54 protein-coding genes (1 of these 54 running past the window's edge) are annotated in these 53107 nt (G+C 50.2%); 34 read left to right on the plus strand and 20 right to left on the minus strand.

The features are described 5' to 3' along the window. The 13 genes from minE to LIZ87_RS10050 form a co-directional block, all read left to right on the plus strand. Window positions 1-162, plus strand: partial view of a cell division topological specificity factor MinE gene (gene minE / locus LIZ87_RS09990; protein WP_178316852.1) — the 3' portion only. 120 nt of this gene lie to the left of the window's left edge; 162 of the gene's 282 nt are visible here — the last part of the coding sequence; the start codon falls outside the window, past its left edge; its stop codon occupies window positions 160-162. Window position 163: 1 nt separating this feature from the next. Then, window positions 164-1285, plus strand: coding sequence for an FtsW/RodA/SpoVE family cell cycle protein (locus LIZ87_RS09995; protein ID WP_178316851.1), 1122 nt, complete (start codon window positions 164-166; stop codon window positions 1283-1285). A gap of 20 nt (window positions 1286-1305) precedes the next feature. After that, window positions 1306-1701: a methylglyoxal synthase gene (locus tag LIZ87_RS10000; RefSeq protein WP_178316850.1), complete on the plus strand. Its 396-nt coding sequence runs from the start codon at window positions 1306-1308 to the stop codon at window positions 1699-1701. Continuing rightward, entirely contained in the window at window positions 1701-2669 is a 969-nt protein-coding gene (locus tag LIZ87_RS10005; RefSeq protein WP_178316855.1) for a D-alanyl-D-alanine carboxypeptidase family protein, read from the plus strand. The genes LIZ87_RS10000 and LIZ87_RS10005 overlap by 1 nt, the downstream gene beginning before the upstream one ends. 89 nt (window positions 2670-2758) lie before the next feature. Beyond that, complete coding sequence (locus LIZ87_RS10010) at window positions 2759-3178, plus strand: twitching motility protein PilT (protein ID WP_178316849.1); 420 nt, start codon at window positions 2759-2761, stop codon at window positions 3176-3178. Window positions 3179-3393: 215 nt separating this feature from the next. Further along, the gene (locus tag LIZ87_RS10015; RefSeq protein ID WP_227146714.1) at window positions 3394-4794 is read left to right on the plus strand and encodes an HlyD family efflux transporter periplasmic adaptor subunit; all 1401 of its coding nucleotides are present in this window, start codon (window positions 3394-3396) and stop codon (window positions 4792-4794) included. A gap of 55 nt (window positions 4795-4849) precedes the next feature. After that, window positions 4850-5530, plus strand: a complete 681-nt coding sequence (locus LIZ87_RS10020) for a YggS family pyridoxal phosphate-dependent enzyme (protein WP_178316702.1) — start codon at window positions 4850-4852, stop codon at window positions 5528-5530. A gap of 44 nt (window positions 5531-5574) precedes the next feature. Beyond that, window positions 5575-6087 carry a cell division protein SepF gene (locus LIZ87_RS10025; RefSeq protein ID WP_178316701.1) on the plus strand — a complete coding sequence of 171 codons (513 nt, stop codon included), beginning with the start codon at window positions 5575-5577 and terminating at the stop codon, window positions 6085-6087. A 221-nt stretch (window positions 6088-6308) separates the two neighbouring features. Next, window positions 6309-7415, plus strand: coding sequence for a 3-dehydroquinate synthase (aroB, locus tag LIZ87_RS10030; protein ID WP_178316703.1), 1107 nt, complete (start codon window positions 6309-6311; stop codon window positions 7413-7415). Beyond that, the gene (gene lspA, locus LIZ87_RS10035; protein ID WP_178316700.1) at window positions 7412-7930 is read left to right on the plus strand and encodes a signal peptidase II; all 519 of its coding nucleotides are present in this window, start codon (window positions 7412-7414) and stop codon (window positions 7928-7930) included. Before aroB ends, lspA begins: the two co-directional genes overlap by 4 nt. A gap of 6 nt (window positions 7931-7936) precedes the next feature. Then, window positions 7937-8848, plus strand: a complete 912-nt coding sequence (locus tag LIZ87_RS10040) for an RluA family pseudouridine synthase (protein ID WP_178316699.1) — start codon at window positions 7937-7939, stop codon at window positions 8846-8848. A 188-nt stretch (window positions 8849-9036) separates the two neighbouring features. Further along, window positions 9037-9678: a cytidylate kinase-like family protein gene (locus LIZ87_RS10045; RefSeq protein WP_178316698.1), complete on the plus strand. Its 642-nt coding sequence runs from the start codon at window positions 9037-9039 to the stop codon at window positions 9676-9678. A 252-nt stretch (window positions 9679-9930) separates the two neighbouring features. After that, on the plus strand, window positions 9931-11418 hold the full coding sequence (locus LIZ87_RS10050; RefSeq protein WP_178316697.1) for a lactate racemase domain-containing protein: 1488 nt from the start codon (window positions 9931-9933) through the stop codon (window positions 11416-11418). On the opposite strand, the gene LIZ87_RS10055 is transcribed toward LIZ87_RS10050, so the two are convergent. Then, window positions 11400-12443, minus strand: coding sequence for a LacI family DNA-binding transcriptional regulator (locus LIZ87_RS10055; RefSeq protein ID WP_178316696.1), 1044 nt, complete (start codon window positions 12441-12443; stop codon window positions 11400-11402). The genes LIZ87_RS10050 and LIZ87_RS10055 overlap by 19 nt on opposite strands. Window positions 12444-12668: 225 nt before the next feature. Between LIZ87_RS10055 and LIZ87_RS10060 the strand changes: the two genes are divergently transcribed. From LIZ87_RS10060 to LIZ87_RS10110, 11 genes are all read left to right on the plus strand, one after another. Next, window positions 12669-13457 (plus strand): ABC transporter permease, encoded by a 789-nt coding sequence (locus tag LIZ87_RS10060; protein ID WP_178316695.1) that lies wholly within the window; start codon window positions 12669-12671, stop codon window positions 13455-13457. Beyond that, window positions 13436-14224, plus strand: a complete 789-nt coding sequence (locus LIZ87_RS10065) for an ABC transporter ATP-binding protein (protein WP_178316694.1) — start codon at window positions 13436-13438, stop codon at window positions 14222-14224. The genes LIZ87_RS10060 and LIZ87_RS10065 overlap by 22 nt, the downstream gene beginning before the upstream one ends. Window positions 14225-14275: 51 nt before the next feature. Beyond that, window positions 14276-15373, plus strand: coding sequence for an ABC transporter substrate-binding protein (locus LIZ87_RS10070; RefSeq protein ID WP_227146717.1), 1098 nt, complete (start codon window positions 14276-14278; stop codon window positions 15371-15373). 82 nt (window positions 15374-15455) lie between these two features. After that, a complete protein-coding gene (locus LIZ87_RS10075; protein ID WP_227146720.1) occupies window positions 15456-16991 on the plus strand; it encodes a sensor histidine kinase in 1536 nt (511 codons plus the stop codon). Window position 16992: 1 nt separating this feature from the next. Next, window positions 16993-17661 carry a response regulator transcription factor gene (locus LIZ87_RS10080; RefSeq protein WP_178313802.1) on the plus strand — a complete coding sequence of 223 codons (669 nt, stop codon included), beginning with the start codon at window positions 16993-16995 and terminating at the stop codon, window positions 17659-17661. 51 nt (window positions 17662-17712) lie between these two features. After that, complete coding sequence (locus LIZ87_RS10085) at window positions 17713-18534, plus strand: glucosamine-6-phosphate isomerase (protein WP_227146800.1); 822 nt, start codon at window positions 17713-17715, stop codon at window positions 18532-18534. Between the two features lie 54 nt (window positions 18535-18588). Then, window positions 18589-19755: an N-acetylglucosamine-6-phosphate deacetylase gene (nagA, locus tag LIZ87_RS10090; RefSeq protein ID WP_227146723.1), complete on the plus strand. Its 1167-nt coding sequence runs from the start codon at window positions 18589-18591 to the stop codon at window positions 19753-19755. An 18-nt stretch (window positions 19756-19773) separates the two neighbouring features. After that, window positions 19774-20970, plus strand: a complete 1197-nt coding sequence (locus LIZ87_RS10095; protein ID WP_227146726.1) for a diphosphate--fructose-6-phosphate 1-phosphotransferase — start codon at window positions 19774-19776, stop codon at window positions 20968-20970. Next, entirely contained in the window at window positions 20967-21803 is an 837-nt protein-coding gene (locus LIZ87_RS10100) for a triose-phosphate isomerase (protein WP_227146728.1), read from the plus strand. The genes LIZ87_RS10095 and LIZ87_RS10100 overlap by 4 nt, the downstream gene beginning before the upstream one ends. Before the next feature lie 90 nt (window positions 21804-21893). Beyond that, complete coding sequence (locus tag LIZ87_RS10105; RefSeq protein ID WP_227146730.1) at window positions 21894-23051, plus strand: class II fructose-bisphosphate aldolase; 1158 nt, start codon at window positions 21894-21896, stop codon at window positions 23049-23051. A 14-nt stretch (window positions 23052-23065) separates the two neighbouring features. After that, the gene (locus LIZ87_RS10110) at window positions 23066-24352 is read left to right on the plus strand and encodes a glucose-6-phosphate isomerase (RefSeq protein ID WP_178315211.1); all 1287 of its coding nucleotides are present in this window, start codon (window positions 23066-23068) and stop codon (window positions 24350-24352) included. A 30-nt stretch (window positions 24353-24382) separates the two neighbouring features. On the opposite strand, the gene glmS is transcribed toward LIZ87_RS10110, so the two are convergent. Next, the gene (gene glmS / locus LIZ87_RS10115; RefSeq protein ID WP_178315209.1) at window positions 24383-26209 is read right to left on the minus strand and encodes a glutamine--fructose-6-phosphate transaminase (isomerizing); all 1827 of its coding nucleotides are present in this window, start codon (window positions 26207-26209) and stop codon (window positions 24383-24385) included. 422 nt (window positions 26210-26631) lie between these two features. Here glmS and LIZ87_RS10120 point away from each other — a divergent pair, with 422 nt between their 5' ends. Together LIZ87_RS10120 and LIZ87_RS10125 are read left to right on the plus strand one after the other, a co-directional pair. Beyond that, window positions 26632-28281, plus strand: coding sequence for an NlpC/P60 family protein (locus LIZ87_RS10120; RefSeq protein WP_227146733.1), 1650 nt, complete (start codon window positions 26632-26634; stop codon window positions 28279-28281). A gap of 76 nt (window positions 28282-28357) precedes the next feature. Beyond that, window positions 28358-30043, plus strand: coding sequence for an LCP family protein (locus LIZ87_RS10125; RefSeq protein WP_227146734.1), 1686 nt, complete (start codon window positions 28358-28360; stop codon window positions 30041-30043). Between the two features lie 29 nt (window positions 30044-30072). On the opposite strand, the gene LIZ87_RS10130 is transcribed toward LIZ87_RS10125, so the two are convergent. Continuing rightward, on the minus strand, window positions 30073-30798 hold the full coding sequence (locus LIZ87_RS10130) for a tRNA 2-thiocytidine biosynthesis TtcA family protein (RefSeq protein WP_227146736.1): 726 nt from the start codon (window positions 30796-30798) through the stop codon (window positions 30073-30075). Window positions 30799-30963: 165 nt separating this feature from the next. Here LIZ87_RS10130 and LIZ87_RS10135 point away from each other — a divergent pair, with 165 nt between their 5' ends. From LIZ87_RS10135 to LIZ87_RS10155, 5 genes are all read left to right on the plus strand, one after another. After that, window positions 30964-31221, plus strand: coding sequence for an HPr family phosphocarrier protein (locus LIZ87_RS10135; protein ID WP_227146738.1), 258 nt, complete (start codon window positions 30964-30966; stop codon window positions 31219-31221). Between the two features lie 59 nt (window positions 31222-31280). After that, entirely contained in the window at window positions 31281-32039 is a 759-nt protein-coding gene (locus tag LIZ87_RS10140) for a copper homeostasis protein CutC (RefSeq protein ID WP_227146740.1), read from the plus strand. A 23-nt stretch (window positions 32040-32062) separates the two neighbouring features. Further along, complete coding sequence (locus LIZ87_RS10145; protein ID WP_227146742.1) at window positions 32063-33118, plus strand: YARHG domain-containing protein; 1056 nt, start codon at window positions 32063-32065, stop codon at window positions 33116-33118. A 109-nt stretch (window positions 33119-33227) separates the two neighbouring features. Then, window positions 33228-33866, plus strand: coding sequence for an NUDIX hydrolase N-terminal domain-containing protein (locus LIZ87_RS10150; protein WP_178316619.1), 639 nt, complete (start codon window positions 33228-33230; stop codon window positions 33864-33866). 141 nt (window positions 33867-34007) lie between these two features. After that, window positions 34008-34481: a DUF3592 domain-containing protein gene (locus LIZ87_RS10155; protein ID WP_178316620.1), complete on the plus strand. Its 474-nt coding sequence runs from the start codon at window positions 34008-34010 to the stop codon at window positions 34479-34481. A 113-nt stretch (window positions 34482-34594) separates the two neighbouring features. Here LIZ87_RS10155 and LIZ87_RS10160 read toward each other — a convergent pair whose 3' ends face one another. The 12 genes from LIZ87_RS10160 to LIZ87_RS10215 all read right to left on the minus strand — a co-directional run bounded on the left by LIZ87_RS10160 (window position 34595) and on the right by LIZ87_RS10215 (window position 45025). Continuing rightward, the gene (locus LIZ87_RS10160; RefSeq protein WP_227146743.1) at window positions 34595-35992 is read right to left on the minus strand and encodes a pyruvate carboxylase subunit B; all 1398 of its coding nucleotides are present in this window, start codon (window positions 35990-35992) and stop codon (window positions 34595-34597) included. Continuing rightward, window positions 35979-36848 (minus strand): MBL fold metallo-hydrolase, encoded by an 870-nt coding sequence (locus tag LIZ87_RS10165; RefSeq protein WP_227146745.1) that lies wholly within the window; start codon window positions 36846-36848, stop codon window positions 35979-35981. The genes LIZ87_RS10160 and LIZ87_RS10165 overlap by 14 nt, the downstream gene beginning before the upstream one ends. A 10-nt stretch (window positions 36849-36858) precedes the next feature. Beyond that, on the minus strand, window positions 36859-38358 hold the full coding sequence (locus LIZ87_RS10170; protein WP_227146747.1) for an SLC13 family permease: 1500 nt from the start codon (window positions 38356-38358) through the stop codon (window positions 36859-36861). A gap of 26 nt (window positions 38359-38384) precedes the next feature. After that, on the minus strand, window positions 38385-38822 hold the full coding sequence (locus tag LIZ87_RS10175; protein ID WP_178316191.1) for a MarR family winged helix-turn-helix transcriptional regulator: 438 nt from the start codon (window positions 38820-38822) through the stop codon (window positions 38385-38387). Window positions 38823-39250: 428 nt separating this feature from the next. Further along, complete coding sequence (locus tag LIZ87_RS10180) at window positions 39251-39460, minus strand: hypothetical protein (RefSeq protein ID WP_227146749.1); 210 nt, start codon at window positions 39458-39460, stop codon at window positions 39251-39253. Between the two features lie 102 nt (window positions 39461-39562). Further along, window positions 39563-40378: a hypothetical protein gene (locus LIZ87_RS10185; protein ID WP_227146751.1), complete on the minus strand. Its 816-nt coding sequence runs from the start codon at window positions 40376-40378 to the stop codon at window positions 39563-39565. Window positions 40379-40510: 132 nt separating this feature from the next. Then, complete coding sequence (locus LIZ87_RS10190; RefSeq protein ID WP_227146753.1) at window positions 40511-41179, minus strand: ATP-binding protein; 669 nt, start codon at window positions 41177-41179, stop codon at window positions 40511-40513. 117 nt (window positions 41180-41296) lie between these two features. Next, window positions 41297-41587 (minus strand): hypothetical protein, encoded by a 291-nt coding sequence (locus LIZ87_RS10195; RefSeq protein ID WP_227146755.1) that lies wholly within the window; start codon window positions 41585-41587, stop codon window positions 41297-41299. Between the two features lie 15 nt (window positions 41588-41602). Continuing rightward, entirely contained in the window at window positions 41603-41836 is a 234-nt protein-coding gene (locus LIZ87_RS10200) for a hypothetical protein (protein WP_227146758.1), read from the minus strand. 629 nt (window positions 41837-42465) lie between these two features. Then, window positions 42466-43281, minus strand: coding sequence for a rolling circle replication-associated protein (locus LIZ87_RS10205; protein ID WP_227146761.1), 816 nt, complete (start codon window positions 43279-43281; stop codon window positions 42466-42468). 101 nt (window positions 43282-43382) lie between these two features. Then, window positions 43383-43535 carry a hypothetical protein gene (locus LIZ87_RS10210; RefSeq protein WP_227146764.1) on the minus strand — a complete coding sequence of 51 codons (153 nt, stop codon included), beginning with the start codon at window positions 43533-43535 and terminating at the stop codon, window positions 43383-43385. 116 nt (window positions 43536-43651) lie between these two features. Continuing rightward, complete coding sequence (locus tag LIZ87_RS10215) at window positions 43652-45025, minus strand: hypothetical protein (protein ID WP_227146768.1); 1374 nt, start codon at window positions 45023-45025, stop codon at window positions 43652-43654. 159 nt (window positions 45026-45184) lie between these two features. Here LIZ87_RS10215 and LIZ87_RS10220 point away from each other — a divergent pair, with 159 nt between their 5' ends. Then, the gene (locus tag LIZ87_RS10220; RefSeq protein WP_227146771.1) at window positions 45185-46249 is read left to right on the plus strand and encodes a tyrosine-type recombinase/integrase; all 1065 of its coding nucleotides are present in this window, start codon (window positions 45185-45187) and stop codon (window positions 46247-46249) included. A gap of 53 nt (window positions 46250-46302) precedes the next feature. Beyond that, on the plus strand, window positions 46303-47862 hold the full coding sequence (locus LIZ87_RS10225; protein ID WP_227146774.1) for a PucR family transcriptional regulator: 1560 nt from the start codon (window positions 46303-46305) through the stop codon (window positions 47860-47862). On the opposite strand, the gene LIZ87_RS10230 is transcribed toward LIZ87_RS10225, so the two are convergent. Together LIZ87_RS10230 and LIZ87_RS10235 are read right to left on the minus strand one after the other, a co-directional pair. Then, the gene (locus LIZ87_RS10230) at window positions 47859-49022 is read right to left on the minus strand and encodes a UxaA family hydrolase (RefSeq protein WP_227146776.1); all 1164 of its coding nucleotides are present in this window, start codon (window positions 49020-49022) and stop codon (window positions 47859-47861) included. The two genes, LIZ87_RS10225 and LIZ87_RS10230, sit on opposite strands and share 4 nt — an antisense overlap. A 15-nt stretch (window positions 49023-49037) precedes the next feature. After that, on the minus strand, window positions 49038-49346 hold the full coding sequence (locus LIZ87_RS10235; RefSeq protein WP_227146779.1) for a UxaA family hydrolase: 309 nt from the start codon (window positions 49344-49346) through the stop codon (window positions 49038-49040). Between the two features lie 210 nt (window positions 49347-49556). Here LIZ87_RS10235 and LIZ87_RS10240 point away from each other — a divergent pair, with 210 nt between their 5' ends. Then, the gene (locus LIZ87_RS10240; protein ID WP_178316029.1) at window positions 49557-50855 is read left to right on the plus strand and encodes a lactate racemase domain-containing protein; all 1299 of its coding nucleotides are present in this window, start codon (window positions 49557-49559) and stop codon (window positions 50853-50855) included. On the opposite strand, the gene LIZ87_RS10245 is transcribed toward LIZ87_RS10240, so the two are convergent. The 3 genes from LIZ87_RS10245 to LIZ87_RS10255 form a co-directional block, all read right to left on the minus strand. After that, the gene (locus LIZ87_RS10245) at window positions 50845-51585 is read right to left on the minus strand and encodes a zinc ribbon domain-containing protein (protein WP_227146782.1); all 741 of its coding nucleotides are present in this window, start codon (window positions 51583-51585) and stop codon (window positions 50845-50847) included. The genes LIZ87_RS10240 and LIZ87_RS10245 overlap by 11 nt on opposite strands. A 278-nt stretch (window positions 51586-51863) precedes the next feature. Beyond that, window positions 51864-52292 (minus strand): flavodoxin, encoded by a 429-nt coding sequence (locus tag LIZ87_RS10250; RefSeq protein ID WP_178315017.1) that lies wholly within the window; start codon window positions 52290-52292, stop codon window positions 51864-51866. Window positions 52293-52330: 38 nt separating this feature from the next. Beyond that, window positions 52331-52921 carry a DUF3793 family protein gene (locus tag LIZ87_RS10255; protein ID WP_227146785.1) on the minus strand — a complete coding sequence of 197 codons (591 nt, stop codon included), beginning with the start codon at window positions 52919-52921 and terminating at the stop codon, window positions 52331-52333. Window positions 52922-53107: the final 186 nt, after the last annotated feature.

Here is a 53107-nt window from a genome sequence, read left to right on the forward strand (position 1 = left end):
GATGACATGATACATGCCATTTCAAAATATATGGAGATAGAAAAGGAGAGTGTCCAGATCTTAATGGATACCGACGGCCAGCCCTCAGGCAAAGCTGGGGGGCTGGGCGTACTTCATGCCAACATTCCGATCCGTTCCATATCGAATAAGGGGCTTTTTTAACATGTTTTTGGATTATGATTTCAGACATTTCAATTTCCGGCTGATTTTTTATATGATCGCACTGAATGTCATCGGTGTTCTCGTTGTGCGGAGCGCTACCAATATGGATTCCGATTATGTGGGAAAGCAGCTGATGGGTGTCCTTGTGGGATTAGCCATCGCTATCGGCCTTTCACTTATTGACTACCACAAGATCCTGAATCTGAGCACGGTCATCTATGCTGTCTGTATTGGAAGCCTGGTGGCCGTGCTTATCTGGGGTAAAACGGTGAATAATGCAAAGCGCTGGATTGAAGTGCCGGTCATTGGACAGCTCCAGCCTTCTGAGTTTGTGAAAATCGGACTGATCACGACCTTTTCCTGGTATTTCATGAAATATCAGGAAAAGATCAATCAGGTCAGCACTGTTGTAATCGCGGCAGTGATGTTCGGGATTCCGGCCGTTCTCATTTTTGAGCAGCCAAACCTCTCCACCTGTCTTGTGATCCTTGTCATTGTACTGGGCATTGTATTTGCCAGCGGCATCAGCTACAAGTGGATCGGCGGCACATTGGCCGTGACGGTCCCGATGGTCGCCACCTTTATTTACCTGCTGCTCCACGGCATGATCCCTTTTATCAAGGAGTATCAGGCAGGACGTATCCTGGCCTGGTTCTATCCGGAACAGTATGGGGAGGCCCGCTACCAGCAGAACAACTCGATCATCGCCATTGGTTCCGGCCAGCTGGCGGGTAAGGGGCTTTTTAATACTACGATCGCATCTGTTAAAAACGGGAATTTCCTGTCAGAGGAGCAGACGGATTTCATCTTTGCCGTGATCGGCGAGGAGCTGGGGTTTCGGGGCTGTGTGATTGTGATCATCCTGTTTTTACTGATTGTATATGAATGCCTTATGATGGCTGCAAGGGCGAAGGATCTTTCCGGCAAGCTTCTGTGCGCCGGGATGGCGACGCTTATCGCGTTCCAGGCCTTTGCCAACATTGCAGTTGCCACTGGCATTTTCCCAAATACAGGACTGCCGCTTCCATTTATCAGCTTTGGAAGCAGTTCTCTCATCAGTATTTTTATCGGGATGGGGCTGGTGTTAAACGTAGGGCTTCAAAGAGAAGTAAGACATAATTAATCCAAGGAGGGTTTCAGAATATGACGATTGGTTTGATTGCACATGATGCAAAGAAAAAGCTGATGCAGAACTTCTGCATTGCGTACAGGGGGATCTTAAGCAAGCACACCCTGTATGCCACGGGAACAACAGGAAGGCTGATCGAGGAAGTGGCGAATTTGAACATCCACAAATATCTGGCAGGCCACTTAGGCGGCACAGAGCAGATGGTTGCACAGATAGAGCATAACCAGATGGATCTTGTTATCTTTTTGAGGGATCCGCATAATCCTAAATCACATGAGCCTAATGTCAACGATGTTGTGCGCCAGTGCGATATCTATAATATTCCTCTGGCTACCAACTTAGCTTCCGCTGAGCTTCTGATCAAGGCTCTGGACAGAGGCGATATGGAGTGGCGCGAGGTAGTCAGATAATGTCCGCCTTAAAGCGGGGGCTCGCCATCCTTCTGGCGGCTGCTGTCCTGGGCCTTACAGGCTGCCAGGCAGAGCTAAAGGACACCTATTCTCTGAAGGAGCGTATCGGGGTTCTGGAGGAGGAAAAAGCCGCTGTTTCCAGATTTGCAGATGGCTTTGCATCGGATCTCTGTGTTGTTACGGATGAGGAGGCCTTTGACAGCGCCTTTGTCACCTCTGAGGCGGCAGCTCTTTTTGACGAGGAGAACCGCCAGGTGCTTTACAGCAAGGATGCCTTTGAACGCATGTATCCTGCCAGTATCACAAAGGTAATGACAGCTCTCGTTGCCATCAAATATGGGGACCTGAATTCCCAGGTAACAGTGACAGAGGATGCGGTGATCACAGAAGCCGGCGCCACCTTATGCGGCATCCAGCCGGGAGATATCCTGACATTGGAGCAGCTTTTATATGGACTCATGCTTCCCTCCGGCAATGATGCGGGAGCAGCCATTGCTGTCCATATGGCAGGGAGCATAGAAGGCTTTGCAGACATGATGAATGAGGAGGCTGCCCGTCTGGGGGCAACAGGGACTCATTTTGTAAATCCTCATGGACTTCACAGCACAGACCACTATACGACAGCCTATGACCTTTATCTGATCTTCCATGAGGCTATGAAGTATCCTGTATTCCGCACAGTGACAGGTTCTGCTGCCTACACGGCAAATTACCGGAACAGGGCGGGAGAGAGTATTTCCAAAACCTGGAAGGGAAGCAACTGGTTTATGGTAGGCGAGAGGGAAGCGCCGGAGGGCGTGACAGTGATCGGAGGCAAGACAGGCACCACCCAGGCTGCCGGCTACTGCCTGATCATGGCAGAACAGGATGATTCTGGCAATGAATATATATCTGTTGTGCTGAAAGCAGACAGCCGCCCCCATCTATATGATAATATGTCAAATATAATTTCTAAAATCGTCAAATAGTGATTGCGCTTTCTACTAAGTTATACTATAATTAGATTAATCTTAATTGATTTTTTATACAACATATATAACTCAAGGAGGAGATAGGTATGGTTCAGATTATTGCAGGAAGAAAAGGTAAAGGCAAGACCAAACATCTGTTAGACATGGCTAATGCAGCGATCAAGGGGGCTAATGGAACAGTCGTTTACCTTGACAAGAGCGCCCAGCATATGTATGAGCTGAATAACAGGATCCGTCTCATTAATGTGAATGAATTCCCCATTACCAGTAGTGAAGCATTTGTAGGTTTTATTTGCGGTATTATTTCTCAGGATCATGATTTAGAGACTATGTATCTGGACAGCTTTTTAAAGCTGTCATGCTTAGAAGGGGCTGATATTTCCGATACCTATATGACATTGAAAAAAATCGGTGAAAAGTATCATGTAACATTTATACTCAGCATGTCCATGGATGCAGACGAGCTCCCAGAGTGTGCTAAGGGTGATGTGATTATTTCATTGTAATGATATAATTTCTGTGATAGAATGACAGGAGTATAAGGCTGCCTGCCGTGTCCAGGAACAATGCCTGGTACGGAAGGCAGTTTTTTGTTACATAGGATCTTCTATGTGACAAAAAGCCCGGCCGGCAGGATCGCACTGCGGAGCGGCCTGCTGCAGGCGGAGAAGTTCACAAGCAAACTTCTTTTTATGAATATTGAAGGGAGTATCCTTTCTACATGGCAAAAAAGAAAAGTAAAATTGTCCGTTACAGAAGACCCTTAAATATCAATGTGGGTATGATCATTTTTGCGATCATTTTCATATACCTTGTATTCAGCGTATCCACTTATTTGAAGCGGGATAAAATACAATTTTATGAGGTTGTAGAGGGCGGAATCGTAAATAATAAGATTTATACGGGACTGATCCTGCGGGAAGAGCAGATAAAAAATGCAGACCACTCCGGCTACATCAATTACTACTTACGGGAAGGCAAGCGTGCTTCTGTGGGAACCAGGATCTACTCCCTGGATGAAACAGGAAATCTGGAAAACCTTCTGAAGGAAAATGCAGAGGAGGGACAGGCCCTTTCTGACGAAAGCCTGGCTGATCTGCGCAAGCAGCTGACCTCCACTGTGCTCTCCTTAAGCGGCCGCAATTTTTACAGCATTTACGATGCCAGATATTCTCTGGAGGCCGCTGTGATGGAGTATTCCAGCTTCAGCACGTTGGATCAGCTGGACCGCCTGGCCCAGGAGTCAAAGGCTGTGTTTGAGCAGATACGCTCCGATGTGTCCGGTGTAGTATCCTACAGCTTTGATTCCTATGAATCCATGACACCCTCCGATGTGGATGCCTCCTGCTTTGCCCTGACCGGTTACACAAAGACCATGAACAAGTCAGGAAAGCTCATTGAGAGCGGAAGCCCTGCCTACAAGATCGTGACCTCGGAGAACTGGTCCGTGCTTTTTCCTATCAAGGAGGAAGATGAAAGCCTCTACAGGGATAAAAGCTCCCTGACGGTCCAGTTCCGCGATGATTCCCTGAAGGTTTCCTGTCCCTTTTCCGTCATAACAGGAAAGGACGGAGGCGCATACGGAAAGCTGGACTTTAAAAAATATATGGAGCAGTTTATTTCCGACCGCTTTGTGGAGTTTGAAGTGCTGTTAGACAAGGCGGATGGCCTGAAGATCCCTGCAAGCGCTGTCACAGACAAAAACTTTTTCCTCATACCGGTGGAATATATGGGACAGGGCGGAGATTCCTCTGATCCGGGCTTTTACAAGGAGGTATACGGCGAAGGAGGAACTCCCTCCATTGAGTTTATTCCCACCACTCTTTATTACAGCGATGAGGAATTTTATTACATTGATACCTCCGGTGAGGAAGGCTTTGCAGCCGGGGATTACATTGTGCGTCCGGAGTCCACGGAGCGCTATCAGATCGGGCGTACAGCGTCCTTAAAGGGCGTTTACAACATTAATAAGGGATATACCATCTTTAAACAGATCGATATCCTGGATTCCAACAGTGAGTACTATACTGTGCGGAAGGGCGCAAGCTACAGCCTTTCTGTCTATGATCATATTGTGCTGGACGCTTCCATGGTGGAGGAGGGCCAGCTGTTATATCAATAAACATACATGCCGCCTATCCGGCAGCAGGACTTTTGCAGAAAAAGGAGGATATATTATGGTAAAGGAACAATTAAGGGAAGTACAGAAGAACATAGAGCAGGCCTGCATCCGCGCAGGGAGAAAGCCGGAGGAGGTCACCCTGATCGCGGTCAGCAAGACGAAGCCCGTTCCCATGCTGGAGGAGGCCTATGAGGGCGGAGCCAGGGATTTCGGGGAGAACAAGGTCCAGGAAATCGTTGCAAAAAAGCCGCAGCTGCCTGAGGATATCCGCTGGCACATGATCGGCCACCTGCAGCGCAACAAAGTTCACCAGGTTGTGGGAAAAGCTGTGCTCATCCATTCTGTTGATTCCCTGCGTCTGGCTGAACAGATCGAGACAGAAGCAGCAAAGAAGGATACGGACGTTGATATCCTTCTGGAGGTCAATGTAGCCAGGGAGGAGAGCAAGTACGGATTCTTCCTGGAAGAGGTGGAGGACGCCATTATGACCATCAAGGACTTCCCCCATGTCCATATTAAGGGTTTGATGACAATTGCGCCTTTTGTAGAGAATCCAGAAGAAAATCGAGAAGTTTTTAAAAAATTATATGAATTTGCTGTTGACATAGGTAAGAAAAACATTGATAATGTTACTATGGCTGTGTTATCAATGGGAATGACTGGGGATTATGAGGTAGCCATTGAGGAAGGCGCAACCATGGTGAGAGTCGGCACCGGTATTTTTGGTGCACGATAAGGTGCCGCAGCAAGGCACTTCATATAGAGATGGGAGAGAGTAAAATGAGTCTGTTAGGTAAGTTAATGGATACCATGAGATTAAGCCCTGATGAGGACGAAGATGACTACTACCTGGATGATGACTTTGAAGAGGAAGCACCGCGCAAGGGCCTGTTCTCAAAGAAGAGCAGTGGGGATTATGAGGAGGATGAAGAGCAGGAGAAGCCAAGATTCCTGGGAAGATCCACTCCAAAGGTAGTTCCTATGCGCAGGAGCATGGAAGTTACTATGATCAAGCCCACATCCATGGAAGATTCCAGAGACATCTGCGATTACCTGCTTGCAGGGAAGGCAGTGGTACTTAACATGGAAGGTATACATACAGAAGTAGCGCAGAGGATCATTGATTTCACGTCAGGGGCCACCTATTCTATGAATGGCAACCTGCAGAAGATATCCAATTTCATTTTCATTGCAACTCCTGATTCCGTAGAGCTATCCGGTGATTTCCAGGATATCCTGGCGGCAGGCGGAGCAATGGGTATGGATGTATCAGGGCTTAATATCCGTCTGTAGGGGACATGCCTTCTGTGAGAAGAGATGGATCCAAAAGGGAGAACATACATGCGGCAGACCTCAAAAGTCTGCCGATTTGTTGTTACATAGGAAACCCACATACGCCCGGCATCGGACGCGCCACAGCACCATGAAAGTCCGGCGGGCGCATTTGGCATCCCTGAACGCATGCCGCCTATCCGGCGGCAGGACTTTTACAGGAAAAGAATGGAGAGAACATGATGGAAAACCGGTTGACTGTTTGCAGGGACAATGTTCCAATTTACGATATTGTGCTGGAGACCTCTTTTGAAGGCTTAAAGGAAGAGGTGGATAAGCTGGCGCTGAAGGAGAGAAGGATCTGTATTGTGACAGATTCCAACGTAGCCCCCCTTTATCTGGAGGAGGTAAAGGCCATCCTTGACACCTGCTGTAAATACGTTTCTGTATACACCTTCCCGGCAGGAGAGGAGCATAAGAATCTGGACACCGTGCGGGGCCTTTATGAGCATTTGATCCTAGAGCATTTTGACAGGAAGGACGTGCTGGCTGCTTTAGGCGGAGGCGTCGTAGGGGATCTCTGCGGCTTCAGCGCCGCCACCTACCTGCGGGGCATTGATTTTATCCAGATCCCTACCACACTGTTATCCCAGGTGGATTCCAGCATTGGCGGAAAGACAGGGGTGGATTTTGATGCCTATAAAAACATGGTGGGAGCCTTTCACATGCCAAAGCTGGTTTATTCCAACCTGGCAACCCTTCTCACCCTGCGGGAGGAGCAGTTTTCCTCCGGTATGGGAGAGGTCATCAAGCATGGACTGATCAAAAACAAGGCATATTATGAGTGGATGAAGGAACACCGTGAAGGCATCCTGGCACGTGATCTGGATCTGTGCCGCACCATGGTATATGAGAGCAATGTGATCAAGAAAAATGTGGTGGAGCTTGATCCCACAGAGCAGGGAGAGCGGGCTCTTCTCAATTTCGGCCATACTCTGGGCCATGCAGTGGAAAAGCTGAAGGATTTCTCCATGCTCCACGGCCACTGCGTTGGCATGGGCTGTGTGGCGGCTGCCCGCATTTCCCAGCTTCGCGGAATGATATCAGAGGAAACCGTACAGGATATCAGGGATACCTTTCTCTCCTTCGGCCTTCCTGTTGCCACAGAGGGCCTTAACTGGCAGGAGGTCCTGCTCACCACAAAGAGTGATAAGAAGATGGATTCCGGCTCCATCAAGTTTGTGCTCCTAAGAGAGGCTGGAGATGCCTTCGTAGACCGCACCGTATCAGAGGAGGAGATGAAAGCGGGCTTTGACCTTATCACTTTTGGAGGTAAAAAAGAGGCATGAGCAGAGAGAAGCGTTCCCTTTTCCTCCGCTTTATCATAGGCTTTGTTATCCTGACAGGCCTGGATCAGTGGACAAAAGGGCTTGTAACTACTTATCTGAAGGGGAATCCCCCCATCCCGGTTCTTGAAGGGGTATTTGAATTTTATTATTCTGAAAACAGGGGAGCAGCCTTTGGAATGCTCCAGGAGCAGCAGGTGTTCTTTGCCCTCATTGCCATGATCGTGCTGGGGGCCATTGGCTACATGCTCATCCGTATGCCTGATGACAGGAAATACCGCCCCTTAACTGTCTGCCTCCTCCTCATAGGCGCAGGGGCAGTGGGCAATATGATCGACCGCTTAAGCCAGAGCTATGTGGTGGATTTCCTCTATTTTAAACTGATCAATTTCCCCATCTTTAATGTGGCGGACTGCTATGTGACCATCGGTGCCTTCTGCCTGGTGCTGCTTGTGATGCTGTACTACAAGGATGAGGATATGGCCTGCTTTTCTTTGAAAAAGAAAAAGGAGGATTAGGTTCTCTTGAAACAGGAATTTTATGTTGGCAGCCAAGAGGAAGATGTGCGCATTGATAAGTACCTTTCCCTGGAATGTGAGGATATCAGCCGTTCTTACATCCAGAAGCTTCTGAAGGCAGGACAGGTCCTTGTAAACGGAAGGCCGGTGAAGGCCAGCTATGTGGTGGAAGAGGAGGACATGATCTCCCTGGAGGTGCCGGAGGCTATTATGCCGGAGATCGTGGCAGAGCCCATGGACCTGGATATTCTCTATGAGGATGAGGACGTGCTGCTGATCAATAAGCCGAAGGGGATGGTAGTCCATCCCGCAGCCGGGCATTACACCGGCACTCTGGTCAATGGCCTTATGTACCACTGCAGGGACCAGCTCTCCGGCATCAACGGCGTGATGCGTCCCGGCATTGTCCACCGGATCGATATGGACACTACCGGGGTTATTATTGCGTGCAAAAATGACATGGCCCATAACTCCATTGCTGCCCAGCTGAAGGAGCATTCCATGACAAGGCGGTATGAGGCCATTGTCCACGGCGTTTTAAAGGAGGACGAGGGGACCATCGATGCCCCCATTGGACGCCATCCTGTGGAGCGGAAAAAGATGAGCATCAACTATAACAGGGGAAGAAACGCAGTGACCCACTACCGGGTGCTGAAGCGCTTAAAGCAGTATACTCATGTGGAATGCCGCCTGGAGACAGGACGCACCCACCAGATACGCGTTCATATGGCAAGCATCCATCATCCCCTTTTAGGCGATGCCTTATACGGCCCCGCTAAATGCCCGGTTTCCGGCCTCCAGGGCCAGACCCTCCATGCAGGCATTCTGGGCTTCATCCATCCGCGCACCGGAGTTTACATGGAATTCAGGGCGCCTCTGCCGGATTACTTCTCAAGGCTTTTAGAGATACTGGCTTAAGGTGCATCCCAACAGCAATAGACATACATTTCATGATAAGTTGTCATTATTGTATAAAAGGATTTCTGTATTTCGCATTTTTTTGTACATTTCTATATACTTTTCTGAAACTTTGAGTTATAATATCCATATAGATGGACGATAACTCCCATCGACTACAACAGGTTCAGCAGAAAGGGGTATGGAATATGACAGATAATCTTGTTATTACAATCGGAAGACAGTGCGGCAGCGGCGGTAAGCTGATCGGTGAAATGCTGGCTGAGAAGATGAATGTAAAATGCTATGATAAAGAACTGCTTTCACTGGCAGCAAAGCACAGCGGCCTCTGTGAGGAGCTGTTTGAAAAGCACGACGAGCGTCCTACCAGCAGCTTTTTGTATTCACTGGTGATGGATTCTTATTCCATGGGTTATACCACATCGGGATATTCCGATATGCCTATCAACCATAAGATCTTCCTTGCACAGTTTGACACCATCAAGAAGCTGGCAGACGAAGCTCCCTGTGTTATTGTAGGGCGCTGCGCAGATTATGCGCTGGAGGATTATCCCCATGTGGTCAGTGTTTTTATCACGGGAAATGACAGGGATAAGATGGACCGCTTAAAGGAGCTCTACCATGTAGATGAGTCCAAAGCAAAGGATATCATGATAAAGACAGACAAACAGAGAGCCAGCTATTATAACTACTATTCCAATAAAAAATGGGGCGATCCCAGAAGCTATGACCTCTGCATCAACAGCAGCACCGTTGGCCCGGAGGGCGCAGTTGAGGTGATCATGAATTTTGCAAGGACAAAGCAGGAGTGGATGAAGAAGAAAAAATAAGGTGCCTGTTCCGGCATAATGAAGAAAAATCGGATTTGATATCAGCTGATGATATCTGATCCGATTTTTTTGTTGCATAGGAAACTCTTCCGGAGTCCGAAGGAGCGGCTGGATATTAGTCAAACGTTTGCGTAAAATTCCCACAGTATTTGCGCAAAAATCATTGACGGAACCAAGGAGTTTGCTATAATCATTACAAGAAAAAGGAACTATTTTCAATTAAAATTGTGCATTAAGACAGGAGGACGCAGGATGAAGCATTTTGAATTTGAGTATGGCGCAGGCACAATGGGGGCCGATCTGCCGGATAATACAGACGAATTTATTCCGGGAGTGACTGTTCCGGATCCGCCGTACATACCGGAGGAACAGCTGGAAGCGGCATACCGCGAGAGTCTGGATCATCCCATAGGAATGCCGACGGTAAAGGAACTGGTACAGAAGGGGAGCAGAGTCGTGTTTATCGTGCCGGACCGTGTAAAGGGCGGCGAACAGCCTACGAGCCACCGCAAATTATCGATCAAATACATTCTCCAGGATCTCTACAGCGCCGGCGTGGAGAAAAAGGATATTCTCTTCATCATTTCCAACGGCCTTCATCCCCGCAGCACGGACAAGGATGCAAGGGCCCTGTTTGGCCCGGAGCTGTACAATGAATTTTGGCATAGCGGTCAGATCATCAGCCATGATTCCGAGGATCATGAGCATATGGTGGATCTGGGGCTTACGGACAGGGGTGATCCTGTTTTTATGAGTAAATATGTATTTGAGGCTGATCTGCCGATCCTCATCGGCCATGTCCAGGGCAATCCCTACGGCGGCTATTCCGGCGGCTATAAGCACAGCGCAACGGGAATCACTAACTGGAAGTCCATTGCAAGCCATCATGTTCCGGCTGTCATGCACCGGGATGACTTCACGCCTGTAAACAACAGCAGCCTGATGAGAAACAAGTTTGATGAGATATCCATGAAGATGGAGGAGAAGATGGGACATCCCTTCTTCTGCTGCGATGCGGTTCTTGACACTAAGAGCCGCCAGATCGCAATCTTTTCCGGCTACGCCAGGGAAATGATGCCCCTGTCCTGGAAAATCGCAGATAAGAGGACTTACGTACACTGGGCAGAGAAGAAATACGATGTCCTTGTGTTCGGTATGCCGCAGAAGTTTCATTACGGAGACGGCATGGGAACAAATCCCATTATGATGATGCAGGCCCTTTCCGCCCAGGTGCTGAGATTTAAGCGTGTAATGAGCGACCGCTGCGTGATCATATGCTCCAGCCTCTGCAACGGCTTTTTCAATGACAGCAGGTGGCCTTACCTGCGGGAATGCTATGAGTGGTTCCAGCACGATGAGATGAATGAGCTTCCTGATATGAACCGCCTGGGAGAGTATTTCGGCACAAACGAGGAATACATACGCAAGTACCGGTTTGCCAACGCCTTCCATCCCTTCCACGGCTTTTCCATGATGAGCTGCGGCCATATTGCGGAGATGAATACCAGCGCCATTTATATCGTAGGAGCAAAGGACCCCGGCTATGCGAGAGGAATGGGCCTCAAGACACGGGCGACCTTTGAGGAGGCCCTTGAGGACGCAAAGAAGAAATATGTGGGCAATGAGCCAAATATCCTTGCCCTTCCTCTCACCTTCAAGGTGGCAGCTGTACATCTGGGCATGAAGGACCCCTCACGGGACGGCATGGATGCTTACGGCCATCACACCTGCTGTTCATAGGCCGGCGGGCGGAATGTCCCGCAGCTCTCGCGGTTAGCGATATAGTAGGGGAGGCTGATCCGCATGGGAAGGGAATGGCCTCCTTCGATCCGGTCGATAAGGATTTTGGCGGCCATCTGTCCCATTTCAGCCACCGGAATATGGACGGTGGTAAGCATAGGCGTCAGATACTGGGCCGCATCAATATCGTCTATGCTGATCAGGGATACATCCGACGGAATGGAGAGGCCGCGCTCCTTCATGGCCCGCATGGCTCCGATAGCAGTGACATCGTTGCTGCAGAAAAATGCGCTGGCCCCGCAGCCATTTCCGATCAGAGAGGAGGCGCCCAGATAGCCTCCCTCAAAAGAGAGGGGGACATTGGACACAAGCTCCTTTTTTAAGGGAATCCCGGCCTTATCTAAGGCTGCACAATAGCCGCGGTACCGGTCCTCACGTTCTGTTTCGCCAATGTAGGCGATCCTGCTGTGTCCCAGCTGGATGAGATGCTCGACAGCGGAAACAGCTGCCTGATATCCATCGCAGATGATCTGGTCGTATTTTGCATCAAGACTGTTGAGTCCTGTATAAACAATGCATTTGAAGTATTGCTTGAGAAATTTAAGCAGCTGCTTGTCGCAGCGTCCCAGCACAGCCAGACCGTCCACATGGTTGTCGGAGATCAGGCGGAAGATATTGGAGTAATTGATCTCAAATGCGCTGAAGGTGTATTTCATAATATAATTGTAACGGAAGGCCTCCTCCTCAATGCTGCGGGCCAGAGAGCCAAAAAAGCTGTCGGCCTCCCTTGCGGGGACCCTGGCGAACAGGCATGCAATGGATTTGGAAGGGCTTCCTGCCCCGTAGGAGGAACCCAGCTTCAGCTCACGGGCAGAGCTGTTGGGCGTATAGCCGGTACGGCGCACGATCTCCCAGATCCGGTCCTGCACCTCACGGCTGGCCGGACATTTACTGCTTTTATTGATCACACGGGAGACAGTGGAGATGGATACTCCGGCCTCTGCCGCGATTTCTTTTAAAGTCATGAAAAACCTCCATTTTACTCAATCTCTTTTATTTTATAAGAAGAAAAGGGAAAATTCTATGGCAATATACACAAATGTTTTCGTGAAAATATGCAAAACCGCCTGTACCGCTTTAAGCGGAAGGTATGATAATATTTCATACTGTTTTTCATCTGTGGATGGGAGTAAACTGAAGTCATTCAAAACAAACACGGTATTTGCCGTCAAAGAAGCAGGAGGTTATTTATGGAGACAGGTAAAAAGAGCATGTCCTTTTGGACGAAGATCCCTGATAGCGCCTGGATGGTGCTGTCTCTTATTCTGGCCGTTCTGCTGTGGATCTTTATCGCATCCACAGAGGCCGGAGGAGTTGTATTCGCAGAGCCCTGGGAGGTATTTTCGCAGATGGTGGCGAAAACCTCGGACGGGACCCTGTGGCCCCACATTTATATCAGCCTTTTCCGCGTGATCGCAGGCTTTTCACTGGGCTTTCTGATATCCATCCCCATCGCCTTCCTGATGGGCTGGTACGCCCCCTTCCGCAATCTGGTCGCCCCATGGGTGCAGTTTGTGCGAAATATCCCGCCTCTGGCCTACATACCGTTAGTCATCACCGGAGCCGGCGTGGGAGAGAAGGCAAAGGTTATCGTGATCTTCATCGCATCCTTCCTTGTACTGGTAGTCACGATCTATCAGGGTGTCTGCAATGTGGACGTGACTCTTATCAAGGCTGCAAGGGTTTTGGGCGCAACGGACAAGGACATTTTCTTTCAGGTAGTGATTCCGGCCTCCACCCCATTTATCCTGGTAGGCACAAGGCTTGGGCTTTCCGCTTCCCTCACCACGCTGGTGGCAGCAGAGCTTACCGGCGCTTCAAAGGGGCTGGGCATGATGATCCAGAAGGCTCAGGGCTATTACGATATGGCGACTGTGCTTTTAGGTATCCTTATTATCGGTATTATCGGAATGTTGATGGAGCAGTTGGTTAAATTCTTAGAAAGGAAGCTGACAGGATGGCAGGAAACAGTACAGTAAAGGTAAGGATCGACAAGGTTGAGAAGGTATACAGCGGACGGAACGGCAATATGATCGCCTTAAACGGAGTCAGCCTTGACATTATGGAAAATGAATTTATCTGTGTGGTAGGACCCTCCGGCTGCGGCAAATCCACCCTGTTGAATATTATCGCAGGCCTTTTGGAGCCCTCCTCCGGCGCCGTGTATGTGGACGGCGAGGAAGTAAAGGGGCCTGGGCCGGAGCGCGGCGTTGTATTCCAGCAGTATGCCCTGTTCCCTTGGCTGACAGTTCTCAAGAATGTGCAGTTCGGATTAAAGCTTAAGGGAATGGGAGAGCAGGAGTCCAGGGAGACGGCCCTGAGGTATCTGAAGATGGTGGATCTGGAACAGTTTGCCGACTCCTATCCGAAGGAGCTTTCCGGCGGTATGAAGCAGCGCGTGGCCATCGCCAGGGCCTATGCCGTAGACCCTTCTGTGCTTTTGATGGATGAGCCTTTTGGGGCTCTGGATGCCCAGACAAGGACACAGCTCCAGTCGGAGCTCATCAAAACCTGGCAGGAGCAGAAGAAGACCTGCTTTTTCATCACCCACGATGTGGAGGAGGCTGTCATCCTTGCCACCAAAGTGATTATCATGAGCGCCCGGCCTGGACGTATCAAGAAAATCGTAGATATCAATCTTCCCTATCCCCGGACCCAGGAGATGAAGATGGAGCTTCCCTTCCTGGATTTAAAGAGCTACATCTGGGGCGAGGTATACCAGGAGTATCTGGAGGTAAGAAAGTAGGCCGTATATATGGAAAATTATCCCGTTTAACCGGGTAAAAGGAGGATTATGATGAAAAAGAGAGTAAGCGTGTTATTCGCTGCAGCAATGGCAGCAGTTTTACTGGCAGGCTGTGCAGGAAAACCGGCAGAGACAGCGGCTGTTTCCACAGCAGCGGCCCCGGAGGCAAAACAGGAAAGCTCTGAGGCTTCTGCTGAGACAGAGGCCAGAGCACAGGAAACCTTTGAACCGGCAGCACTGCGCGTTGCCTACATGCCCAATATGGGAAGCGCGTCCCTGGCAGTGACAGCAAGGGACAAGGGCTTCTTTGAGGAGATGGGACTGACCGTAGAGCTTGTTGAGTTCCAGGGAGGTCCGGCTGAGATCGCTGCCATGGCTTCCGGTGATATTGATATTTCCCAGATCGGCCACGGCGCCCATGCACTGTGCGCCGAAGGCGAGGCTCTGATCTTCCAGATCGACTGCACCAGCCTTGCGGATGCGGTGATCGGAAATGCGGATAAGGGCGTACATTCCATTGCCGATCTGAGGGGAAAGAAGGTGGCCGCCACCAGCGGTACCTCCGCGGAGATCATTTTGAAGCTGGCCCTGCAGTCCGAGGGCATTTCTCCGGATGAGCTTGAGATCGTGGAGATGGATGCCAACGGCATTGTGACCGCAATGATCAGCGGCAATGTGGATGCCTGCGCCTCCTGGTCTCCCGGTACCGTAACAATTGACGAGGCCCTGGGGGACAAGGCCGTATGGCTGGCTACCAATCAGGACTTCATCGATCAGGCCACCTTCCCCTCCAGCTTCATCACAACAGCGAAGTTCGCAGAGGAGAAGCATGACCTTTTGGTCCGCTTCACACGGGCTCTCCAGAAGGCGGCTGACTACAGAAGCGCCAATATTGAAGAGGTGGCAGGGCTGGTTGCAAAGCAGTGCGAGGTCAGTGCGGATACCATGCTTTCCTGCGTAGGAGAGGGCAACTGGGATATCACCAGTGAGTTTTTAGGCAGGGGCTTAGAGGACGGCACCATCAAGCGCTACTATGAGAACCAGCAGAAGGTGTTCATCGACGGCGGCCGTCTGACCGGTAAGGTGGATGTGGAAAATTACGTGCTCTTTGACGTTATGAAAGAAGCTTACGAGGCAAACAAATTATAGATCCATAAGCAGCCAGGGCCACAAGAAAAGGGCAGGGATCAAAAGCTGATCCCGCCTTTTCCTTATCGCACAGGAGAGGATTATGCTCTTTATCATATTGCTGTTTCTTGCAGCTTCATCCGTTATTCTGTTCTTTTTAAGGCGTGACAGGCAGAACTTCTTTCTGCTGGGAATGTGCTTCAGCTTTATTATCATGTTTGTAGGCATTATCATTTACCTGGCAAAGACAGGGGGCTTGTCGCCGGAGCAAAAGCTGTTTTTGTTTTTTGGCACCAGGCTCCAGCGCAGGCTGTCCTATATGCTCTTTCCCTTAAGAAGCCTCGGATATATGATAGCCCTGGGACGCTTCCTGTTCCCGCCCTTCCTGCTGCTGGTTGCCGTCAATTACAGTATGATCCCGCTGGTGCTGAGAATGAAGCCCCATAGCTGGGCTGTCTTTCTTCCTCCGGCGGCAAGCCTGACCGTCTATTATCCGGCATGCTTCTTTCGGCTGGTGAAGGGCAGGTTCGCCCTCCAGACCTTTCTGATGAAGTTCTCCTCCTGCTGGATCTATGGGTATCTGGCCGCTGCGGTATTTCTGATCGTCTATGAATACTACTGTACAACGATCCCGCACTGCAAACGTCAGTTCCGCTATATCATGCTTTTTATCCTGAGCGTGACCATTCAGTATTCGGTCTACTGCATTCAGGACCCCATCCAGGTGTACCAGATCTATTCGCTGGAATACATGCGCTTTTCAGGGAAGCTCTACACCAACTCCACCATGAGCATCAAGGGATGGTATCTGTTTACGGCCTTTACCCTTCTGTTCGTGGTGCTGGGCTTCTGGAGCCTGCGCAGCTACACACAGATCGACCGCAGGGAGAGCATCGATGATATCCGCATCCAGAGAAAATTTGACACAGCCAGCATGGGAGCTACCGTGTTTATACACGGGATCAAGAACCAGCTTTTGTCAAACCGCGTGCTGTGCAAAAAGATCCGCCGCGAGCTAACCTTGGAAAAGCCGGACCTTCAGAGGCTTACAGAGTATGCGTGCATGCTGAACGAGATGAATGAAAGCATGCTGGACCGGATGGAGGAGCTTTATAAAAGTATCAAATCCAACTCCCTGACCCTGGTGCCGCTCCAGGCCGGCGAGGCGGCAAAGCTGGCCACAGAGCTGTTCCACAAAAAATACAAGGATACGCCTGTGGAGCTGTCGGGGAACCGACAGGAGTCCATTCTGGCAGACTGCCGTCATTTGGGGGAGGCTCTCTATAACCTTCTCATCAACGCCCATGAGGCCTTTGTCTCATCGGGAAAAACGGGTGAGCGGCTTAAGCTGATCCTGCACAGCGAGCGGCTCTATATCGGTTTCGAGGTACAGGATAACGGAGCTGGCATCGAGGAGAAGGAACGGCAGCGGATCTTCGATCCCTTTTACACCAGCAAGAGCACCACTCACAACTGGGGAATGGGACTCTACTACGTCCGGGAGATCGTAAAGGGGCATTTCGGCAAGATGAAGCTGGAGAGCACTCCGGGAAAGGGAACCAGCTTTTTTGTGATGATTCCCCGCTATGAGCCCAGAAAGGAATTGCGGTTTAAGGAGTTTAAATGGAAGAGGGGTTAACATGATCAGAGTAGCTTTGGTAGAGGATTTTGACCTGATCCGTGAGGATCTGAGGGAGCTGATCGACGGCCAGGAGGACATGGAGGTGGTGTGGGAGGCAAAAACAGGGGCAGAAGCCATAAAGCTTGCACGTACTGATCCGGCTGACCTGATCCTGATGGACATTGAAATGGAGACGATCAACGCAGGGGTGATCGCCGCAGAGCGGATCAGGGACCAGAGTCCAATGCAGAATATTATCTTTCTGACAGCCCACGAGACTAACGATATGATCATCACGGCCATGGGAACAGGGGCAGTGGATTATCTGGTAAAAGGGGAAAAAAGTGAGGAGGTCCTTGCCCACATCCGCAATGCCAGTGCCGGAAGGCCTACCATGAATTTCCGGATACAGGGGACGCTCATGCGGGAGTATTCCCGGCTTCAGCGGTCTGAGCGCAGCCTGCTGTTTTTTATCCACAATGTATCACGGCTGACAGCGGCAGAGCGCGAGCTGGTAAGGCTTTTGCTGGATGGAAAAAAGGTAAAGGAGATCGCACAGATCCGCTGCGTGGAGCTCATTACCGTAAAGACACAGATCAAAGGGCTTTTGCGCAAATTTGGGTGCAGCAGGACAAAGGAGATCGTGACAATGATCCGGGAGCTGAATCTCTCCCATCTGTTTCAGTGAGGCGGATGGGACTCAGTAAAATAAAAACAGTAGGAGGTAGTAGGAATGGATATGAGACACGAATATTACGGATACGACAGGGAGCAGCTGTTGGCAGCGCCAAAGCTGCCGCTTTCCTGCCTGAAAGACAACGAAGCGGTGTTCCGCCAAATGGCCGGACAAATGACGGAGGAGATCGAGTCCCACAATGCCAGGGGAGAGAAGACGGTATTCATCTGCCCTGTAGGCCCTGTGGGGCAGTATCCCTTCTTTGTGGAGCTGGTAAATGAACGGGGCATAAGCCTAAAGGATACCTGGTTCATCAACATGGATGAATACCTGGATGACGATCGCCAGTGGATTCCCATGGAGCATCCATTGAGCTTTCGGGGCTTTATGGAACGGGAAGTGTACGCGAGGATACGGCCGGAGCTTGTGATGCCTAAGGAGCAGAGGATCTTTCCCGATCCCAACAATACATCATATATACCGCAGCTTATCGAGGAGCTGGGCGGCGTAGACATTGCTTTTGGCGGAATCGGCATCAACGGCCATGTGGCCTTCAACGAGGCCGATGCCTCTATGAGCGGAGAAGAATTTCTCGCGCAAAGGACCCGTGTGCTGGCCATCAGCCCGGAGACACGGGCAGCCAACGCTATCGGCGATTTTAACGGGGCGCTGGAGGATATGCCGCGCTACTGCGTGACCATCGGAATATATGAGATCGCCCACGCCAGGAAAATCCGCTTAGGGTGCTTTCGCAGCTGGCACAGGGCCGTTGTGCGGCGGGCGGGATACGGCGAGCCGACAGCGGCATTTCCTGTAAGCCTCCTGCAGGATCATCCCGATATCACACTGACCTTCACAGAATATGTGGCGTCGCTGGAGGATTAGACGCACTGCGTTAAGCGCGGCATCAGAGCTTCAAGGGAAGAGAAAGGAGCGGATATGAGTAAAATATTATTAAAGGGCGCAGCGGTGTATCTGGATCATGGATTTTCCAGGGCGGATATCCTGATGGAGGATGGCCTGATCCGCCGGATCGGGGCGGAGCTTTCGGCGGAGGATGCCCTGGTCTGTGATGTGACAGGCAGGCGGATCGTGCCGGGCTTCATCGATATCCACACACACGGCGCAGTGGGAGTGGATGTAAATGGGGCCACCGCGGAGGATTTTGAGAAGATCTGCCGCTTCCAGGCCAGCCAGGGCACTACAAGCTGGCTTTGCTCCGTGCTGACCGATACAAGGGAACAGACCCTGCGGTGCATCAGCCAATACAACCGCTGGAAGGAGCTGGAGCATGGAGGGGCAAACCTGATGGGCATTCATCTTGAGGGGCCCTTTCTCTGCGCTGAATATAAGGGAGCCATGCCGGAGCATCTTCTCCAAAAGCCCGACCTTGCCCTTTTAAAGGAATACCAGTGTGCAGCAGAAGGCGGCATCCGCTACATTACCGTATCGCCGGAGATCGAGGGTATGACAGCCTTTATCTCTGAGATCGGCAGGCTTGGAATCGTGACAGCCATCGGCCATTCCGGCGCCGATTACGAGACGGCCAGAAAGGCCATTGCAAACGGGGCGGCAGCCTCCACCCACACGGGCAATGCCATGAAGCTTCTGCACCAGCATTTCCCCGCCATCTGGGGGGCTGTGCTGGAGGATGATGAACTGTACTGCGAGATCATCTGCGACGGCAGGCATCTCCACCCGGGCACTGTGCGCCTGATCCTAAAGACAAAGGGGCTCGACCGTGTGATCGCCGTTACGGACTCCATTATGGCTGCGGGTCTGCCGGACGGCAATTATAAGCTGGGTGTCAACGACGTGATAGTGGTGAACGGGGACGCCATGCTGGCAGTTGGAGGGACCCGGGCGGGAAGCACGCTGACAATGGCCCAGGCCCTCAAAAACCTGCTGTCATTTACAGAAAGGCCTCTTGCGGATATTCTTCCCCTTCTCACGGAGAATCCCGCAAGGCTGCTGAAGGTATATGACAGAATCGGCTCCATCGCGGAGGGAAAGGACGCAGATCTTGTGATCCTGGATGAGAAGTGTGACGTAGAAAGGACCTTCGCAAAAGGCCGCCTGGTTTTTGCGGCAGGTGATGTGGGATAACAGAAAGGGGATAGAAAATTGGCTGAAAATGTATTGGTAATACACGGAGGAGGGCCTACAGCCGTGATCAACGCCTCCCTCTACGGAGTGATCGAGGAGGCCAGGGCCAGCGGGGCCATTGAGCATGTGTACGGAGCCATCGGAGGAAGCGAGGCAGTTTTAAAGGAGCGCTTTCTCGATCTGATGAAATATCCCCATGAAAGGCTCAAGCTCCTTCTCCGTACGCCTGCTACGGCCATCGGCTCCTCGCGGTATGCTCTGAGGGAGGAGGACTACGAGGCGATGGCCGGCATTTTCCTCAAGCATAATATCAAATATGTGCTCTTAAACGGAGGCAACGGCACCATGGACACCTGCGGGAAGATCTACGAGGCCTGCAGGACCCGCGGAATCTGTGTGGTGGGCATTCCCAAAACCATTGACAATGATATTGCCATTACGGATCTCACGCCGGGCTACGGAAGCGCCGCCCGCTATATCGCCCAGACCACGGCAGAGGTGGGCGTTGACGTAAAGGCAATGCCCATCCACGTGTGCATTATAGAGGCCATGGGGCGCAACGCAGGCTGGATCACAGCCGCGTCAGCCTTAGCCAGAAGAAAGCCGGGGGATGCGCCTCACCTGATCTACCTGCCGGAGCGGCCCTTTAACGAGGAGGAATTTCTGGAGGACGTGAAGCGGCTTCACCAGGAAAAGGGCGGCGTGGTGGTGGTTGCCAGCGAGGGATTAAAAAATGCGGCCGGAGAGCCCATTGTGCCTCCCATTTTCAAGACGGACCGGGCCGTGTATTACGGGGATGTGGGCGCCTATCTGGCGGAACTGGTGATCAGGCGGCTTGGGATCAAGGCCAGAAGTGAAAAGCCGGGTATCTGCGGACGCGCCTCCATCGCCCTCCAGTCTCCGGTGGACAGGGATGAGGCTGTCCTTGCAGGCCGCGAGGCGCTGCGGGCCGCCATGAGGGGAGAAGGCGGCGTGATGACAGGCTTTGTCCGCGATGAGACGGAGGATGGCTCCTACCGGATACACACCTGCATGATACCCATCCGGGAGGTAATGCTCTGTGAGCGGAGTATTCCTGAGGATTACATCAATGAGCGGGGAAATGATGTGACGGAGAAATTTACGGACTGGTGCCGCCCGCTGATCGGGGCAGAGATCAGCGAGTATATTGATTTTCAGGATCTATACAGGGAAGAGGGAGAGAGGAAAGCATGAAGCACATTTTTCTGAATCTGAAGCGGTTTGATATCCCAAGGGAGCTGGGCGGCGTCAACAGCATCGCCCCCATGGCCAGGTGGGGCAGCTATATTGTAGAGCACACCCAGGAGGAGCTTATGGCTTATGACGGGGATGATGTGGAATTTGCCATGTATTTCCCGGAGGCTCATTTGATTCCGGCTGTGGAGGCCCTGTGTGAGGGCAGCCCCATCCAGATAGGCTGCCAGAGCGTATACCGCGACGATACGGCTGTGGGAGGCGGCTTCGGTGCCTTCACCACCAGCCGGACAGCCAACGCCGCAAGGGCCCTGGGCTGCACTGCCACCATCATCGGCCACTGCGAGGAGCGCCGCGACAAGGCGGGTGTGCTGGCGGAGGCCGGAGTGACTGACAAGGCGGCGGTAAACCGCCTGATGAATAAGGAGATCCAGGCGGCTGTGAGGGCCGGGCTTAAGGTTCTCTACTGCATTGGCGAATCCTCAGAGGAGCAGCCCAGATGGCCGGAGGTTTTAAAGGAGCAGCTTGAGACAGGCCTGGCAGGCGTGGACAAATCACTTGTCACCATTGCCTACGAGCCGATTTGGGCCATCGGCCCTGGCAAGATCCCGCCGGATAAGGAGTATATCTCTATGATCGGCTCCTTTGTCAAGGAGGCGGCCGATGGCATGGACGTGGTCTACGGAGGCGGACTGAAAACGGACAATGCGAAGATGCTGGCATCCATACCGGTTATGGACGGCGGACTGATCGCTCTCACCAGGTTTTCCGGCGAGATCGGCTATTATCCGGAGGAGTATCTGGAGATCATCCGCACCTATATGGGAAAATAGCAGAGCTCTGCCATCCAGAGAGTGTGGGCGGAGGGACCCGGCAGGCCCTGTAAATGAAAAGGCTGATAAATAAAAAAGGAGGATATGATCATGCCATTAATTCCATTAAGACCTCTCCTTGAGGCAGCTGTTAAGCATGGCTTCGGCCAGGGCGCCTTCAATGTCAACGCGGTGGCCCAGGCAAAGGCAGCCATTGAGGTTCATGAAATGTTCCGCTCCGCGGCCATTCTGCAGGGGGCGGACCTTGCCAACGGCTTTATGGGCGGCAGGACGGATTTTATGAACGCGACCCTGGAGGACAAAAAGGCCGGGGCAAAGAATATTGCCAACGCGGTGAAAAGGTACGGCGCTGATTCCGAGATTCCCATTGTCCTGCATCTGGACCATGGCCGCGATTTTGATTCCTGCGCGGCCGCCATCGAGGGAGGCTATACCTCTGTCATGATCGACGGCTCCTCCCTGCCCTTTAAGGACAATGTGGAGCTGACCAGAGAGGTGGTTAAATACGCCCATGCCAGAGGCGTCAGCGTAGAGGGCGAGCTTGGCGTGCTGGCCGGGGTGGAGGACCATGTATTTTCCGCCTCATCCACCTACACCAATCCCCTGGATGCGGTGGAATTTTTCAAGAAAACGGGCGTGGACGCCCTGGCGATCTCCTACGGTACCATGCACGGCGCATCTAAGGGAAAGGATGTGAAGCTGAGAAAGGAGATCCCTGTGGCCATTCGCGAGTGCATGAACCATCTTGGCATCTTTGGGGCTCTGGTGTCCCATGGCTCCTCCACCGTGCCGAAATACATTGTGGATGAGATCAACGGCCTGGGCGGCGAGCTGTCTGGCACCTACGGCATTTCCATCGATGAACTGAAGGCCGCCATTCCCTGCGGCATCAGCAAGATCAATGTTGACACCGACATCCGTCTGGCAGTGACACGTAACATGAAGGAGTTGTTTGCAAAGTATCCCGAAAAGCGCACCAGCGCCTCCATCGGCGGGATCTATGAGCTTCTTGAGGCAAAGAAGAACCTGTTTGATCCACGGGTCTTCCTGCCGCCGGTCATGGATACCGTGATGTACGGCAATGTGCCGGACGATGACGTAGCTGCTATTGTGGACTGCGTGGAGAGAGGTGTAAAGGAGGTAGTGGGAACTTTGATCGTACAGTTTGGCTCCGTTGGAAAGGCTCCCCTGGTAGAGCAGGTAAGCCTGGACGAGATGGCGGAGCGCTATAAGAAAATGGAGCAGTAAAGGGGGCGGCAGCTGTGAGTGTTTTTGTTGATGTCAGCAAAACAAAGCAGTTTTTAGAGGACGGAGAATGGGATACCCGCCGGCAGCAGGCAGCTGAGCTCTGCCATGCCCTGTACACCATGGAGGACAGTCAGCATGTCCTGGGCTGGCGCACACCGGAGCATTCTGTGCTGCAGCTGGAAGAAATCGATGCAAAAGCGGAGGAGATCCGCCGTGATGCGGAGGTGTTCGTGATCGTAGGCGTAGGCGGCTCTAATCAGGCAGCCCGCGCCGTCATCGAGGCCATGCCTGAGCGCAGAGGGCCGAAGATCGTGTATCTGGGCAATACCTTATCCCCTCATTATATCCGTATGGCCCTGGCTGAGCTGGAGGGAAAAAGCGTATATATTGACGTGATCGCTAAGAATTTTGAGACACTGGAGCCCGGCAGCCATTTCCGCATCCTGCGCCAGTGGATGGGCAGACGGTATACCAGGGAGGAGATGGCCAGGCGGATCATCGTTACCGGAACCGCAGGCTCACGCCTGGAGGAGATCGCTGAGGAAAACGGATACCTGTTTCTGCAGTTTCCTGCCTCGGTTGGCGGAAGGTATTCTGCCTTTACACCAGTAGGACTATTCCCTCTGGCGGCAGCCGGAATCAATGCGGAGGTCTACCTTGAGGGCATGGCGGAGGCCATGGAGGACTGCATAAGCCATCCCGAAGCCAATCCGGCTGTGGACTACGCGGCTGCCCGCAGCCTTTTGTACGGCAGAGGATACGACATTGAGATGATGGTATCCTTTGAGCCTCGGTATGCATTTTTTGAAAAGTGGTGGATACAGCTTTTCGGTGAAAGCGAGGGCAAGGAAAAAAAGGGAATCTTTCCGGCAGCCTCCATCTACTCGGAGGAGCTTCACTCCATCGGCCAGTATATGCAGGACGGAAGAAGGAATCTGATCGAGACCTTTGTGTCAGTCATCCGTCCCGGCGCAGAGGCGGTGATCGAGCCCTGCCCGGAGTTTGGGGACTGCTTCGACTATCTTGACGGCATGGACTTTGACGAGATCAACAAGGCGGCTGAGGCCGCCACATGGGAGGCCCATACCGCAGGCGGCGTGCCCTGCATCCGGTTTACAGTAGAGGAGATAAGCGAGAAGAGCTTTGGACAGCTATTTTATTACCTCATGACGGCCTGTGCCATATCAGGCCAACTCATCGGAGTAAATCCCTTTGACCAGGAGGGCGTGGAGGAGTATAAAAGGAATATGTTTGCAGCCCTGGGGAAGGGCTGCTTCACAAATAAAAGCCGCCGCCCATAAAACGGGCGGCGGCCAGGCCGGTTTATCACCTTATTCCACTGTCACAGATTTCGCCAGATTTCTCGGCTGGTCCACATCCAGGTTCTTTCCAACGGATGCATAATACGCGATCAGCTGGAGGATCACTGCGATGGGGAATACAGTAAAGCCGTTTTCCAGCTTCGGGATGCGGATCTGAACGTCTGCAATATCTTCCTCCACCACGGCGCCCTCCTTTGCAAGAAGGATCACGTAAGCGCCTCTTGCCTTCACCTCCCGCACGTTGGAGATGGTCTTGGAGAAAATGTGGTCCTGGGTGGCGATAGCGATCACCGGGACCTTTTCTGAGATCAGGGCAATGGTGCCGTGCTTTAATTCACCTGCTGCGTAGGCCTCTGCATGGATGTAGGAGATCTCCTTCAGTTTCAGCGCTCCCTCCAGGGAGAAAGCATAGTCCAGACCACGGCCAATAAAGAACGCGTCCGGAGCATTTACCAGATGGCTTACAATGGCTTTGATGCGGTCCTTTTCGGCAAGCATAGCCTCCATAGCCGGGATGGCATCCAGAAGCTCCTTTAAGAAACCGGCTGCCTGGGCCTCGGTGTATTTTCCGCGCACAAGGGCCATGCGGCAGCAGAGCATGTAGAGAGCCGCCAGCTGTACAGAATAGGCCTTTGTGCTGGCAACAGCGATCTCCGGGCCTGCATGGGTGTAGAGTACAAAATCGCTCTCCCTTGCAATAGTGGAGCCCTTTACATTGACGATAGAGAGCACAGGCGCTCCCAGGGACTGGGCCAGACGCAGGGCTGCCAGGGTGTCAATGGTCTCACCGGATTGGGATATCACGACCGCCAGGGTTTTCTCATCGATCAGCGGCGTCTCATAGCGGAATTCCGATGCAATGGACACGGTCACAGGAATGCGCAGCAGAGGCTCCATGAGGGCTCTTGCAACCATTCCGGCGTGCATGGCAGTGCCGCAGGCAATAATGTGTATGCGGCTGCAGGCGGTAAAAATGTCATCGGAAATGCCGTCATCCGTAAAGTCGGGAAGGCCCTTGCTCATTCTGGGAAGAATGGTATTTTTCAGCGCCTCAGGCTGCTCATGAATCTCCTTTAACATGAAATGAGGGTAGCCGTTTTTCATGGCGGCATCCATATTCCAGTTAACTTCCATCATTTCCGGCTCTGTCCTGTTCCCCTCCATGTCGTATACGCGGACCTTGTATGGAGTGAGACGGACAATGCAGTTTTCCGGAACCACAAAATACTCTCTGGTGTAAGCGATAAGGGCCGTGAGGTCAGAAGCCACCATGGCGCCGGAATGGGTGTAGGCGGCGACAAGAGGGCTTACGCTGCGCACAGCGTAGATCTCCCCCGGACGGTCATCAAACATGATACAGAAGCCGTAGGAGCCCTCCAGCACCTTTACAAAATGCCGGATCGCGGTCAGGGGATCGTGGCCGTGCTGCTGATACATCGTATTCAGCACTCCGGCAGCCACCTCACTGTCTGTCTGGGACGTAAGCTCCGCCTCCAGGCCGTATTCCTCCGTAAGGGCATGGTAGTTCTCAATGATGCCGTTGTGTATCATGGTGACATCTCCCTGGCGGTGGGGATGGGCGTTGGCGTCTGTCACCCCTCCGTGGGTCGCCCATCTGGTATGTCCGATGCCGCAGTGGGAGACATCCTGTGTCTCCGCCACAAGGCTCCTTAAGGCAGCCACCTTTCCCACCTTTTTCATGAGCTTTATCTGGGAATTGGCATCAAAATAAGCGATGCCCGCACTGTCATAACCTCTGTATTCCAATCCGGCCAATCCGTCTAACAGCAGCTTTCTGGCCTCTAAAGGGCCTGTATAACCAATAATTCCACACATATCATTCATCTGCCTTTCTTCGTTTATTCAATTTTCAATCTGCATGATTTTACGTTGTCCGGTTACACTGTGTTTGTTTTGCAGTTGCCCGCATATTTTACAGCGTATCACACGCCCGGACTGCATGGGAGAGCACCCGCCGAAAGTTCGATTCTCTCTCCTCCTCGTCAACCTTCTCCGGCAGCTTTCGCTGTTCACGTCCCCGGAAAGGTGCATGGCGCTATAGCTTTGCTATTGATCACTGTTTCCTCCTAAAAAACAGACTGGCACTATTATAGCTCACTCTAATTTATGCGTCAACCAAAATAAACGATACCAGAGCCGCTTATTTTAAAAATTCTGTAAGACATTCCATCTATATTTTAAGAATAATGTGTGGTATACTGTCCAGCGAGATAAATGATGATCAAAGGATACATAGCATGTTGAAGTATTTAGACCATATAGCGGCACGTTTGAGGGGTGCGCCAAGAGTCTGCCTCTTTGCCGGAGCCGCAGGGGCAGCCTGCCTTCTCTCATTTTTGGCAGGGCGCCTCAGCAGTTCCACCGAGACACAGGCCGTGGTGACGGAGGCTGTGGAGATGGAAGAGGAGAGCCAGACTGATCCCCATACGGTTCCACTGGCAACGCCCTCCTATCTGCCAAAGCCCTATGCGACCGAATCCCAGGCAGACTACCAGGATGCGCCTATCGCGAAGCCGGATGTGCTGGTTCTGGCATATTTGTACGGCGAGGAAGGAGGCAGCATGGAATCCCTAAGCCCCTCCGGCAGCATGGCCGGACAGCTGTACCAGGAGCTTGCGTCCATGGATTCCCAGTGGCTTTCCGGCATTTACGACCTTTATAATTATACGCCCCTTCAGGCAGCCAATATCCTTGGATTGACAGAGGAGGCAGTGTCCTCCGAAGCCGGCTTCCTCCAGGAGTTCACCAATATGAATGTGCAGTTTGCAAACGGGGCAGGGGCCTCCATTGATGGCCAGTCCAATGCCAGGACCATCGTGTCCATGTGCAATGTTCTGCACTACTACGGGCTTCTGAGTACCATGGAGGAAATGGAGGCTTACGCAAAGGAACTGTGGAATGCCTCCCATCATTACAGCGTAGAGCTGGGGCAGGTGTATTTTTGTGACGGAGACTGTGTGGAGGCGGAAGGACTGGCAGAGGAGGCGGAAGCTGCAGAGGAAGCCGCTCCTGATCCGGAGAACGTTCCAGCCACAGAGGAGACTGCCTCTGTTCCAGAGGAAGCTGCGCCAGCAGGGGAATCGGAATCCAATGGACAGGCAGCATCACCATCAGAAAATTCTGATCTTGGGCATCTGGCAGCAACCCCATCGGCAGCCATTTTAAGCTGTCCGGGACACATCGATCTTACCATACATATCACCATCCGAAATACGGAAGAGGCAGGAGGCCTCTTTGATCAGGATATTCTGCCGGCCGGCGCAATGGATTCTCAGAGCTCCCTGTGGCCTGGCTGGAACCAGGAGACCCTCTCCTATGTGGACACGCTTTTAAGCCAGGACTGGTATGAGATGTACGGGATCAATGCTGCTGACCTCCTTGCCATCTGCCCTCTGACAGGAGATGAGATTGAATTTTTCATGAAGCTTGTGCCAATGGATGCAAGTCAGGTGCGGCGGGATATGGTGCGGTATGCCCTGGCATCTGTGGGGAAGATCCCCTACTATTGTGGAGGCAAGCCCAGCCGTCCGGGCTACACAGGGAACCACTTCGGCTCCGTGGTACAGCCGGATAGGGAAGGCCGCTTCTTAAAGGGACTGGACTGCTCCGGCTGGATCAACTGGGTATATTGGTCCGTAACAGGTCAGAGCCTGGGTGCCCAGAGCACGGCGACCCTGGTGTCCTCCGGACAGGCCATATCAAAGGATGAGCTGCTTCCGGGAGACATCTGCATCCGTCTGGGAGAGGAGCCACATGTAGTCATGTATCTAGGCTGGTCTCCTGACGGAAGAATGGTATGCATCCAGGAAACCAGCGGATCCACCGATAATGTGGAGGTTGCCCTGGTAGCACCGGACTGGGCAAGCTACCGGAGATTGACCGATTAAGAGAATGTGCTGCTGCACAGAATCAGGTACAAAGAACTTCCACGAGTACATGCGATACAAAGAGAGGAATATTGATATGAATGAGAATAGAGATGAAAGGGACGATGAGCTTCAAAGGCTGAGAGCCAGGCAGCGGAATGGTTCAGCCGCAGGCACTGCAGGCAGGAATACGGCAGGCCGCCGCAGGACTCCTGTGTCCCATCAAAGACCGGCTTCCTCCAGAAATCATGATGAGCTGGATGACGCTTATTATTATGAGGAGGAGTATGGCTACACGTCTTCCTCCGCTTCCTCCCGCGGAGGATCTAAAACAAGGACTCAGGCAGGAGGCAGAGCCAGAAGTCATTCACAGGCGATTCCTTCTTCCCAGGAGACTTATACCAGACAGAAGGGCCGCCGGACAGGCAAAAAGGGGAAAAAGCGGAAGCTCGGCTTCCTGCTCCTTTTGCTTCTGGCAGCTATCCTGGCTTATGGAGCATGGCTGTTCCTTCACCGCCCTACAGGCTATTGGAATGTGGCTGTATTTGGCGTGGACAGCCGGGACGGCAACACGGACAGGGCGTTGGCAGACGTGCAGATGATATGCAGCATAGACCGGGCCACAGGGGAGATCAAGCTGGTGAGTGTTTACCGGGATACCTATCTGAAGATCAACTCAGATGGAAACTACCACAAGATCAATGAGGCTTACTTTAAGGGAGGCCATAAGCAGGCCGTAGATGCCCTGGAGGAAAACCTGGATATCAAGATTGATGATTATGCCACCTTTAACTGGAAGACAGTGGCCGATGCCATCAATGTCCTCGGAGGCATTGACCTGGATATCAGCCAGTCTGAGTTTGCCTATATCAACAGCTTTATCACAGAGACCGTAGAGTCCACCGGGATCGCCTCTGTCCATCTGACCCAGCCGGGTCCCAACCATCTGGACGGTGTCCAGGCAGTGGCTTACAGCCGCCTCCGCCTGATGGATACGGATTTCCAGCGCACGGAGCGCCAGAGGAAGGTTGTGACGCTTGCTCTTGAAAAGGCCAAGCAGGCAGATACCTCTACGCTGATCGCTCTTGCAAAACTGGTGGTATCCCAGATCTCTACCAGTGTGGGCGCAGATGATCTGCTTCCCATGGCAAAGGATGTGAGCAGATATCATATTGGAGAGACAGCCGGTTTCCCGTTCTCACGGCAGACAGCCAGAGTTGGGAAAATGGATTGTGTGATCCCCACTACATTGGAGAGCAATGTCATCCTTCTCCATCAATTCCTCTACGGAGAGGATACGGTCTACCAGCCATCCTCTGCAGTAAAGAAGATCAGCAGCCACATATCAGAAGAGACCGGACTGTATGAAGAAGGAAAACCGGCACCTGCCAGCAGTGGCACAAGCGGATCCTCCGGCGGATCTGGTGCAGCCGCTCCGGCTCCGGCGCCTCAGGAGGCGGCTCCCCAGCCGGCTCCCGCTGAGACAGTACCGGAGAGCGCGGAGGAGAGCACAGAGGAATCCTTAGAGGAATCCACAGAGCAGGCTGCAATAGAGGAGCCTGAAGAGAAAAACGGGGATGGCGCGGAGGGCGGTCCCGGCGAAACCCAGGAGCAGGAGACAGAAGGCAGCGAAAAGCCGGGAGAACACGCAGGAAGCACAGAAGGACCCGGCAGTTCAGAGGGACCCGGAGCCGCCGGAGAGACTAAGCCGCAAAACAGCGGTTTTGAGCATCCAACACCATTGCCCTCTCCTGAGGAGCAGGCTGGTCCGGGCGTTTCCTGACAATAGAAAGAACAACAGGCTGGCTGCCCCTATTTGAGAGGAGCAGGCCAGCCTGTAATATTTCCGGTGGTGACCGCATGAAAGAGGCAGTCCTTTAAATGAGGATTGTCCTTCTGCAATTCACGTATCAGATCCTTGATATACTGACGTTTGGTGTTACCGTCCATGGGGCAGGGATTCTTGCATACGGGAAGGCTGTATTTGTTCTGAAAGCCGATCACATCTGCCTCCGTCACAAAAAGCAGGGGACGTATCACAGACAGGTCCATACGGTCCAGATAAGTATAGGGGGAGAAGGCATAAAAACGCCCCTCGTAAAACAGGGACATGAGCGCTGTCTCGATCACGTCATCCCTGTGATGGGCATAGGCAATCTTATTGCAGCCCAGCTCCTTTGCCTTTTCATTTAAGGCACCCTTGCGCATTTTTGCACAGAGAGAGCATGGATTGGACTCCTTTCGGATGTCGAACAGGACCTTGCCGATCTCTGTTGGTATAATGGCGTAGGGGATATCAAATCCCCGGCAGATATCCTTTATGGGCTCCAGATCCATGTTTCCCAGTCCTAAGTCTACTGTGATGGCACACAGGTCATATTTTTTCGGATAAAACCTCCTCAGATGGGAAAGAGCATACAGGAGCGCCAGGCTGTCCTTTCCGCCGGATACCCCAACGGCAATCACGTCCCCGTCCTCTATCATCTGATATGTATCAAGTGCCTGGCGTGTCAGGCTTAAAAGACGCTGTAATTTCATAATGTACGGATTCCTTTCCAGAAGCTGTATCTTAACACTGTACTAGCTATTGGATGGATTGTCAAGGGATGCGGTTGTAAAGAAAATTTTTATATGATAAAATAGTACCAGTTCAGACGGGGTATCTTCTTGCCCGGCTAGAAAACACACAAAGGATGAAGAATTATGATAAGCTACCGTTATGTAATTTCCAATAAGAACGGGCTTCACGCTGTTAATGCTATGAGCATCAGCCGTGCTGCCTCAGAGTACAAAAGCACCTTTACATTATCCGGTGAACACGGGAAGGCAGACTGTAAAAATGTACTTGCCCTTATGAGCCTCGGCGCACGCCAGGGGGAGCCCCTTGTTCTGGAAGTAGAGGGGCCGGATGAGGGCCAGGCGGCCGGATTTTTAAACGGCCTTCTGCGGACAATATTGTAATATTTTTCAAATGCAGGATATGACCGGATCTTACCCTCAGTGGATGAAAGGACATTTATATGAAAGGAATGTTTGAGAATCTCACAGCAGAGGTGTGCTGCGGCAGTTATTATGATGCGCTGCAGGCAGAAGCAGGAGGGGCAGGGCGCATTGAGCTTAACAGCGGTCTTCTCTTGGGCGGTCTGACACCATCCATGTCGGCCCTCCGGCTGATCAAGGAAACCTGCAGGCTGAAGGTGATCGCTATGGCACGGCCCAGAGGCGGCGGATTCTGTTACAGCCCGGAGGATTTCCAGGTTATGAGGGCAGACTGCATCCGGCTTATCCAGAACGGAGCCGACGGCATTGCCTTTGGGTGCCTGAAGGAAGGGAACTTTATTGACATGGAGCACTGCCGTGAGCTGGTGGAGCTGATCCATGGCGCAGGGAAGGAAGCGGTATTCCACAGAGCCTTTGACTGCACAGAGAATGCCTTTTCTTCCATGGAGCAGCTGATCTCTCTGGGGATCGACCGTGTGCTGACAAGCGGCCAGAAGGCTTCTGCGCTTTTCGGGACAGCCCTCATAAAGGAGCTGCAGAACAGATACGGAGGAGATATTGAGATCCTGGCCGGCAGCGGTGTGAATGCCTCCAATGCCCGCCGTCTCATAGAGGAGACAGGCATTTCCCAGGTGCACAGCTCCTGCCGGGGCTGGAAAAGAGATGCTACCGCAGGCGGGAGAGAGGTTTCCTTCTGTATGTCCCCTTCTCCCTATGAGGATTGTTATGATGTTGTAGATGCGGATAAGGTACGGATGCTGGTCAAAAGCCTGGAGTAGAACAGGATTTAAACAGGACTCATATGGAGGATAAGAACATGGCAGGAGTGTTTCGATGGAAGCCCCTTCTTCTGGCCTCGCTGGCGGCAGTTTCCATCTCCGCCTGCAAGGAGGTTTTGCCGGAGGAAACGGGAAGAGAGACTTCCAGAAGCGTACGGGAGACAGCGGCAGAGGCTTCGCCTCTCCCCTTTTCGGATGGCCCTATGACAAAGGAGGAGCTGGCTGAGCTGGAGAAGTATTTAAACCGTGGGGACAACTACGGATTCCTTCTATCGGATTATGATGGGCCCCAGGAGATCGATCTGGAGGAGGTATTTTACAACGGCGCCGGCATTTCCCGTGAAGGGCTGTCAGAGGAGGAGACAGGCGCTTACCTTGCGGCTGCAGGGCAAAGCGAGTTTATGACAGATCTTGTATGCCTCTCCACAGGCGATTTGGATGCCTTTTTGCAGAAAAAGACAGGCTGTTCCCTGGGCAGTATGCGCAGAGGACTTTCGTGGCTGTATCTGCCGGAATATGACAGCTATTATACCGAGCACGGAGATACCAACAGACGCGGTATCCGCTGTATAAAGGGAGAATTTTCCGGAGATGAATGCCGCGTATGGTGCCTTTCCGATCAGTACAGCCAGTACAACATGGAAAGTATCCTCACACTGAAGCGGACAGTGGAAGGGGTTCTCTTTCAGTCCAATCAGATCATATGGGACCAATGGAGCTTTTATAAGGAAAATGCCAGCCAGCCCTCAGCGGAGACCCTCCATTTTCTTGTCCGGGAATACCGCAGGGAGCAGGGGATGGGAGAGGAATCCCTTGATGAGCCTGTTTTCGACTCTGAAAACCGGTATTATACGGAGGAGGAGCTTGAAGATCTCAGCTATTATCCGGGACTTTTCGCCATTTTCAGGAATGAGCTCTATGCACGCCATGGCTATCTCTTTGAATCCCAGTCCTGGAACGAGTTCTTCTCTGCCTATAGCTGGTATGATGGGCGGATCCCGTCAAATGCCTTTGATGTTTCCTGTATGAATGAGTATGAGAGGGAAAATCTCAGGCTTGCAGTGGAGCTGAGAAAATAAGTTTACATAAAATATTTATGTAAACTATATGTAAGAAATACGGGAAAGCCGGCATTTTCATAACCAGAAACTAAATGACCAGAATCACTACCAGAAAGGATGACCGCAAATGGATGAACATACCTCCTCCGTACTTCGCGAGCCCTGGCTTTCATGGGCTATGGAGCTTCAGAGCATTGCGCAGAACGGACTTGCCTACACCGAAAATGAATATGATATTGAACGCTATGAGCGCATCCGGCAGATCGCTGCAGAGATGATGAGCTTTAAAACCGGAATCCCCATAGAAAAAGTTACCTCTCTCTTTTGTAACGAGACAGGCTACCAGACGCCTAAAATGGACACCAGGGCCGCTGTCTTCCAAAATGGACAAATTCTCCTTGTCCACGAGAAAAATGGAACCTGGGCCCTTCCAGGGGGCTGGATGGACGTTCTGGAGTCAGTTGCAAGTAATACGAGAAAGGAGGTCCGGGAGGAAGCCGGGCTTGAGGTATTGCCCAGGCGCCTGATCGCCCTTCAGGACAGGAATAAGCACAATACGCCTCCCTACGCTTATGGCATCTGTAAGGCTTTTGTGCTCTGCGACCTGATAGGAGGAGCATTTCATGAAAATATCGAGACCTCAGAGATAGGCTGGTTTTCCTTGGATGAACTGCCAAAACTGGCAGAGGAGAAGTGCACAGCCGCACAGATCGCCATGTGCTTTGAGGCTGCAGCTGATGAGAATTGGCAGCCTCTGTTTGATTAGAGCGTGCCGACCGGATCTGACCCAAACAAACAAGCCATCCCATATGCGGACAATGCCTGCGGACAGAGAAGAGCTTACTTTACATCGGATGCGGTTTGTGCTATATTTTTTATGAATAAACAAAATCAAGGGGGATAGCATATGGAAAGCACATCTTTAGGAATAGGCGGGGCACTGATATTTTTTATAATCGCCTTATTCTTCTTCGTCATTGGCCTGATCGTATTCAGCAATTTCAGAAGACTCGGCAAGATACTTAACAGGGCTCATGAAATGACAGGCGTCACCAAGGGAACCATCAGCGAGGTGGTCACTGTACGCCGCAGGAACCGGTCCTTCCGCTGGAAAAATGAATATCCAGTCATTTCCTATCAGGTAAATGGAAAGGCCTATACGACCCGGCTGGAATTCGCAGAAAAAAGAAGGGGCAAATATGAATTAGGCGGCAGCTATACTGTCCGCTACATACCGTCTGATCCGGACTGCTGCGTGGTAGATGAATTCAGAAAGGCAATGCAGAGAAGCCGCACATCAAGCCTTATCGGCGCTGTGATCCTGTTCATATTTACCTTTAATACATTGATAAGCGGAGTGTCGTTCTTATTTTTCGGTTAATGGATGAGGAAAAAGAGAGAAGCCGTGCCATTTTATTTTGAGATGGCACGGCTTTTAGATATCATGATCTGCTACCATATCCGGATCAGCGAAGGGGGCTTTTCTGTCGGATATTACAGGAGATGATATTTCTTTTTAAGAACATTTTCTGCATAGGCAGGGAAGAGGGCATAGGTGAGCACATCCTCATCACATCTGGCAAAGGCGGCGCTTTTTTCTTTAGCCTCCTCCCAGCCGGGAGCCAGCAGGCTTCCCGGACGCTCTGTGATGGCAGGCTGGCCCTTCAGCACCTCTGCCTTCAGCTCCTCTGAGATCGGTCCTGCAGGACGGCCGTAGGATCCACGGATATAGTTACGGCACTCATTGGAAATGATCTTGTACCGCTGTCCGGTGCAGAGGTTCATCATGGCCTGGGCGCCGATCATCTGGGAAAAGGGAGTAGCCATGGGCGGATAACCGAAATCGCGGCTCACACGGGCCACCTCCTCAAAAAGCTCCTCCATCCGGCTTTCTGCATTCATCTGCTTGAGCTGCAGCTCCAGATTGGAGAGCATTCCACCGGGGATCTTGTGCTTCAGCACGCCTACATTTACGCCTGCAAACTTGCTCTCATATTCCTTATACTTTTCCCTGAGCGCAAGAAAATGATCATTGATCTTTCCCAGCAGGTCCAGATCTAAGCCTGTATCAAGAGGGGTGTTCTGGAGGGCAGCCACAAAGCTTTCGGCAGCGGGGTGGGAGGTGCCTCTGGCCAGAGCGGAGACGTCACAGTTGATGGCATCCGCCCCTGCACGGATGGCCTCCCAATAGCCCAGATCTGCCATTCCTCCTGTGCTGTGCGCCTGATAGTAGACAGGAATCTTCAGCGCTGCCTTAAGGGCCCGGATCGTTTCTCCTGTTTTGAGAGGGCTGATCATTCCGGCCATATCCTCCAGCTCAACTGCGTAAACTCCCAGCTTTTCATACTCCCTCGCAATCTCCACAAATTTCTCTGTGGTGTGCACCGGGCTGAGCATAAAGGGGATGGACGCAATGGCCTTCTTACCGCAGCTCAGAGCAGTCTGGACAGCGACCTCCGTATTGCGGACATCATTCAGGCCATCCATGACCATAAAGTAGTCAATCCCGTTTCGGGCTGCGCATTCCACAAATTTGACAACAATATCATCGGGATAGTGGTGGCAGCCCACCAGATTCTGGCCCCGCAGCAGCATGCGCAGCGGGGTCTTTTTGCACCGCTGTTTTACAGCCCTTAAACGCTCCCAGGGATCTTCTTCCAGGAAACGGAGGGCAACCTCAAAGGTCGCGCCGCCCCACATCTCGATACATTCATAACCGACCTCATCCATCAGGGGCAGTACCGGCAAAATGTCCTCTGTGCGCAGCCTTGTTCCCAAAAGGGACTGCTGTCCATCCCGCAGTTCCAGACTCACTACCCACAGCTTTTTTCTGGGAGCGCCGGGATCAAGGGGGCTTTTGATGGATGGAGCATGCCGTTTAGAAAATAGCATTGGAAACCTCCTTTGCTTCCATATGGGCCTTTATGGTAGTGATAAACATTTTGGTAAACTCACTGGGAGCCAAGTTCAGGGCACTGTGGACCTGTTTTGCGACAGCCTCCACATCATCGGCTCCCAGAGAACCGACAGCCTCCATTGTCAGGCAGTGGATGTGCCTTACATAGGCAATGGCATCATCCAGCACCTGCCGGACTTCCTCCTCACCGTAATGGGGATCGTCCCAGGACATCAGAAGGACCTTTACCCCAGGGATATCTCTCAGCCGGTACAGAGTGTCCAGCTGAGCCTGCACATTATCGTAGACTGGCATGCTGCCCGGAACAGGAATACTGTCAGCCGAGAGCAGTACGCCATCCTCAGGGTGGAAGTAGACCAGCTGTCCCTGATCATGACCCGGAGCAGCATAGGCTTTCAGGCTTCCATCGCCCAGGCTGATCACATCTCCAGGCACAAGCTGGTGGTCCACCTTGACAGATCCCTCCACAAATTCATAAAATCTGGGAACGGGACGTTTTTCAAACTGCAGGTCAATGTTCTCGATCCACTCCACACTGCCTTTTGACGCGGCCACAGGGCAGCCGCACAGCTCCTTCAGGCTCTTTAATGCGCCCGTGTGATCGGAGTGGGAGTGCGTGATCAAAATCTCGCCGATATCCGATGGTCTCAGTCCTGTTTCAGCCATAAAATCCAATACCTCCGGCAGGAGAGGCTTGGTCGCAGCATCGATCAGGCAGTTTTTTTCCGTGCCTTTTACCAGAAAAACGAAGGCATGCCGTTTGAGGAGTCCAAAGGGCGTGTTAGCCGTGAATTCCATTTTTTTTGAGAAAACATGTTCTGTGATCTGCATAAATGCCTCCTTAACCAAACATTACTTTTGCCATCGGATAGCCAATAACAGCCATGATGAGCAGGCACCACAGCATGACGGCAACGCCGCAGCGGAAGATCATTTTGGGCTTTGCCCAATCATCACTGTAAATGATAGTGATAGCGGGGAATGCAGAGGGTACTGCAAATGCCATCTGACCGGATATGATGATGAGCAGGGCAACAGACAGGGAATTCAGATTCAATGCAGGTGCCAGCGGGATACAGACATTGAGCATCATCATAACCACAGGAATATTGTTGAATATGTTCGTCAGCAGGACAATAACCATCATAATGACCAGCATGATCAGGTATTTTGATGTGCCTCCATTGATAAAGGGACCCATAACTCCAATGATCGTGGCATTAAAACCTGTAGTTGCCTCCGCCAGGCCGTTTCCGAGCATAAACAGCGCTGCTAACAGGACGATCATACTCCATGCCACACCGCCCCGCATTCCCTTTTCAAAAGGCATTAAGGGCTGTCCATTTACCCGGATGGCAGACAGGAGCACGACGCCGACAATAGCAGGCGTCAGGGTAGTGATCTGGCTGAAGAATGCAGTGAGAGGCGATGCAGGGATAAATACCTTCAAAAAGCCATCTAACAGCCAGCAGGCAAAAACGGCTAAAGAGACCGTGACTGTCAGCACCTCACGAAGGCTCATAGGCTCCGCTTTATCAGACACCAGGCTGCCTAGGTCGGCATTGTTGAGCTTTGTCATATCAGGCTTTACGATGAAACGGATAATGAGCAGCATGCCAATAAAGCAGATAATGCCTACGGGAATGCCAAGAGCCATATATGTAACAAAATTGATCGGGGTTCCGGTTATCTTCTGGTATACACCGAGGCCAAGAATAGGAAGGGGGTGGGAGATCGGAGTCATGCCAAAGGCGATACAGATGCTGAATGCGATTCCGGTGACGACCATGGCAGGGTAGTTCTCACCCTTCTTCATATCCAGCTTTTCAAAAATCGCCTTTGTAAAGCCCAGGGAGAAGAGGAGAGAGGCTGTCGGGTCAAACCACAGGCCGATGAACAGGGCAATGAACAGCAGCATATAGGTGAATGCCCATGGATCCTTGCGTGCGATCTTCCGGCGCAGGAACCAGTTTGCCAGCCGGTTCATAAAGCCGACCTCGCTCAATGCAAAGGTGATAAACAGGCTGGCGACCACAAAGATAATGATATTGTAGCCCCAGGAAAGTTCAACTGCGCGGTAAAGCGGATTCAGGGCAGTTTCCGGATAAATGTCCATGATAAGGAAAGACATCCCGACTACAGCCAGAACACTGGGCCAGGCCAGCTCATTGATCACGCAGAAATAGATGACCATAATAAACAGGCCCAACAGCTTCATACCGGCAACGGTAAGCTGCCCGAAGGGCGGCAGGATCCAAAACAATACGGCAATGACCAGGCCGATGAGAGACTTTAATAAATAGTTGGAATTCTTCGGTTTTTCTGTTGTTTGGTTCAACATGTTAATACCTCCACTATTGTATAAGATTATATTTCTGAATCGCTGTTTATCTCTTTATCCAGAGAGTTCACAAGCTTTGTAAGCTGACGCCGCAGCTCATATTTTTCTTCCAATGTCAGGGCTGCAAACAGGTCGTCAGCAGCGTCCTTTCTGGCAGCCTCAGCATCTTTTGCAGCAGTCAAACCGGCCTCTGTCAGCATAACGTCGATATTGCGCTTATCATTGGCATTCTTTTCACGCCGTATCAAGCCTGCACGCTCCATGCTTTCCAGCTGCTCGCTCATGGTAGCCGGACGCCGCTTTGTGATATCTGCCAGCTGCCGTTGGGTCAGTGTTCCCTGCTCCTTTAACTGGATCAGGATCAATCCCTGTCCTTGATAATGTCCCACGCGTCGAAGCTGAAGGTTAGAAAACTGACGGAACAACTGGAAAATCGCCGCATTCAGATCACTGGGCTCATGCATATATAAATCCTCCTGTCTTTTAAAATTGTTAGGTACCTTATGAATTTGATTATAGGGAATATTTACAGAAATGTCAAGGTACCTAACGATTTTTTCGTAGGGATTATGAACAAAGTAAAATGGGTTATGGGACATGATAATTAGAAATAACTAGAATCATCAAATAATGTTTTGATCAGGTGGATGAAACTTTTGCTTTCATAATGGAATTTGATGATCTTGCACTTGCCGTACATGGATAGGAATCTGAATCTGCATATGAATCAACCCAGGATAGCAGGTCATGCCAGGAAAAAGGACAATAAAAGCTTGCACATAAAATTTCTCCATGGTATAGTTTTTATGAAAATATGTTAGAAATCGAGGTTTTATAACGGCGCAGATGGAAGATAGTGCTACATTTCCAACTATTCGCGAAAGTCTAGTAATCATAAAGACATATCACCCACAGCCTTCACAATTTTTTCATGAACAGAATCCAAACTCATAATTTCCGCCTCATATCTAACTAAACGCTCGTGAATATCTATTTGTGTTGCATCAAATATACGCTTATCCCGCGTATGACGGGCTTTGAGATATTCCAAACGCCCCACAACCAGCAGATCTATATAAAGTAATTCTCTCCGCTCAAACATAAAAGCACCTCCACAACGTAGGTATTCCACGTAATGACGATCCGCGACCACTAAAGACCTGGCACTGAAAGCGAACAAGGAAATGGGATATCGCTGGCCGTATTAAATTGCCACACGGCCAGCGTTAAACAGTGAACGATAGATTGTAAAAAGCAGGAAGACTCCAGCAAATAAGATCAGAAGCCCACTATACACAGAATCGCTATGAAGCATAGGATAGTCCCCGAGATCGCTATAAACAATATAATTCCCAGCCGATAGAGTAAAGGAACCTTCGGAGCCAGAAGTCCAAGAATAATACCGAGAATCATAAGCAACATACTGCGCGTCACCAGCGGAGAAAGTAGAACCATCTAATTCCATCTCCTTTGCATACACTAAACGATAGCCATATTGTCCATTGCGAAAAAGAACATAATGAACATTTCCAAGCTTCGGAACGACATCCGACATATAAGTAATCACTGTAGACGAAATGGACGAATCATAAGGCGTATAAGAGCTATAAAGCACAGGCGCATTTACAGTTATTGATGCTTCCCTAGCCGTTCTAGCCGTTCCAGCAGTCTTTGTACGTTCAGCATTAGAAGGACTAGCATAGCGAGCATTAGAGCCAGTAGCAATATCATAATCTTCAGCTTCCACATCATCATATTCCTCCTCTTCTTCCTCTTCCTCATAATCTTCAGACAGCTGCGGATACATGAGCGCCATTATCTCCTGATAGGTATCAAAATCCATTTCATCATCCGGAAGATACGAAAGCCAACCATTTACATTAGCCTGCGGATTTTCAGAATATCCCTCAGGAGCAAGAAAATCCTCCTCAGTGAGCGTGTACTCAGCCGCATAGCACGGTACAGCGTATAGAGAATACAGAACCAGACACAATAATACAGCATACCATTTCCTCCTCATAAACGAACATCTCCTCTAAAGGCCATCCCCAGGAACAATGTGACTATGCGCTGCCCCAACGCAAAGACGATTGCATAAGGCATAGCCTCACGAATCACATCGGCGAATAATTCAATAGCTACCTGCATCCACTCACCCCCAATCTTGACGGTAACGGTTCATTACCGCATAAGTATCATAACTATCGTACAGCTCCGGCGAGTGGAACCAGAAAAACCGCTTAATGCTGTCAGCCACAACCTCACCGTCAACCTCCCGGGCATTTTTGGCATCGATCAGTGCATTGACCTGGACACAGCGCAGGAGAGTGCGGCAGGCCACAGCGTAGCGGAACTGCTCACGAAACGGCTTCGCGATCCTGGAGAACACCTGCGAAGTCCCAACAATGTGCTTCCGCTGCTTACGCTGCTGGGAAACAACAGTGAAGATGTTACTGTCCATCTTCTTACTTTCCAGGCTGTTAAATTCCAGATGAATCTCATCGATCAGGTAGATCACCCCGGCATAGCCGTTATTGATATCCGTAAAGCAATGAACGCCATCCCAAGGATATACCTCAATCCCTTCTGGAAGCTTCAAATCCATGTTACTACACACTTTAACCGACGGATACAGGGCGCAGAGCTTCTGGACATACTGAACAGCACTGATCGTCTTACCAGCTCCCTGCATCCCACAAAAGACAATGATACCTTCCGGATCAAAATACTCCGGGTGCCGCTTACGGAACTCTTTGTTATATTTCCAGACTCTGAAAATGTTACCAATGTCCAATGAACCCATATACCATTTAAAAGACATAGAACCTCCAAACAATTCAGACAATTTCACCTTCAGGAAGCCCGATCAGACCCGCTGCAGAAATAATTGTCAGATAATAAAAAAAGGAGGGCGGAAGATCCGCCCCCCAACCGAGGGTTACATGGAGACTTTACCCTTACGGAAAGCAGACATAAGAGTACGAACCGCTTTGCGACCGCCCCACCACATGAACACCAGACCAATGCCAGCTGCGATCGCAGTAGCAATAACACCTACCACTGTAGATACACTAATCTGCCCAGTCATTGCTTCAATAATCGGCGCCCAATCGGAAGATGTGACAACCGTGGTGCCATCTACGGCAAGCGCCGGGAAGGCCGAAACAACGGCTAACCCCGATGCGATCGGGATGGCCCCATACCGTTTAATGGAGTCATAAAATTTCATAATCTCACCTCTTTTCTAATTGATAGCCCGTAAGGCCACCTTACCCGATACAGGATTATAATCCAACTCCGCGATCACATCGGAGTAAGGCACTAAAGAAGAATATTTACCATACATTTCCGCATTTATGTAACAACGGAGGGAATCCAGACCCTGACCGAGACCAAGAACATAAAATGTCTGGGCAGGATCCTTAAAACCATTACGCTTTTCAACACCTAGAAACTTAAACTCACCACTTACAACCATAGTATAAACCTCCATTTCTCTAAACCCTTATAATTTGTTGCAATTTACTTTTGACGGGGCATATGCTAAAATGTAAGCACCACCAAACACCTTACATATGCCCTCATTGAAAGTGCATGCACTTTCATGCACTCAGCATACCACATAAGTGCATGCACTGTCAAGCACCAAGAAAGGAAAAACATGCCGAGCAAAAAACCGTATATTCAAATCAGATCAGACGAAAGCACTATTAAAAAATTCTCTAATATAGCAACTCTGGAATGCCGAAGCATGAGCAGCTTAGGCGAATATATAGTCAAACAATACATTCAAACTTATGAAGCCGAACACGGCCCGATCACAATAGAAGAGGAGCAGTAGCAGCTGCTCCTCTTCCGCCAAAATCTCACATTGAAAGGAGGTGAGACTATGGCATTTATTAAATCCTTTTTTGATGGCATCGCCATTGCCATCCATGCCATACTAACAGTCGTTGATATAGCAGCCACACTCATAAAGGATTTAATCTAACTCTTGCTGTCCCAGCCATATAGGTTACAGTACAATGGTTCACGGGTAAAAGTACAAAATATAGGGTTTACCGCTGGGACAACTTGACAAATGCCAATTTATAAACTACACTTATATCAAACCTCATATAAATTAACTGATTGAGTCATATTCCCATAACAAACTTCTGAAATCTTTTTGAATCTGGATACCTCATCCAATTCACTGGAAAGTATGAAGCGGTCTGTTTGGTCCATCATATAAACCTCTTCCACAGGTTTTAATAAGTTACGTGAACACCAATAACGTTTCTTTCCATACAGGCCTGATAACATATCCTTCGTGATATACTTTGTTATGTAGGATGTGACTCTTTCCATATACTTGACCTTCGTTGCAGTCATCCATCCCAAATTATACCTGCCAATCTTATATATCTTTTCTTCCGTCCGTACAAACTTCGGACGGCCTAACGTACAAACCCGCTTAATAACATAACGACCAGACCATACAATCTCACGATCAGAAAGACCAGAGAACAAGCCATGAAAATGCCAAGCACCATCTTTGTGCTGTTCCGGCACAACCAGATAAGAAAGAGCAGGAGAGGAACGCCTTAAATGATTCAACCACTTACTTAACTTCTTTGTACATTCATTATAATCATATCTATTCACTCTATGTTGACTGAAAGTGAACGTCACAAACCATTCCCATACATTTGACTTTGAATAATCGTATATCCTTTTCTTAGTTCGCTTAAGCGAAACTTCTGTGATGTGTTCAAAATGTTTTCCTATATCATCCTCAATCTCTCTTGTATATTCATGATCAAAAGGATTACGATAACGTTCCTTCCGAAAGTATCCCTGATAGATAACAGGCTTACGATAAATCCTGAACTGCCTTGTTAAATCTGGATAGGTAATAACTTTTACATTATAAGGTTCCAAAAAATCACCTCCATTTTTCAAAATTGGGTGTTAAGTGTTTATACTGTCAAGTAATGGCCCCGGCCCCGCGCCGCTGGCGCCGGGGCACGGAGCCATGCCATTCACTCAATCCCAAGAAAAGGTATCTTACGCAGAACATACATAACAAGCTTGTACACCTTCTCAAAATTCGAGACCACCAGCACGAACGGCAGCATAATCTTCACTAACGACATATTAAAGAACAGATACAGGAAGCCGATCCCAGATTCCATATATTGAAAAAGCTGATTGATAACTGTCTCCACCTCCGCAGGCAACTGCGGAAGATTTATCCAACCAAATATCAGCTTAAGAGCAGAAGAGAAGAGGTTAAACACACTCTCTAAAATCAATTCCTCATCACCTCATTCCATTTAGTTTCACACAGATGCACAAAGGCCATAATAAGATAGATGCTGGAAACAGTCCTGATCGCAACCAATAAGAACGAAAAATTAGTATTTAAAAATTCTGTCAAATTAAATGACATATCAGGCCAGAGCTGATTTTCCATGATAGAGAAGGATGGGAGAGTAAGCACACAATCCACTTCTGACGAATTAAGAAAGAGATCCACCAGCTCCACCAGCAGATCAATGGGAAAGGAGAGAAACCCAAATCGATCGCTGAACCAGTTATAAAGATCATCAAAATAATTCTTAAAATATTCATCCGAAGGAATAAAAAGAGACTTCAAACCCTCAATGATAAAATTTCCATGTTTCTCAATAGCCCCTGTAACTTTATCCGTATTCGCATTATCATTTTCAATCTGTTCATCCACCTTTTCCAGATCTTCCTGATGGTGACTATTCATCTTGTTGTATAGATTCGTGAACTCGCCAGCCAGCTGATCCCAAAAGGAGCTGATCTGCATAATAATATACTGAATCTGTTCCCTAATAGTTTCTATGATGGTTTCCTGACCCTCAACGATGGCAGCTGTATTATCTGCGATTTCACTTGAACTAACGGAGCCGGAATCATTGGATACATTACCAGTTGTAGGAGTGGTAAGAGCGGACGAACTGTTAGTAGGCTTGAAGCTCCATGTAATATAACCGCCATAAGGTAACTTTAAATCCTGTGAAGGTACTACACGGAAAAATAAGTAATTTGCACCAGATAAATTAACCACTTTTGAAGCAGTAAAATCACCAGAGGACTGGGAAAATGAATCATAAAGAGCATTTAAACCGACTGATTCAGCGTTCCTTATATCCTTCCCAACAAAGGCAGATGAATTAGAGGAATAAGTAAAACCACCTGTATTACTACTAAAATGTAACTGAACTAAATATGTACCAGACGGAGGGAGAGCACGAGAAGGAACAAAAAAATCAATTACATTATTACGGACTGCATCATCTAAAACAGGAATGCTAAAGTAACCATTGCTATCACAATATTTACGATATTTACGTCGAGTATTGGAACTATCATAGTAGTCAAACTGAACATAAAGCTGTGAGTAATCAGAAACCGTACCATTAGAGACAGAATCAACATCACCGTCCCCATCTGACATCAGCATAGGAATGTCAGCGGAATAAAAATCATCCATCGATTCCATAAAATCGTCATATACAGCATTGCTGGACGTTGCCATGTAGGAAGCTTCCGAGGGCGTAGCCTGCGCAAAGGAAGTAACAGGAAGAGCAACCGCCAGGAGGACAGCTAAGAGCAAGGAAACTGACCTGTGAAATAATTTCTTGATTTTCATCACCTCCAAACGTATAATAAAAACAGCCAATAAATATAGAAATCGAGGTTTTATAACGGCGCAGAGGGAAGATAGTGCTACATTTCCAACTATTCGCGAAAGTCTAGTTTAACGAATAGTTATGGCCAGTTTTATCTTTGTTACGCCCTAATTTTACATATGCCCAATTTATCCTACCACGAACAAAAAGACAAAGAAAATATCCTGAAATTAAGAAACCTTATCCGTGACCTTCCGCCTTTCTGCGGGGACTTCTTCCGTGGGATTGAGCCCAGGACTTCCTCCAGGACGCGGATCGCTTATGCGTATGACCTTCATGTTTTTTTTGATTTTCTGAAAAAGGAAAATCCTGTTTTGCATAAACTGGATATAAAGGAAATCACCTTAGACCATCTGGATCAGCTCTCTGTGACTGATTTTGAAGAATATATGGAATATTTGAAATACCGGTTTAATGATAAGAATCAGGAGGTCATGAACAAAGAACGAGGGATCATGAGGAAGATCTGTTCTTTGAAGAGCTTCTATAACTACTACTACCGCAGCGAGCGGATCAAGAATAATCCTGCTGCCCTGGTCACTCTTCCAAAGCTTCATGAGAAAGAGATCATCCGTCTGGACGTGGACGAGGTAGCCCTTTTGCTGGATGAGGTGGAGGCAGGGGAAAACCTGACGGAAAAGCAAAAGGCCTTTCATAAGAAAACAAAGACGCGGGATCTGGCTCTCTTGACGCTGCTGTTGGGAACCGGTATCCGTGTATCGGAATGTGTTGGAATTAATATTTCTGACATTGACTTTAAAAATGGCGGGATCCGGATCTACCGCAAAGGCGGCAAGGAGGTAACAGTCTATTTCGGAACGGAGGTGGAGGATGCCCTTCTGGATTATCTGGAGGAGCGCGACCAGATCCTTCCGGAGAAAGGCAGCGAGGACGCACTCTTCCTCTCCCTTCAGCGCAAACGGATCTCTGTGCGCAGCGTGGAGAATCTGGTCAAAAAATATGCCCGGCCTGTGGCCCCTTTAAAGCCTATCACGCCGCATAAGCTCCGCAGCACCTACGGCACAAACCTTTACCGTGAGACAGGCGACATCTATCTGGTCGCAGATGTGCTGGGACATTCCGATGTCAACACCACCAAACGCCACTATGCGGCTCTGGAGGACGAGCGGCGCCGCAGCGCACGCAACAAGGTGAAGCTGCGTGAGCATGAGTACAAAGAATAGGCAGTAAACCTTCTGGACACAGGAAATGAATATACACAAAAAGGATGACTCTTATGGATATCACATTAAATCTTGTACTCCGCGAGCTGGCTCCCTTTTTATCGGACACATTTCCGGAGAATACGGCAAGCAAAACATTTAAGCATATTGCCTTTCTCACCGGGCAGTCACAAATGGACGCTTCTACCCTCTACCTTTCCGCCTGCTGTCCGTTCATGCCGGAGTATCCGGAGCCAAAGGGTGATGTCTATGTGATATGCCCCAAAGCCGTGGAGGATGGCCGGATAGAGGGATCACCAGGCCTTCATCTGATCTGGCTCTCTGAAAATGCAGATCTGCTGGAGGTCTCTAATCTTCTGCAGGAGCTAAAACACCTCTTGTTTCAATGGGACGCTGACTTAAAGGTGGCTGTCCTGTCCCGCTGCAGCCTTCAGGAGCTTTTGGATATCAGCGAGCCATTTTTTACGAATCCTATTTTTTTGACAACACGTTCCCTGCAGATCGCCGCCTCCACAAAAAATATCCCTATCCCCCATCCCGACCTGGAGTTCGCCGTAAAACACAAATATTTTCCGGAGGAAATGATACATGAGATCGTTTCTAAGAAATTCCTTCAGGAATCGGAAAGCCACAACGAGCTCTCTTTTTCCTATCTTCCCAATCACGTTGGCTGCCCCCTCATTGTCAAGCGCTTTGAGGAGAATGCCATACAGCTGAACACCATCTGCCTTTATGGCTTAAATCAGCCGCCTTCGTTGTCTGATTTTGATCTGCTGGGATTTTTGAGCGATGTCATATTCCAATATGCCTGTGAGCCGCCGGAAACCCTGCCTCCGGCCTCTAATCAAAGCAGGACCTATTACTTTCTGATCGATATTATTGAAGAAAAGATCACGGAACAGGATATCCTGTCAAGCGCTGCCTTTTTCGACATTGATGCAAATGCAGCCTTCCAGCTCTATATCCTGTTTTTCCGCCACTATATTGAATCCCATGCCCAGTACATGCTCCAACTGTTAAAAGCAGCTATTCCTGAGGCAAGGATCTTCTTTTACCATGATAAAATCCTGCTGCTGAGCCAGATAAAGGCCGGCAGGCAGGATTCCGATCAGAAATGGCTCCTGCAGCAGCTAAGGCAGCTTCTGCATTACAATGATGTCTATTGTGGCTTCAGTGACATTTTCACGGATATTGTCAATCTGAAGGACGCCTATATCAAGGCGGAAACAGCTGCCCAGCTGGGAAAAAAGCTGCATCCGGAGCAGAATCTATACAGCTACAGGGATTATTATACCTATCATCTTCTGACCTGCGCTTCCAAAGAGATCAACTACAAAATGCTTTATTTCCAGCAGGTCAACCGGATCATAGAGTATGATAAGGCCCATGGATCCGACAACATGGAGCTTTTAGAATATTACTTAAACTGTGACAGGAATATCACAAAGGTTTCCAAACATATGCATCTGCACCGCAACAGCGTCCTCTACCGTATCAACAAGATCGAGGAGCTGTTGGGGCTTTCCCTGGATGATCCTGAGATCAGGCTGACCCTTTTGATCTCCTTTAAGGCCCTTCATCTGCTGGCAGCAGAGCAGGCTCCGGAATCTTAAGAGTAACTGTTAATCTGGTTCACTGCCATTTCACAGGCTCCGTTGATCTCAGCCTTCACAGGCTCACCGTTACAGACGCGCACCATATATTCCAGCATTTCCCGGCTCAGCTCATCAAAGGACTTTTTGCCGCTTAAGCTCTCGCTGGTGTCCAGATCAATGAAATCGGCAAACCGTATGGCAGCCTCATGGTTGCCGGTGATCTTCACCACCGGGGCAATGGGATTTCCAATGGGGTTTCCTCTTCCGGTGGTAAATGCTACAAGCTGGGCACCGCTGGCAACCAGCGCTACGGTGTTGACCACGTCAAATGCCGCTGCATTGATAAAATACAGGCCCTTTCCCTCTATGAGCTCCCCATATTCATAGCAGCCGTCAAAGGGCCTGCTGCCGCTTTTGTGGATACAGCCAAGGGACTTTTCCGATAAGGTGGTGATCCCGCCGGCAATATTGCCAGGAGAAGGATTGCCTGCACGGATGTCCTCGCCGGACTCCTCATACCGGTCTCTCTCCCATTTTACAATGGCATCATAGATCTGCTGTCCGATCTCAGGCGTTCTTCCCCTCTCTCTTAAAATATGCTCTGCTCCGATGGCCTCTGCTGTCTCACTCATGGCAGCTGTGCCGTTTGCATCGATCAGGTAGTCCGTCACCTTGCCCAGCACAGTGTTACAGGAAAGACCGGAGGTGGGGTCAGAGCCGCCGCATTCCAGGCCTAAAAACAGCTCCGATATATCTACCTCTTCCCTCCGGCACTTATCAGCCTCCTGCCGCAGCTTCTCTGCAATGGCCTTTCCTGCCTTCACGGTATTTGCAATGCCGCCCTCCTCCTGGATGCTGATATAGTATACGGGCTTCCCTGTTTTTTTCTTAATGGCCTCCAGATATTCCTCCTTCTGGATCGTCTCACAGCCCAGTCCTACGATCAGGGCTCCGTATACATTTCCATTGGCGATCATCCCGGACAGCACGTCCAGTGTGGTCCTCTTGTCCTTCTGATTCTGGCCGCAGCCCACCTGATTATATAAAAATGTAGTTCCTTCTGTTTCCTGGACGATCTTCTTCGCTGCCACCTCTGCGCACAGGACCCCAGGCATGACGACTACGTGATTCCGGATCCCTACACGGCCGTCCATTCTCTTATAGGCATTTATCTTCATCTCTGTCTACCTCCTTCAGTGTACCCGGTCGCTTACATTGTGGGCATGTACATAGCCGCCCAGACAGATATCCTCTGTTGCATGTCCGATCACTTCCCCGTATTTATGGACATTTTCTCCACACTTGATATCCCTGACTGCTGCCTTGTGATATTTGGGAATATCATCTGCAGCCTGGATGGTGATCTCCTCACTGTCCTGCACATAGGTAATATCCCCGCCTTTACAGACAGTCTCTGCCACAGTTACGACATCGTCCTTTGGTTGTATCAAAAAAGCATTGATCATGGTATGTCCCCCAATCTGATTTGATAGTATTATCATATCCCTTGCGGATGCCTGTTTCAACGTTGAATCAAACGATTTTCCCTGAAAAATCCCGTCTGTTTACTGGACATTTTATCCAGTACCTCGTGCCTCTTTTTCTGTCTGAAATCGTAGCATATTCCGATGATTTTTCTGACTGCCGGTTATATAATAAATGGAAAAAGGGGTTGCTTTCGCAACATGATTCCGTATATAAGGAGGGGTACCATGCAGTTTATTGAATTTCCAAAAATGAATCTCAAGGTCGAGGGTATGGAGCAGGTTCATATTCCGCGTATGATGAAGATCCGGCAGATCTATGATAAGACGAAGATCGAAGATATCCCCGGATGGATCACCAGCCAGATGGAACAGAACCTAAAAGATCCGTCACAATACCGCGGAAAGCGGCTCTGTATCACAGCCGGAAGCCGCGGGATCCCCCATCTCGATGTCATTATCCGCACAATTGTTGACAAATTAAAATCATGGGGAGCAGAGCCTTTTATCATCCCTGCTATGGGCAGCCATGGAGGCGGTACTGCCGAAGGACAGGCAGAAATGCTGGCAGGCTTCAACATCACAGAGGAAACCATGGGCGTTCCCATCCTGTCCTCCATGGAGGTGGTGCAGATCGGAGGCCTGGCTGACGGCACACCTGTTTACTGCGATAAATATGCAGCGGAATCAGACGGTATCATTGTATTAAACAAGGTAAAGCCCCACACGGATTTCCGCGGAAAGCATGAAAGCGGCATGGCAAAAATGATGGCCATCGGCCTGGCAAAGCACAAGGGCGCCTCAATGTTCCACATGAAGGGCTTCCCTACTTTTGCAGAGCGCATTCCACAGGTCTGTGATGTGTTCCTTGCAAATGCTCCTGTAGCATTTGGAGTCGGCATTGTGCAGAATGCCTATGATGAGATCAGTGAGATCGAGGTGATGGAAAAGGAGCATCTCCTTGAAAAGGATGCCGAGCTTCTTGAGATTGCCAAATCAAAGGTTCCCACCTTTAAGTTCCCTAAGATCGATGTTCTTGTCATTGACGAGATCGGTAAAAATGTCAGCGGAAACGGTCATGATCCCAACATTACCGGAAGGAGCAATTCTGATGGCTTCCGGGATGTGATCGATATCCAGAAGGTATTTGTCCGCGGCCTAAACAAGGAAACCCATCACAATGCCTGCGGCCTGGGAACTGCCGATATCACCACCCGCCGCTGTTTAAACAGTGTTGACTTTGAGGCGACCTGGGTCAATGTTATTACCTCCACAAGGCTTATGGGCGGAGTGATCCCTATCTATATGGAAAATGACAGGGAGGCCCTTTTGATCGCCATCCGTACCTGCACCGGTGCAGATTTCTCCTTTGACAAGGTAAAGGTGGTGCGGATCAAGGATACCCTACATATGGATGAAATTGAAGTTTCCGAGAGCTATTATGAAGAATTAAAGGACAATCCAGAGGTTGAGATCATCAGTGAGCCCTATGATATGGAATTTGACAAGGAAGGCTTTATGATCTGATCTTGATAAACTGCCATGACCGGATATTCACCCGCGTAACAGCAGTGCCGCAGTATTCGCAGAAGGCCTCGCCCAGCCTGGTAACGGGTGCACCGCACTGGGGACAGGTAAGTCCCACGGCTGCGCCCTCTCCTGCTGCCTTGTTCTCATCCTGGACATACTGGAGCTCCATATTGTACCGGGACTGTTCCAAATATTCTTTAGAGCCTGACAGGATCTGCCCATTCCTTCTCTTATAGTGCAGATATTGCACGGAGGTTTGTATGGTAATGGTGCAGGTCCCTTTTTCCTTTGTATACCCAAGGATCTCTGTCCGGTGTATCTTTATGTCCTGAAACAGCTCCTCTATCTCCTGGGACTTTAGGTCAGAGATCCAAAGCCTTGCCTGGTCCAAAATCTCAGAGGATGCACCATTCAGAAGAGACAGCTCCTGGCTGCTCACAGCCTTTAAAAAGGACGCAAGAAGGTTCTGGGACCTTGCCCGGAATTCCGGCCAGTCAAATTCCGGGAAATCCTTTTTTATCTGTGGGAGGTAGACGCTTGTCATGCCGGATACGGAACGCGGAGTGAGGGATTCCTCCAGCCTGCGTTTTCTCATTCCTTCCTCCCAGTCCTCTGTTCCGAACAGAGCCTTTGAGACGCGCCGTGCGGTCCTCTTCACCTTCCAGTAAATAAAAAAGCCTCCCGCAAGCACCAGGAGTAATATGCCAGCGAATAGGTAACTGCTCATCCGCACTCTCCTCTCCCCTTTGTCCGTTTGTAACAGTTCAATCGGCTGCCAGCCGCCCTCCCGGCAGCCGACTGAACTGTTACGTCCGTTTTCTTTTATTGTAAACGAAAGCCTCCTGGCTGGCAACCAAAACAAACTTAAGTTTCCGTATTTTACGCTGTGGCTGCCGGGAAGGACGTCTGAAGCGCTGGCCGTCCTCCCGGCAGCCGCAGTGCAAAAGGCAGAAAAATACCCCGGTCTTTATCACCGGGGCAATTATGACAAGCTATCCTTTTCTGTTACTCAGCCAGTGCCTTTCCTAACGCCTTGCAGGCCTCAAGAGCCTCATCATCAGGAGCTTCCTGGGCGATCACGCCCTCGCCGCCCGGAACAACTGCGCCTGCGTTTACCATGCGCTCTGTCCAGTCACGCATCCACTGGCCGTCTCCCCATCCGTAGGAGCCGAAGAGGCCGATCTTCTTTCCCGCAGCAAATCCTTCAACCTCCATTACGAAGGGCTCCATCTCGCTCTCCTCTAATACCTCTGCTCCCATTGCAGGGCATCCCAGTGCAAAGGCGGAAGCTGCCTTTAAGGCATCTATGGAAGCTCCGGAAACCTCTGTTACGACTGCTTTCTTTCCAGCCTCCTCGATTCCTTGTGCAACTGCCTGTGCCATAGCCTCTGTGTTGCCGGTCTGTGACCAATATACTACCATAATCTCATCCATGTTTGTTTTCCTCCTTTTGTCATTATTTTATATGGATACTAATGATAACAATTTAAAATATTTCTTACTCCCATTCCGCCGGAGAACATCTGTATAACCTTTTCACGAGCCCAGTTATAGCCTGCGAATACTCTCATACACTCCGACAGATCCGAATACACCTTCCAGTAACCGATGTAGAGAAAATTCTTCCCTTCATTCTCGATGAATCCAGATACATCCTTTGTGGGATAGCCTAAGAGCAGACCGATCTCATGAGGGAAATCTGCCTTCTCCTCCATATGGGCTCCGTAACGCAGCGCCACCTTGCGCAGGATCAGCCCCAAGGCCATGCCCTGGTAGCCAAAATGCTCCATGAGCTCCCTCACATCCTTCTGTCTCAAATACCGCTCCAGCTTTTCCCTGCTGTAAAGCAGAAAGGTTACCTTTTCCTCTGATTCATAGAGGAGAAAACAGGAAACCGCAGTATCACGAAACAGCCTTATGACCTCATTTCGATGGGCTTTGCTGACAGTCAGAAGGTTTGATATCTTAAGTCCTGTTAAGAGGGGAGCACATTGAAGCGCTACCTGCGTCTCCAGCTCCCTATGGTTCAGTTCCAGCATCAAGTCCAATGTCTCCCTGCTCATATGCCACCTCAATCAAATATAATCAAAAGTTAGTTTTAACTAACCATATGACATATACTACCAGATTTATCCCATAAAAACAAGTAGGGGCCACTGAAAAACTTTCTCAATAGAAAAGGGCAGGAAAACCTGCCCTCAGACTGTAGACAAAGTCCCGAGCGAGAGCTCGGACTTTTCTACATTTAT

Origin of the sequence: Lacrimispora sp. 210928-DFI.3.58 (genome assembly GCF_020554865.1) — a bacterium.
Lineage (GTDB): Bacteria > Bacillota > Clostridia > Lachnospirales > Lachnospiraceae > Enterocloster.

What these genes read in the sequence shown, in the direction of transcription:
- LIZ87_RS10155 (WP_178316620.1), top strand. Translation starts at nt 34,008, where the DNA reads ATGGAAAGCACATCTTTAGGAATAGGCGGGGCACTGATATTTTTTATA.
- LIZ87_RS10225 (WP_227146774.1), top strand. Translation starts at nt 46,303, where the DNA reads ATGGATATCACATTAAATCTTGTACTCCGCGAGCTGGCTCCCTTTTTA.
- LIZ87_RS10045 (WP_178316698.1), top strand. Translation starts at nt 9,037, where the DNA reads ATGACAGATAATCTTGTTATTACAATCGGAAGACAGTGCGGCAGCGGC.
- LIZ87_RS10230 (WP_227146776.1), bottom strand. Translation starts at nt 49,022, where the DNA reads ATGAAGATAAATGCCTATAAGAGAATGGACGGCCGTGTAGGGATCCGG.
- LIZ87_RS10120 (WP_227146733.1), top strand. Translation starts at nt 26,632, where the DNA reads ATGTTGAAGTATTTAGACCATATAGCGGCACGTTTGAGGGGTGCGCCA.
- LIZ87_RS10235 (WP_227146779.1), bottom strand. Translation starts at nt 49,346, where the DNA reads ATGATAATACTATCAAATCAGATTGGGGGACATACCATGATCAATGCT.
- LIZ87_RS10190 (WP_227146753.1), bottom strand. Translation starts at nt 41,179, where the DNA reads ATGTCTTTTAAATGGTATATGGGTTCATTGGACATTGGTAACATTTTC.
- LIZ87_RS10125 (WP_227146734.1), top strand. Translation starts at nt 28,358, where the DNA reads ATGAATGAGAATAGAGATGAAAGGGACGATGAGCTTCAAAGGCTGAGA.
- LIZ87_RS10010 (WP_178316849.1), top strand. Translation starts at nt 2,759, where the DNA reads ATGGTTCAGATTATTGCAGGAAGAAAAGGTAAAGGCAAGACCAAACAT.
- LIZ87_RS10215 (WP_227146768.1), bottom strand. Translation starts at nt 45,025, where the DNA reads ATGAAAATCAAGAAATTATTTCACAGGTCAGTTTCCTTGCTCTTAGCT.
- LIZ87_RS10055 (WP_178316696.1), bottom strand. Translation starts at nt 12,443, where the DNA reads ATGACTTTAAAAGAAATCGCGGCAGAGGCCGGAGTATCCATCTCCACT.
- aroB (WP_178316703.1), top strand. Translation starts at nt 6,309, where the DNA reads ATGGAAAACCGGTTGACTGTTTGCAGGGACAATGTTCCAATTTACGAT.
- nagA (WP_227146723.1), top strand. Translation starts at nt 18,589, where the DNA reads ATGAGTAAAATATTATTAAAGGGCGCAGCGGTGTATCTGGATCATGGA.
- LIZ87_RS10130 (WP_227146736.1), bottom strand. Translation starts at nt 30,798, where the DNA reads ATGAAATTACAGCGTCTTTTAAGCCTGACACGCCAGGCACTTGATACA.
- LIZ87_RS10105 (WP_227146730.1), top strand. Translation starts at nt 21,894, where the DNA reads ATGCCATTAATTCCATTAAGACCTCTCCTTGAGGCAGCTGTTAAGCAT.
- lspA (WP_178316700.1), top strand. Translation starts at nt 7,412, where the DNA reads ATGAGCAGAGAGAAGCGTTCCCTTTTCCTCCGCTTTATCATAGGCTTT.
- LIZ87_RS10245 (WP_227146782.1), bottom strand. Translation starts at nt 51,585, where the DNA reads ATGAGCAGTTACCTATTCGCTGGCATATTACTCCTGGTGCTTGCGGGA.
- LIZ87_RS10085 (WP_227146800.1), top strand. Translation starts at nt 17,713, where the DNA reads ATGAGACACGAATATTACGGATACGACAGGGAGCAGCTGTTGGCAGCG.
- LIZ87_RS10240 (WP_178316029.1), top strand. Translation starts at nt 49,557, where the DNA reads ATGCAGTTTATTGAATTTCCAAAAATGAATCTCAAGGTCGAGGGTATG.
- LIZ87_RS10025 (WP_178316701.1), top strand. Translation starts at nt 5,575, where the DNA reads ATGAGTCTGTTAGGTAAGTTAATGGATACCATGAGATTAAGCCCTGAT.
- LIZ87_RS10220 (WP_227146771.1), top strand. Translation starts at nt 45,185, where the DNA reads ATGCCCAATTTATCCTACCACGAACAAAAAGACAAAGAAAATATCCTG.
- LIZ87_RS10020 (WP_178316702.1), top strand. Translation starts at nt 4,850, where the DNA reads ATGGTAAAGGAACAATTAAGGGAAGTACAGAAGAACATAGAGCAGGCC.
- LIZ87_RS10160 (WP_227146743.1), bottom strand. Translation starts at nt 35,992, where the DNA reads ATGCTATTTTCTAAACGGCATGCTCCATCCATCAAAAGCCCCCTTGAT.
- glmS (WP_178315209.1), bottom strand. Translation starts at nt 26,209, where the DNA reads ATGTGTGGAATTATTGGTTATACAGGCCCTTTAGAGGCCAGAAAGCTG.
- LIZ87_RS10150 (WP_178316619.1), top strand. Translation starts at nt 33,228, where the DNA reads ATGGATGAACATACCTCCTCCGTACTTCGCGAGCCCTGGCTTTCATGG.
- LIZ87_RS10065 (WP_178316694.1), top strand. Translation starts at nt 13,436, where the DNA reads ATGGCAGGAAACAGTACAGTAAAGGTAAGGATCGACAAGGTTGAGAAG.
- LIZ87_RS10100 (WP_227146728.1), top strand. Translation starts at nt 20,967, where the DNA reads ATGAAGCACATTTTTCTGAATCTGAAGCGGTTTGATATCCCAAGGGAG.
- LIZ87_RS10200 (WP_227146758.1), bottom strand. Translation starts at nt 41,836, where the DNA reads ATGGTTGTAAGTGGTGAGTTTAAGTTTCTAGGTGTTGAAAAGCGTAAT.
- LIZ87_RS09995 (WP_178316851.1), top strand. Translation starts at nt 164, where the DNA reads ATGTTTTTGGATTATGATTTCAGACATTTCAATTTCCGGCTGATTTTT.
- LIZ87_RS10185 (WP_227146751.1), bottom strand. Translation starts at nt 40,378, where the DNA reads ATGAGGAGGAAATGGTATGCTGTATTATTGTGTCTGGTTCTGTATTCT.
- LIZ87_RS10255 (WP_227146785.1), bottom strand. Translation starts at nt 52,921, where the DNA reads ATGAGCAGGGAGACATTGGACTTGATGCTGGAACTGAACCATAGGGAG.
- LIZ87_RS10005 (WP_178316855.1), top strand. Translation starts at nt 1,701, where the DNA reads ATGTCCGCCTTAAAGCGGGGGCTCGCCATCCTTCTGGCGGCTGCTGTC.
- LIZ87_RS10145 (WP_227146742.1), top strand. Translation starts at nt 32,063, where the DNA reads ATGGAGGATAAGAACATGGCAGGAGTGTTTCGATGGAAGCCCCTTCTT.
- LIZ87_RS10195 (WP_227146755.1), bottom strand. Translation starts at nt 41,587, where the DNA reads ATGAAATTTTATGACTCCATTAAACGGTATGGGGCCATCCCGATCGCA.
- LIZ87_RS10015 (WP_227146714.1), top strand. Translation starts at nt 3,394, where the DNA reads ATGGCAAAAAAGAAAAGTAAAATTGTCCGTTACAGAAGACCCTTAAAT.
- LIZ87_RS10135 (WP_227146738.1), top strand. Translation starts at nt 30,964, where the DNA reads ATGATAAGCTACCGTTATGTAATTTCCAATAAGAACGGGCTTCACGCT.
- LIZ87_RS10070 (WP_227146717.1), top strand. Translation starts at nt 14,276, where the DNA reads ATGAAAAAGAGAGTAAGCGTGTTATTCGCTGCAGCAATGGCAGCAGTT.
- LIZ87_RS10080 (WP_178313802.1), top strand. Translation starts at nt 16,993, where the DNA reads ATGATCAGAGTAGCTTTGGTAGAGGATTTTGACCTGATCCGTGAGGAT.
- LIZ87_RS10250 (WP_178315017.1), bottom strand. Translation starts at nt 52,292, where the DNA reads ATGGATGAGATTATGGTAGTATATTGGTCACAGACCGGCAACACAGAG.
- LIZ87_RS10210 (WP_227146764.1), bottom strand. Translation starts at nt 43,535, where the DNA reads ATGGAATCTGGGATCGGCTTCCTGTATCTGTTCTTTAATATGTCGTTA.
- LIZ87_RS10140 (WP_227146740.1), top strand. Translation starts at nt 31,281, where the DNA reads ATGAAAGGAATGTTTGAGAATCTCACAGCAGAGGTGTGCTGCGGCAGT.
- LIZ87_RS10000 (WP_178316850.1), top strand. Translation starts at nt 1,306, where the DNA reads ATGACGATTGGTTTGATTGCACATGATGCAAAGAAAAAGCTGATGCAG.
- LIZ87_RS10050 (WP_178316697.1), top strand. Translation starts at nt 9,931, where the DNA reads ATGAAGCATTTTGAATTTGAGTATGGCGCAGGCACAATGGGGGCCGAT.
- LIZ87_RS10170 (WP_227146747.1), bottom strand. Translation starts at nt 38,358, where the DNA reads ATGTTGAACCAAACAACAGAAAAACCGAAGAATTCCAACTATTTATTA.
- LIZ87_RS10075 (WP_227146720.1), top strand. Translation starts at nt 15,456, where the DNA reads ATGCTCTTTATCATATTGCTGTTTCTTGCAGCTTCATCCGTTATTCTG.
- LIZ87_RS10180 (WP_227146749.1), bottom strand. Translation starts at nt 39,460, where the DNA reads ATGTTTGAGCGGAGAGAATTACTTTATATAGATCTGCTGGTTGTGGGG.
- LIZ87_RS10175 (WP_178316191.1), bottom strand. Translation starts at nt 38,822, where the DNA reads ATGCATGAGCCCAGTGATCTGAATGCGGCGATTTTCCAGTTGTTCCGT.
- LIZ87_RS10060 (WP_178316695.1), top strand. Translation starts at nt 12,669, where the DNA reads ATGGAGACAGGTAAAAAGAGCATGTCCTTTTGGACGAAGATCCCTGAT.
- LIZ87_RS10165 (WP_227146745.1), bottom strand. Translation starts at nt 36,848, where the DNA reads ATGCAGATCACAGAACATGTTTTCTCAAAAAAAATGGAATTCACGGCT.